The 53,578-nt window shown below is 45.7% G+C and carries 40 protein-coding genes and 2 pseudogenes; 21 read left to right on the top strand and 21 right to left on the bottom strand.

Annotated features, from left to right (window positions below):
* Positions 1-90: 90 nt before the first annotated feature.
* The 4 genes and pseudogenes from B7360_RS20760 to B7360_RS20745 form a co-directional block, all read left to right on the top strand.
* A pseudogene (locus B7360_RS20760) lies at positions 91-1,221 on the top strand (methyl-accepting chemotaxis protein); the annotation flags it as partial.
* A gap of 320 nt (positions 1,222-1,541) precedes the next feature.
* Positions 1,542-2,462, top strand: coding sequence for an HlyD family secretion protein (locus B7360_RS20755; RefSeq protein ID WP_101911945.1), 921 nt, complete (start codon positions 1,542-1,544; stop codon positions 2,460-2,462).
* 4 nt (positions 2,463-2,466) lie between these two features.
* Positions 2,467-3,393 (top strand): ABC transporter ATP-binding protein, encoded by a 927-nt coding sequence (locus tag B7360_RS20750; RefSeq protein ID WP_005487744.1) that lies wholly within the window; start codon positions 2,467-2,469, stop codon positions 3,391-3,393.
* Complete coding sequence (locus tag B7360_RS20745) at positions 3,393-4,490, top strand: ABC transporter permease (RefSeq protein WP_005498311.1); 1,098 nt, start codon at positions 3,393-3,395, stop codon at positions 4,488-4,490. Before B7360_RS20750 ends, B7360_RS20745 begins: the two co-directional genes overlap by 1 nt.
* Before the next feature lie 109 nt (positions 4,491-4,599).
* Here B7360_RS20745 and B7360_RS20740 read toward each other — a convergent pair whose 3' ends face one another.
* From B7360_RS20740 to fdhF, 3 genes are all read right to left on the bottom strand, one after another.
* On the bottom strand, positions 4,600-4,971 hold the full coding sequence (locus tag B7360_RS20740; RefSeq protein ID WP_085344518.1) for a hypothetical protein: 372 nt from the start codon (positions 4,969-4,971) through the stop codon (positions 4,600-4,602).
* Positions 4,972-5,147: 176 nt separating this feature from the next.
* Entirely contained in the window at positions 5,148-6,095 is a 948-nt protein-coding gene (locus tag B7360_RS20735) for an endonuclease/exonuclease/phosphatase family protein (protein ID WP_085344517.1), read from the bottom strand.
* Between the two features lie 72 nt (positions 6,096-6,167).
* Positions 6,168-10,424 (bottom strand): formate dehydrogenase subunit alpha, encoded by a 4,257-nt coding sequence (fdhF, locus tag B7360_RS20730; protein ID WP_085344516.1) that lies wholly within the window; start codon positions 10,422-10,424, stop codon positions 6,168-6,170.
* 244 nt (positions 10,425-10,668) lie between these two features.
* Here fdhF and B7360_RS20725 point away from each other — a divergent pair, with 244 nt between their 5' ends.
* From B7360_RS20725 to B7360_RS20705, 5 genes are all read left to right on the top strand, one after another.
* Complete coding sequence (locus tag B7360_RS20725; RefSeq protein ID WP_005391253.1) at positions 10,669-11,088, top strand: hypothetical protein; 420 nt, start codon at positions 10,669-10,671, stop codon at positions 11,086-11,088.
* A 218-nt stretch (positions 11,089-11,306) separates the two neighbouring features.
* Positions 11,307-12,728: a TolC family protein gene (locus B7360_RS20720; RefSeq protein WP_085344515.1), complete on the top strand. Its 1,422-nt coding sequence runs from the start codon at positions 11,307-11,309 to the stop codon at positions 12,726-12,728.
* Between the two features lie 102 nt (positions 12,729-12,830).
* Positions 12,831-14,546: an efflux RND transporter periplasmic adaptor subunit gene (locus B7360_RS20715; protein ID WP_085344514.1), complete on the top strand. Its 1,716-nt coding sequence runs from the start codon at positions 12,831-12,833 to the stop codon at positions 14,544-14,546.
* A gap of 2 nt (positions 14,547-14,548) precedes the next feature.
* Positions 14,549-17,689, top strand: a complete 3,141-nt coding sequence (locus tag B7360_RS20710; protein WP_085344513.1) for an efflux RND transporter permease subunit — start codon at positions 14,549-14,551, stop codon at positions 17,687-17,689.
* Between the two features lie 63 nt (positions 17,690-17,752).
* The gene (locus tag B7360_RS20705; protein ID WP_085344512.1) at positions 17,753-18,334 is read left to right on the top strand and encodes a cupredoxin family protein; all 582 of its coding nucleotides are present in this window, start codon (positions 17,753-17,755) and stop codon (positions 18,332-18,334) included.
* Between the two features lie 96 nt (positions 18,335-18,430).
* Here B7360_RS20705 and B7360_RS20700 read toward each other — a convergent pair whose 3' ends face one another.
* Positions 18,431-19,780, bottom strand: coding sequence for a ferric reductase-like transmembrane domain-containing protein (locus B7360_RS20700; RefSeq protein ID WP_085344519.1), 1,350 nt, complete (start codon positions 19,778-19,780; stop codon positions 18,431-18,433).
* A gap of 239 nt (positions 19,781-20,019) precedes the next feature.
* On the opposite strand from B7360_RS20700, the gene B7360_RS20695 reads away from it, so the two are divergent.
* A complete protein-coding gene (locus B7360_RS20695) occupies positions 20,020-20,871 on the top strand; it encodes a carbenicillin-hydrolyzing class A beta-lactamase CARB-57 (RefSeq protein ID WP_005391263.1) in 852 nt (283 codons plus the stop codon).
* 291 nt (positions 20,872-21,162) lie between these two features.
* Positions 21,163-22,212, top strand: coding sequence for a sensor domain-containing diguanylate cyclase (locus tag B7360_RS20690; protein WP_006742172.1), 1,050 nt, complete (start codon positions 21,163-21,165; stop codon positions 22,210-22,212).
* A gap of 118 nt (positions 22,213-22,330) precedes the next feature.
* On the opposite strand, the gene B7360_RS24725 is transcribed toward B7360_RS20690, so the two are convergent.
* On the bottom strand, positions 22,331-22,483 hold the full coding sequence (locus B7360_RS24725) for a hypothetical protein (protein WP_005375418.1): 153 nt from the start codon (positions 22,481-22,483) through the stop codon (positions 22,331-22,333).
* Positions 22,484-22,728: 245 nt separating this feature from the next.
* Between B7360_RS24725 and speG the strand changes: the two genes are divergently transcribed.
* Positions 22,729-23,268 carry a spermidine N1-acetyltransferase gene (speG, locus tag B7360_RS20685; protein WP_041853120.1) on the top strand — a complete coding sequence of 180 codons (540 nt, stop codon included), beginning with the start codon at positions 22,729-22,731 and terminating at the stop codon, positions 23,266-23,268.
* Between the two features lie 155 nt (positions 23,269-23,423).
* Here the strand turns inward: speG and B7360_RS20680 are convergent, their stop codons facing one another.
* From B7360_RS20680 to B7360_RS20650, 7 genes are all read right to left on the bottom strand, one after another.
* A complete protein-coding gene (locus tag B7360_RS20680; RefSeq protein WP_254048140.1) occupies positions 23,424-24,113 on the bottom strand; it encodes a hypothetical protein in 690 nt (229 codons plus the stop codon).
* Between the two features lie 175 nt (positions 24,114-24,288).
* On the bottom strand, positions 24,289-25,395 hold the full coding sequence (locus B7360_RS20675; protein ID WP_085344511.1) for an OmpP1/FadL family transporter: 1,107 nt from the start codon (positions 25,393-25,395) through the stop codon (positions 24,289-24,291).
* Positions 25,396-25,515: 120 nt separating this feature from the next.
* On the bottom strand, positions 25,516-28,656 hold the full coding sequence (gene vmeQ, locus B7360_RS20670; protein WP_085344510.1) for an efflux RND transporter permease subunit VmeQ: 3,141 nt from the start codon (positions 28,654-28,656) through the stop codon (positions 25,516-25,518).
* Positions 28,657-28,666: 10 nt separating this feature from the next.
* Positions 28,667-29,809 (bottom strand): efflux RND transporter periplasmic adaptor subunit VmeP, encoded by a 1,143-nt coding sequence (gene vmeP / locus B7360_RS20665; protein WP_005391278.1) that lies wholly within the window; start codon positions 29,807-29,809, stop codon positions 28,667-28,669.
* A gap of 90 nt (positions 29,810-29,899) precedes the next feature.
* Positions 29,900-30,691, bottom strand: coding sequence for a hypothetical protein (locus B7360_RS20660; protein WP_085344509.1), 792 nt, complete (start codon positions 30,689-30,691; stop codon positions 29,900-29,902).
* Positions 30,692-31,221: 530 nt separating this feature from the next.
* Entirely contained in the window at positions 31,222-33,381 is a 2,160-nt protein-coding gene (locus B7360_RS20655) for a prolyl oligopeptidase family protein (RefSeq protein WP_085344508.1), read from the bottom strand.
* A gap of 206 nt (positions 33,382-33,587) precedes the next feature.
* Positions 33,588-35,159 carry an ABC-F family ATP-binding cassette domain-containing protein gene (locus B7360_RS20650; RefSeq protein WP_085344507.1) on the bottom strand — a complete coding sequence of 524 codons (1,572 nt, stop codon included), beginning with the start codon at positions 35,157-35,159 and terminating at the stop codon, positions 33,588-33,590.
* Between the two features lie 391 nt (positions 35,160-35,550).
* Between B7360_RS20650 and B7360_RS20645 the strand changes: the two genes are divergently transcribed.
* The 3 genes from B7360_RS20645 (at position 35,551) to B7360_RS20635 (ending at position 38,716) form a co-directional block, all read left to right on the top strand.
* Entirely contained in the window at positions 35,551-35,976 is a 426-nt protein-coding gene (locus B7360_RS20645; protein ID WP_005392539.1) for a universal stress protein, read from the top strand.
* Positions 35,977-36,143: 167 nt separating this feature from the next.
* Positions 36,144-36,761, top strand: coding sequence for an NAD(P)H-dependent oxidoreductase (locus tag B7360_RS20640; RefSeq protein WP_005392538.1), 618 nt, complete (start codon positions 36,144-36,146; stop codon positions 36,759-36,761).
* A complete protein-coding gene (locus B7360_RS20635) occupies positions 36,758-38,716 on the top strand; it encodes a monovalent cation:proton antiporter-2 (CPA2) family protein (protein WP_085344506.1) in 1,959 nt (652 codons plus the stop codon). Before B7360_RS20640 ends, B7360_RS20635 begins: the two co-directional genes overlap by 4 nt.
* A gap of 99 nt (positions 38,717-38,815) precedes the next feature.
* Here B7360_RS20635 and B7360_RS20630 read toward each other — a convergent pair whose 3' ends face one another.
* On the bottom strand, positions 38,816-39,109 hold the full coding sequence (locus tag B7360_RS20630; RefSeq protein ID WP_085344505.1) for a hypothetical protein: 294 nt from the start codon (positions 39,107-39,109) through the stop codon (positions 38,816-38,818).
* Positions 39,110-39,354: 245 nt separating this feature from the next.
* Between B7360_RS20630 and B7360_RS20625 the strand changes: the two genes are divergently transcribed.
* A complete protein-coding gene (locus B7360_RS20625) occupies positions 39,355-39,648 on the top strand; it encodes a helix-turn-helix transcriptional regulator (protein WP_005375388.1) in 294 nt (97 codons plus the stop codon).
* Between the two features lie 108 nt (positions 39,649-39,756).
* On the opposite strand, the gene B7360_RS20620 is transcribed toward B7360_RS20625, so the two are convergent.
* Positions 39,757-41,106, bottom strand: coding sequence for an alpha-amylase family protein (locus B7360_RS20620; protein WP_085344504.1), 1,350 nt, complete (start codon positions 41,104-41,106; stop codon positions 39,757-39,759).
* A gap of 518 nt (positions 41,107-41,624) precedes the next feature.
* On the opposite strand from B7360_RS20620, the gene B7360_RS20615 reads away from it, so the two are divergent.
* Together B7360_RS20615 and B7360_RS20610 are read left to right on the top strand one after the other, a co-directional pair.
* Positions 41,625-41,981, top strand: a complete 357-nt coding sequence (locus B7360_RS20615) for a MerR family transcriptional regulator (protein ID WP_005392533.1) — start codon at positions 41,625-41,627, stop codon at positions 41,979-41,981.
* Between the two features lie 58 nt (positions 41,982-42,039).
* Positions 42,040-42,417: a carboxymuconolactone decarboxylase family protein gene (locus B7360_RS20610; RefSeq protein ID WP_085344503.1), complete on the top strand. Its 378-nt coding sequence runs from the start codon at positions 42,040-42,042 to the stop codon at positions 42,415-42,417.
* 77 nt (positions 42,418-42,494) lie between these two features.
* On the opposite strand, the gene B7360_RS20605 is transcribed toward B7360_RS20610, so the two are convergent.
* Both B7360_RS20605 and B7360_RS20600 read right to left on the bottom strand, forming a co-directional pair.
* Positions 42,495-42,725 carry a PAS factor family protein gene (locus tag B7360_RS20605; protein WP_005375384.1) on the bottom strand — a complete coding sequence of 77 codons (231 nt, stop codon included), beginning with the start codon at positions 42,723-42,725 and terminating at the stop codon, positions 42,495-42,497.
* A 285-nt stretch (positions 42,726-43,010) separates the two neighbouring features.
* A complete protein-coding gene (locus tag B7360_RS20600) occupies positions 43,011-45,428 on the bottom strand; it encodes a M9 family metallopeptidase (RefSeq protein WP_085344502.1) in 2,418 nt (805 codons plus the stop codon).
* A 448-nt stretch (positions 45,429-45,876) separates the two neighbouring features.
* Between B7360_RS20600 and B7360_RS20595 the strand changes: the two genes are divergently transcribed.
* Complete coding sequence (locus tag B7360_RS20595; RefSeq protein WP_085344501.1) at positions 45,877-46,854, top strand: hypothetical protein; 978 nt, start codon at positions 45,877-45,879, stop codon at positions 46,852-46,854.
* 31 nt (positions 46,855-46,885) lie between these two features.
* On the opposite strand, the gene accD is transcribed toward B7360_RS20595, so the two are convergent.
* Positions 46,886-47,749, bottom strand: a complete 864-nt coding sequence (accD, locus tag B7360_RS20590) for an acetyl-CoA carboxylase, carboxyltransferase subunit beta (RefSeq protein WP_085344500.1) — start codon at positions 47,747-47,749, stop codon at positions 46,886-46,888.
* Between the two features lie 142 nt (positions 47,750-47,891).
* Between accD and B7360_RS20585 the strand changes: the two genes are divergently transcribed.
* Entirely contained in the window at positions 47,892-48,791 is a 900-nt protein-coding gene (locus tag B7360_RS20585) for a LysR family transcriptional regulator (RefSeq protein ID WP_085344499.1), read from the top strand.
* 131 nt (positions 48,792-48,922) lie between these two features.
* On the opposite strand, the gene B7360_RS20580 is transcribed toward B7360_RS20585, so the two are convergent.
* The 3 genes from B7360_RS20580 to B7360_RS20570 all read right to left on the bottom strand — a co-directional run bounded on the left by B7360_RS20580 (position 48,923) and on the right by B7360_RS20570 (position 52,306).
* Positions 48,923-50,482 (bottom strand): methyl-accepting chemotaxis protein, encoded by a 1,560-nt coding sequence (locus B7360_RS20580; protein ID WP_047008423.1) that lies wholly within the window; start codon positions 50,480-50,482, stop codon positions 48,923-48,925.
* 345 nt (positions 50,483-50,827) lie between these two features.
* On the bottom strand, positions 50,828-51,178 hold the full coding sequence (locus tag B7360_RS20575; protein ID WP_005392525.1) for a DUF3147 family protein: 351 nt from the start codon (positions 51,176-51,178) through the stop codon (positions 50,828-50,830).
* A gap of 51 nt (positions 51,179-51,229) precedes the next feature.
* Entirely contained in the window at positions 51,230-52,306 is a 1,077-nt protein-coding gene (locus tag B7360_RS20570) for a nickel/cobalt efflux protein RcnA (protein WP_085344498.1), read from the bottom strand.
* Positions 52,307-52,442: 136 nt separating this feature from the next.
* Here B7360_RS20570 and rcnR point away from each other — a divergent pair, with 136 nt between their 5' ends.
* On the top strand, positions 52,443-52,715 hold the full coding sequence (gene rcnR / locus B7360_RS20565; protein ID WP_085344497.1) for a Ni(II)/Co(II)-binding transcriptional repressor RcnR: 273 nt from the start codon (positions 52,443-52,445) through the stop codon (positions 52,713-52,715).
* A gap of 263 nt (positions 52,716-52,978) precedes the next feature.
* On the opposite strand, the pseudogene B7360_RS20560 reads toward rcnR, so the two are convergent.
* Positions 52,979-53,485: pseudogene (locus B7360_RS20560) on the bottom strand (GntP family permease); the annotation flags it as partial.
* Positions 53,486-53,578: the final 93 nt, after the last annotated feature.

The raw sequence follows: 53,578 nt of genomic DNA, 5'->3' as shown, positions 1-53,578 counted from the left end.
GTGACTCTTCCAGAGATCGCAGGCTCTTTGGCATCTCGAATTAATGATAATTTTCAGGTTCTCAAGCCTGCATCTTCAAGTTGATTCGGTATAAACCAAACCTACGTACAAGAAGATATTGCTAGCGCTCATGAAGCAGTGCGCAGCGCAATCACCTACAGCATTATTGCTATCGTCGCGCTATTGGCACTGAGTTTTACGCTAGGCCTATTCCTAACCAAACAGATCTGCACACCACTAAATTATGTGGTAAACATGGCGTCGAAAATCGCGTCGGGCGACCTAACTTACCAGCTTCCACGTAACAAAATTGGTCATGATGAGCTTGGCACCTTGGCAGATGCCTGCGTTGATATGCAAGCGAAGTTGCTTACTTTGGTCGACAGTATCTCGTCAACCACAGCTCAAGTAGGCACCGCCATTGAAGAAGTGAGCGCGATTTCCGAACAGACTTCAACCGGCATGGATGAACAACAAGTTCAGCTAAACCTTATCGCAACAGCAATGAACGAGATGCAAGCGACAGTAAATGAAGTCGCCAGCAACACCGAAGCAGCGTCAGAAACGGCAAACAGTGCTTCTCACGATGCGAAAGAAGGCCGCGGTGTCGTTCAAGAATGTATTAACCAAATCCACGAAGCGTCATTGGCGATTCAATCTGTTGGCAACATGGTGACAGAACTGGAACAAGACGCATCTAACATTAGCGTTGTGGTTGACGTTATCCAAGACATCGCGGAACAAACCAACTTGCTTGCGCTTAACGCTGCCATTGAAGCTGCGCGCGCTGGTGAACAAGGCCGTGGTTTTGCCGTCGTAGCGGATGAAGTGAGAACGCTAGCAAGCCGCACTCAAGCTTCAACCGAAGAGATCATCACAATCATCTCTAAACTGCAAAATTGTTCGAAGAGTGCCGTTTCAGCAACGAACAACAGCAGCGATTTGATTCAAGAGTGCGTTGAGCAAGCACAAAAAGCTGGTGCAACCATCGACCAAATCGAAAAAGGCGCAGATAACATTGCTGAAATGAGCATTCAAATTGCGAGTGCTTGCAGCGAGCAAAGCTCGGTAACAGAAGAGCTGCATCGTAACGTGGAACACATCAACCAGTTCTCTAGCGAAGTGGCGACAGGTTCACGCCAAACCGCAATTGCATGTCGCTATTTAAGTGAGCTGGCGGTAGGTCTACAAGAGATCGTCGGCCAATTCAAAACTGCATAGTCACTCACGTCATTCTTATCTATTCAAGCCCAGCGATGATCGCTGGGCTTTTTTAATGTCATTTGCCGATAAAAACCGGAGCTTGGTCAAGGTTCTTTAAATTGAGGCCTTCATAGCCCTCTTCCAACGCTAAGCCTCTCTATTTAAAAAGAATCGCTTGTAGATAAAATGCTAAGCTCTAAAAAGAAATCGTTATGGATGGCGGTTAGCGACGGGTTAGCGGACTCAATCAACACGCTCCCGTTCGCAAGTTATCTATTCATGCATTACTTCTTCAAAGGAAGCACCGCACTATGAAGCGAATCATTTTTGGCACATAGATTATTGCCCTTTTAAGCGCCTGTTCAAAAGATAACACGCACCAAGCGCTTGGCACTTTAGAGCGTGACCGCGTAACGTTTACTGCCACATCTAATGAGATTATTAGAGCCCTTCCCGTCAAAGAAGGCAGCTTGGTCAGTGAAGGGGAAGTGTTGGTTCAGCTCGATACCAAGAATCAACAAGCCGTTCTTGCACACGCCGTTGCCGAACAAGCCAAAGCGGGAGCGTATTTGCTTAAATTGACCAATGGTGAACGCCCAGAAGACATTGCTGCCGCATCGGCACGCGTAGCCCGAACGGAAGCGCAGCTCACCGAAGCGCAGAAAAACTATCAACGCAAAGCAGAGCTGGTGCGTAAAAAGCTCATCAGCCAATCCGAAAAAGATTCCGCTCTTGCGGCAAGGGACTCTGCGAGAGCGGAATTAGACTCAGCAAAAGAAGAGTTCAGTAAGCTCACCGCAGGTTCTCGCCTCGAAGACATCGAACAAGCTAAAGCCGCTTTAATGGCGGCAAAAGCCGAAGTGGCGTTGCAAGAACAGAAACTGGCAGAACTCACCATCACGGCCACGCGTGACGGTACGCTCGATAATTTGCCTTACAATCTTGGCGAACGCGTACCAGTAAACGGTGTGGTTGCCGTGATTCAAGCCAACCGCGTACCGTATGCGCGAGTGTATGTTCCTGCCGATTATCGAATCGGGTTTATTCCTGGGAAAACCGTGATGGTAAATGTCGATGGCCTTGAGAGTCCATTACAAGGCACCGTTCGTTGGGTGGCTAGTGAGCCTTCATTCACGCCCTACTTCGCACTAACCGAAGAAGAACGTTCACGATTGATGTATCTAGCAGAAGTTGATTTACCTGAGTCTGCCAAAACGTTGCCGTCCGGTGTGCCTGCCCAAGTAGATTTGGTGGAGTAAGCCAATGACCGAGTATGCAATTCAAGCTCAAAATGTGGTCAAAAAGTTCGGCGACTTTACTGCTATCAATAACATCACACTAAACGTGCCCAAAGGCAGCATTTACGGATTTTTGGGGCCAAATGGTTGCGGTAAGTCGACCACCATTCGTGTGCTCACCGGCCTTCTCAGCCCAAGCGAAGGCAGTGTGGATGTGCTTGGATTAGAAATCCCAAAACAATCCGAACAACTGCGGCTCAAAATTGGCTACATGACACAAAAGTTCTCGTTGTACGATGACCTATCCGTTCAAGAGAACCTTGAATTTATTGGGCAAATTTTTGGTTTAAGCAGCAAGTCGCTGAAAGAGCGGATAGAAGAGCAACTCACCACTTACGGGTTGGATCAATTGCGCAAACAGCGCGTAAGCGGCATGAGTGGCGGTCAAAAGCAGCGCCTTTCACTCGCCGCGGCGACCATGCACAAACCCGAACTGCTATTTTTGGATGAGCCAACATCCGCCGTTGATCCCGAAAATCGACGCGATTTTTGGGAGCAGTTGTTCGACTTGTGCGATCAAGGTACGACGATTTTGGTCACCACGCATTACATGGACGAAGCGGAACGCTGCCACCGTCTGGCAATCATGGAATCAGGCGAAATTCGTGCCGATGGCGAACCCGAACAGTTAATGGAACAGATGGGCGTTAATATCATTGAGGTGAAAGCCGACAAACTTCGTGAACTTAAAGAAAAGCTGATTCAACGTGACGAAGTTCGCTCTGCGGCGCAGTTGGGGATTCGTTTACGCATCCTTATCCACCAGCATGTCGAGCAGCCGATTGAATGGTTAAAGCAGACGTTTCCTGAACTTCAAAACGCTGAAATGAACCACGCTCGCCCAAGCTTAGAAGATGTTTTTGTCAGCGTGACAGGGAAAGGCCGCCAATGATGAAACCTATCGCTCGCATGAAAGCCGTCATGATCAAAGAGATTCGCCAACTTTCCCGTGACCGAATCACATTTGGCATGGTGGTGATGATCCCGCTTATCCAGCTTTTGTTGTTCGGCTTTGCAATCAATACGGACATTCGCAACATTCCGGTAGGTGTTGTCGACCAAAGTGGCAGCACCGCCGGACGGATCATTACCCAGTCCGTCAAAGTCACTCAAGTGGTGGATATCAAAGAAACCTATGCCACCGCGCAAGAGGCTGAACAAGCGATTCAAGATGGTATTGTGCGCGCCGTGCTGATTTTGCCAAGCGATCTCACACAACGCATGATGCAAGGTCGGGAGCTTGGGCAGTGGATTGTGGATGGGTCAGATACCATGATCAGCTCGGCAATATTGTCGTTGCAAACCATGCCATTGACCGATTTTGATTTCGAGATTCGCCCAGCGCCAAGCAAAACATTCGAAGTCGCACTCTACTACAACCCAAGTCGGCGTTCTGCGGTCAACATCGTACCCGGCTTACTCGGTGTGATTCTCACCATGACGATGATTTTGTTCACCAGTGCCGCGATTGTACGAGAACGTGAACGGGGAAATTTGGAGCTATTGATCACCACGCCCATCCACTCGATAGAGCTAATGGTGGCGAAAATCGTGCCGTATATCTTTGTCGGCTTAATTCAGGTTTTCATCATTCTAGGGTTGGGACATTGGATTTTCGGCGTGCCGATTAACGGTGCAATCAGCCAAATTCTGTTTGGAACCTTGTTGTTTATCGCCGCCAGCTTAACTTTAGGATTGGTCATATCCACCATCGCCACAACACAGCTTCAAGCGATGCAAATGACGGTGTTCATTCTTCTGCCTTCGATTCTGCTGTCTGGATTTATGTTCCCTTACGAGGGCATGCCAGTCGCTGCACAGTGGATTTCAGAAGCCCTGCCCGCCACTCACTTTATGCGCATGATTCGAGGCATAGTGTTGCGAGGAGCGGATCTGATGGACTTATGGCGAGATACCCTTTGGCTGCTCGGGTTTACCGTATTTGGATTGGTCGTCGCGTCACTAAGGTTTAAGAAATCGCTCGATTAAAGTTGCCCATTTTTCTCTTCCGTAGAAACAAAAATAGCCTCGACAATTAGGCTATTTTTGTTTGGAAATTTGAATGTCTAACTGACAATGCTCAATGGCACGATTCGGTTTAGTAATATTCACCAAAAGAACAATCGCGTAAGTCAGAAATGCTGTAATTCTTCAACGAGTTAATTTTGAAGTTAAAAACCACTTCTTTACATACCATCCCGTCTCGGTCGGTATAGGTGATGAACCCTTCACTGTAAGCACGTTTGCCATCAGAGGATTTAACATACGCGGCAAGCTCTAAATGCCCTTTGTTAGCTTCTACGCGGTTCATCATTTCAAACACATCCATCCACTCTTCGCGATTTGCCATTTGTATCAACATGGACTTGGCCTGTGTTTCCAACTGCTGCGGATACACGTAATAACGGTTGTAACCAAAGTATGCGCACATCAGTAATAGAACGAGTGCAAATGAGGTTGTTCTTGTCATGCAAGCTGCCTCTTGTTGTTATAAAAACTCTGCTTCGTTAATTCAGTATAGGAAGCGAGCAAAGTTTAGGTTATAGAACTTGCTCAAATAACAGAGGATCGTCAGAGACAGTCAATTCTATGACAAGCTCAGTACCGGTTTTACTTATGAAACATGACAAATTCTAAGAGCTTGAACTATGGAATATGCACACCGATCTGGGTTGTCACCATGCGGTGATCTGAGCCTTGTGGTAAAGCAGAGGATTCACGAGAGCAGATGATTCGCTGTCCTTGCTCAGATTTTAGCCACAAATGATCAATACCTATCATCATCGGCTCTGGCACGTTGATGCCTTTGATGTTAGTTGGCCAGCTCGTCACTGGCGCGGTTTGAAAACTCGGGAACAGCGTAGAAAAACGAGGGCTAACCGAGGAGAGATTGAAATCCCCCACAACCAACACCTCTGGCTCGGGATAAAGCGTGGTCAGCGTTTCTATGGTTCGCACCAGCGCATTTCTTTGATGCCAAAGCTCGCTGGTTCTTGGTGACGGTGGATGAGCCGCAAACAAAGTGATCGGTGCTTGACCGTTAGGCAACCAAACCGCTCTGATGACTTCTTGTCCATTTGGCGCACGATAAACCGAAACCTCCGTGATCGGGTGTCGGCTAAGAATCATCAAATTTGATGGGTACCCTACGTCACGTTGGCCACCATAATAATGCGGATAGACATCATCCAACATGTGCAAGAGGCTGCCAACACGCAGCGTCAGCTCTTGCATTACCACCAAATCAGCAGGATGCCTCAACAGATAGTTGATGAACTGATTGATGTCTGAGTTTTCGTAAAAAAGATTGAATTGAATGACGCTCAAAGACTGCGGGCAAGACGCCACATGGCTGCGCTGCGACGGAACAAGGAGCGAGACAAACAAAATAGCGACAAAGGCGGAAAATGCACTTTGCAACCATCGACGAGTGATGAAAAACGCCGAGGCTAAAGCAACGGAAGTGAACACAATGAGGGCGGGAATCGAGGTAAGATTCTCCGCCCACCAAATATGTTCAATTTGCCTGACCGCCAGCCAAATAAGAGCGGGTAGAAGCAATATGATCCACTTAAAAACGCTCGGCACACGCACTGCTCGTTTCGCTATTACATATCATAAGCTTAAATGCAATTTCTCAACTCGCCAGTGCGTGAAGCGTTGATGTTAGACGTAGTGTACCGCCTCCTCGACAGGCTCTGGTTGAGCGGCCGTTTCACTGATTTCAATCTTCACCGCTGCGACTTTGAATTCAGGAATTTTCGCATGCGGGTCCGTTGCCGTAGTCGTCAATCGGTTAATTGGCGACTCAACGAAATGGAAAGGAATAAACACGACGCCTTTTTGCATTCGCTTGGTCACAAACGCATCAATTTCGATGCTGCCACGACGAGTCGACACTTTTAGGCGCTGACCATTATGGATACCAATTGCTTCAGCATCTTCAACGCTGATCATCGCTCTTGGCCCAGCAAGATTATCCAACCCTTTCGTTTTGCGTGTCATCGTACCGGTGTGGAACTGTTCTAGCACACGCCCTGTTGTAAGCACCAAAGGATACTCTTCATCAGGCAACTCAGCTGCATAGCGGAACGGCACGCCCACCATTTGCCCTTTCCCTCGGGTAAATTGGGTTTGGTGCATAATACGAGTACCGTTTGGATTGTTCTTGTTACTTGGCCATTGAACACCGTTCGGCGTGATCGCGTCCCAACGCAACCCTGCATATTGCGGCGTTACACGCGCGATCTCACTAGTGATTTCAGAAACACACTGGTAATGCCAATCGCTGCCCATCGCGTTTGCGACCGCTTGAATGATCCACCAATCTTCTTTCGCCTCACCCGGCGCTTTCACTGCCGCATTAACGCGCTGCACGCGTCGCTCAGTATTGGTGAAGTGACCGGATTTTTCCGCAAATGAACAAGAAGGCAATACCACATCGGCGTACTGCGCCGTCTCGGTGAGGAAGATGTCTTGCACGACCAAGAAGTCGAGTGCTTCCAACCCTTCAATCACGTGTGCTTGGTTTGGATCGCTCAGTACTGGGTTTTCGCCCATGATGTACATCCCGCGAACTTCTCGTTTGCACGCCGCATCGATGATTTCCGTTAGGGTAAGCCCTTGCTCAGAAGGTAAGTTCGGCGCATCCCACTCAATCGCGAATTTCTGACGAACAATCGGGTTATACACTTTTTGATATCCCGGATAACAGTTCGGCAATGCGCCCATATCACACGCACCTTGTACGTTTGATTGACCGCGCAGTGGGTTAATACCACCACCCTCAATACCGATGTTGCCACACAACAATTGCAGGTTTGCAATCGAACGAACGTTGTCGTGCCCTGTTGTATGCTGGGTAATACCCATTGAGTAATACACCGCCGTGCGTTTTGCCGTACCAATCATTCGTGCCATCGCGAAAATATCGTCCGCTTTTACGCCCGTCACTAACTCAACTTTGTCGAGGTTGTACGCTGGCGACATCACCTCTTGAAGCAAGGTATCAAAGCCGTCGACGCGCTCTTCGATGTATTCTTGATCGTACCAACCATTTTTGATGATTTGCTGCATCACGCCGTTGAGCAACATAACATCCGTGCCCGGACGATGCGCCAAGTACAGCTCTGCATGTTCAGCCATGTCCACTCGTTTCGGGTCTGCCACAATCAAGCGCGCCCCGTGATGACGAATCGCCTGTTTGATGTGCGAAGCGATGATCGGATGCGCAGATGTGGTGTCAGAACCGATAATAAAGATCACATCGGAATGCTTAATGCTCGGAATGTCGTTGGTCATCGCACCACTCCCCAACGATGCTTCAAGCCCTGTCACACTTGATGCGTGACACAAACGTGCGCAGTGATCAACGTTGTTCGTACCCAGTTCACGACGGATGAATTTTTGAAACGCGTAGTTATCTTCGTTAGTGGTTTTCGCTGAAGAGAATCCGGCCAGTGCGTTGCTACCAAAATCTTGCTTGATCGTCGAAAGCTTCGAAGCCACTAGCTGAATCGCTTCGTCCCAAGTTGCTGGCTGCAACCAACCATCTTTACGAATCAGTGGTGTCGTTAAACGCTCTTCGCTGCTAATGAAGTCAAAACCAAAACGGCCTTTCACGCACAGCATACCTTGGTTAACCGGCGAATCCGCCCCTTTTACATAGCGGATTTTGTTTTGTCGCTCATCGACAAACATGGTCAACTTACAACCCACACCGCAGTAGGTACAAATGGTATCGACGGCTTTTAGCTGTTCGGTTCTGCCTTGAGAGCGGTCACGGCTGTCCACCATCGCGCCCGTTGGACATGCCTGAACACACGCACCACATTGCACGCATTTTGAATCGCCCATGAGCGTCAAACCGCTGCAACTTGCGCCTTTTTCATCGGAGCGGAATCGTGGACGATCATCTGGTCGGCCATTTTTATCCGACACAAAACTCAACACACCATGTACCGCTTGCTCACGGCATGCTTGAATACACTGACCACAACTAATGCAGCGGTTAGCATCAAATTCAATGAACTCAGAACTGCGGTCTACTTCGTATTTATGACGAAGATCTTTCGCACGTAAATCGAGCCAATCTTGATGACCAATCACGCTAGCAGAGGAAACGTCCACGGAAACATCGAAATGTTGCTCGGCATGATATTCCGTTGAGTAATCTCGCAAGGCACAGTCGGTATTCGCTTGGCAACCACACTCTAAGCAGCGCGCCGCTTCTTTCATGGCCTCTTCGTTATCAAAGCCCAGTTCCACTTCAGCAAAACTCTGCTCACGCTGCGCTGGAGTCAACTCCGGCATGATTGAACGAGCAACTTTTTGGATGTTTTCAAAATGAAGTGGGTCAACCTGTACCAGTTTTTTCTCTTTACGAGAGTTGAACGCAGGTTTCGGCATATCCGCCATATCGCCATTGAGGAACAGATCAATCGCTTTTGCCGCAACTCGCCCGTCTCCCACTGCTTCAACCGCTGTCGCAGGACCACGACGAAAATCACCGATACTGAAGATATTGCCCGTACCCGTGTGCATGGTTTGCGCATTGGATTCAGATGTGTTCCAACGCGTTAGAGGAATGGAGAGCTCATCGTTTTCTAAGAAGCTGAGATCCGGCTTTTGCGATACCGCTGCAATCACGGTATCAAATGCTTCAGTAAAGAACTCACCCGTTGGTTTCGGACTACGACGACCAGACGCATCTGGCTCACCTAACGCCATTCGTTCTAATCGAATTGCCTTCACGCGGCCGTTTTCATCCGCGATGTTTTCCGCCGGATTCGTTAAGAAATGGAACTTTACGCCCTCATGTTCAGCTTCGACGATTTCGTAGTCTTCGGCCGGCATTTCGTCGCGAGTTCGACGATAGATCAAAGTGGTATCGGCACCCGCACGACGCGCCGTACGCGCACAGTCGATCGCAGTGTTCCCACCACCAATCACGGCAACTTTTTTGCCCGTAACGTAGTTTTGTTCTGTAACGTAATCTTTCAGGTAATCAACACCGAGATAACAACCGTCCAAGTCGCTACCAGGATAATTCATTTCTACCGCTTGAGACGCCCCCACTGCCAAACAGACAGCATCGTAGTCTTCACTCAATTGAGACAGCGTGAAATCAACACCAAGCTTTTTGTTGGTTTCAACTTGCATGCCGTTGCGGCACATCAGTTCGATTTCTTTGTCTAGAATGTCTTTGGGTAGGCGATATTCAGGAATGCCGTAGCGTAGCCAACCGCCTGCTTTTGGCATGGACTCAAATACGGTGACGTCATAACCTTCATTCGACAAGTAATAACCTGCTGTTAAGCCACCGGGACCACTACCAACAACGGCGATCTTGCGATGCTTCGCTGGTTTTTTCTCTGGGACATACGCTTCATGCGCCGCTAGATCTGCGTCTGCGGCATGGCGTTTGAGTTGACGAATGGCAATCGGCTCATCCACCAAAGAACGGCGACACTCACTTTCGCAGAATGCCGGACACACGCGCCCAATCGACAACGGCATTGGCAGTGTGCGTTTAATCACTTCAATCGCTTTTTGATGATCGTTTTGCGAGATATGGTAAAGATAAGATTGGATGTCTACTCCAGCAGGACACGCCGTTTTGCATGGAGCTTCACAGTCGGCGTAGTGGTCCGTCATGATTCGGTTGAGCGCTTTTCTGCGGTGCTCACTCAGTTGTTCTGATTGTGTGACGACATTGAGACCGCGGTACACTTTGAGATCACAGGCGCGCTTAGTTCCGCCACTTTCCACTTCGACAACACACAAATCACACGGAATTTTCTCGTTACTTTTGTTCATTCCGCACAGTGAAGGGATTTCTACCCCACACACTTTGGCTGCTTCCAGAAGGGTTAGCCCCTCTTCTACAATTCTATATTTTCCATCGATGACAATTTCTATCATACAACCCCCGAAGCAGGCACACTAAACCTTACATTCTATAAGGATAAACCCTACCATGGAAAGTTCGTGTGACAAAAAACTCACTAGCGAGATATTTCTTAGCGATTAATATGTCCAATTGACTTTAAGATGTAGAACTCATTATCTCGAAGTGGGGTCGGTATAATCCTTGACTTTACCCCTAGGGTAACCTTTATTATTTAGTGGTTACTCGATATATAAGCTCATTTTGACTGGAAACCGTATGCGTCTGAAATCATTGCATACAATTTGGCTAACGTTATGTACAACGCTGATACTGCTGGTATCTAGCGTGGTAAATAGTGCGCCTTTAATGAGCCTAAAAATGATGTCGAGTGATGCCATGATGTCTGCTCACATGACGGAAATGGCAAGCGAGAACGATCACTGCGGCTCCCCGAGTATGAGCATGGAGATGGCCTCATCGTTGAGCTCCGACTCTGCAGAGATTACCATGAGCTGTGTTGATGGCTCCGGTATGATCCACAATTGCTGTACAGCATCTTGCTCATTCGTTTTTGTCCCATTACCAGTCACTGACAGCCAGCTCTCCCCATTGGCTTGTCGCGCATCCATTGCCTCAGAAATTACCGCACCAGTGGTACAAGTCACCCATGATTTGTATCGGCCTCCGATAGTTTAATCCATACAAAGCATTCGACCCTGCATCGCTTTGCAGGCAGTTTCTTTGCGCCCAACTGATAGCGTGCTCACCTCAGCTATTCGCTCGTAGCTCCATTTGTTACCTGCTATTTAGCGATAAAAAAGTGCGTCATCCGTTTGGCAAATACCAACGCTCTCCCGCTCGGTTCAATCGATCCCGAAACGCAAAAGAGCTTGGTATAAATTTGGATGTAAATTATGGAATTCAACCCAAATCGCTTAGTGGCACCAGTATGCTCACTGGCTCTGGTTGCCCTACCTGCTTTCAATGTGGTGGCACAATCGCCAGCCAATACGAAAGCACAACAAGAAGCGCAAGCTCAATCAATCCACGCTCAGTCAACCAATGAGCTAGCAAACCTCATTAGCGTTGCGTTGAGTAACGATGGCAACCGTAAGCAGTTCTATGCTCAATCGGAAGCAATGCGTGAAACAGGCGTAGCCAGCGCAACCTTGATGGACCCGAAATTGAAAGTCGGTTTTGGTGGTTTGCCTGTCGATAGCTTCAAATTTGACGAGGATCCGATGACCAATATCTCCGTCGGTTTGATGCAACAGTTCGAACGTGGCTCGACGCTCGACCTCCAACAAAAGAAAGCCAATCAACAAGCCGATGGTTTGTCGTTGCAAGTTCACGCACGGGAGCTTGAAGTGGCAAACAGCATGACTCAGCTTTGGTTGGAGCTGGGCTATCAGCAGAAAGCAGAGCAAATTTTGCTAGAAAACCGTCGGCTCATGACGGAAATGGAAAACTTCATTCAAACCAATTACTCAATCGGCAAAAGCGAAGCGCAAGATTTACTGAATGCACAGCTTCAAGTGAGTAAGTTGGATGAAAAGCTGCAAGCCAACGCACAAATGCAGCGCCGTTTGGTCTCGCAACTCTCAGAATGGTTGGGCTCGGACTGGCTCAATACCTATACCCAAAACGGACGCTCAACACTTCAAGCCAGCAACACACTGACTTGGGCGTCATTAAACCAAAAGTTGTCTGCAAATAGCGAAACGACCAAGCACTACCAACAGTTGAGTGAGCACCCGATGGTGAAAATGGCAGACGTAAGTATTTCTGCCAATGAAACTCAAGTGGACATTGCAGAGCAAGCTTACACGCCTCAATTCGGTGTGGAAGTGATGTACGCCTATCGTCAAGCCAACAATATGAAAGGCGAACCTGCATCGGATTTGGTGAGCGCGTATCTAACAATGGACATTCCCCTGTTCACTGGCAATCGCCAAGACCGCAACTTAGCTGCCGCCCAGTATCAAGTGGGTGCCGCTCGCTCACAAAAAGATACGTTACTGACTCAGATGAACGCGAAGGTCAACACATTGCTGGTTGATCGCGCCAACTTGAGTCAGCGTTTAGAGCGTTATCAATCCACCTTACTTCCCCAAGTTCAAGCTCGTATTCACGCGGTAGAAAGGGGTTATCAAAACAACACCGCACAGTTTAACGACGTGATCATGGCAAGCACAGACGAGCTGGCGCTAAAGCTCGAACAGCAACGTCTTATTACCGATTTAAACATCGTAAACAGCAACTTAGCGGCTTTATTGGGTGGTTTCGAATATCAAGTATCCGCACCCAACATCACGACTGAAGCAAGCGCGAACTAAAACAAAACATGAGAGAACCCAAGTTTGGGGACGATGGCGAATGCACACCAATAAACAATCAACATCGCTGTCATGCCTCATGGGGAAAATAAGGAATTAGGAATGAGTTCAAATTCAATCAAGATAGCAACCATCGCTCTGCTTGTTGGCGGGGCACTAGGGTTTGGCGTTAATCAGTACCTATCTGGTGCAAACCACGACATGAGTGGCTCAGGCGCTAACGCTGCAAGCAGCTCAAACGAGCCACTCTATTGGGTTGCTCCAATGGATCCAAATTATAAGCGCGACAAACCGGGCAAATCGCCAATGGGCATGGACTTGATCCCAGTGTACGCTGAAGATCTCGCGGGTGAACAAGACAAACCCGGCACGGTAAAAATTGACCCATCAGTTGAAAACAACTTAGGTGTAAAAACCGCTCAAGTCTCTTTAGAGCAACTTTCACCTCGGATTGAAACTGTCGGCTATATCGCGTTTGACGAAAGTCATTTGTGGCAAACCAACGTTCGCGTGGCCGGCTGGGTTGAAAAGCTTTACATCAATGCCGTGGGTGAAAAGGTCAAAAAAGGCGATGTGCTGTTCACGCTGTACTCGCCTGAGCTAGTCAAAGCACAAGAAGAGCTGCTGAACGCCTACCGAACTGGGCGTAATGGTCTGGTAAAAGGCGCGACAGAACGTTTAGTGACACTGGGTGTTGATCGTTCTCAAATCAGAGCCATCACTCAACGCGGGAAAGCATCGCAAACTATTGAAATTAAAGCTCCGGAAGATGGCGTCATCGCGAGTTTGAACGTTCGTGAAGGTGGTTACCTATCCCCTGCTCAAGCGGTAATCAGCGCGGGCCCACTTGAAAATGTATGGGTGGATGCCGAAGTATTTGAGCGCCAAGCTCACTGGATGAAAGCAGGAAGTAGCGCCACTATGACGCTTGATGCTATTCCAGGCAATGAATGGAAAGGGGTTGTCGACTACGTATACCCTATTCTGGATCCTAAAACTCGTACCTTGCGTGTACGCCTCAAGTTCCCTAACCCGAATGGCGATCTTAAACCTAATATGTTTGCCAACATTGCCCTTCAACCAGTCACTGATAACGCAGTTATGACGATTCCTAAGTCTTCCGTTATTCGATCCGGCGGTATGACCCGAGTCGTGTTGTCTGAAGGCGATGGTAAATACCGCTCAACGCGCATCAAAGTTGGGCGTGAAGCCGACGACAAAATCGAGGTGCTACAAGGTCTGTCTCAAGATGATCGCATCGTAACCTCTGCGCACTTTATGTTGGATTCGGAATCGAGCCAAACGGCTGATCTATCCCGTATTTCATCACCTACTGAAGCCAAAGTAGAAACAGTTTGGGCTAAGGGTGAAATCACCGATGTGATGAAAGATCACCGTATGTTGACCATTAATCATCAGCCCGTAGCAGAGTGGGATTGGCCGGGTATGGTCATGAACTTTACCCTCGCAGATGACGTTGATGTGGGCACTCTGCAAAAAGGCCAAGCTATCGAGTTTGAAATTCAGAAAACAGAGTCCGGTCAATATGAAGTCGTTGACTACAAAGCCGATGACAGCGTTGTCGTGACTGACGTATGGATTACCGGAGATATCAGCATGTTGATGGCGGATTTTGGGATGATAACTCTCAACCATCTCCCAGTTGCAGAATGGAACTGGGAGGCAGGAGAGATGAACTTCTCTGTAGGTAATGAAGTGGATCTATCCGGATTCAAAGAAGGTCAGAAAGTCCGATTTCTAGTTGAAAAACAAGGAGCTGACTACGTCTTGAAGCAACTTGAAGCGGTTGAGGGCTAACTATGATTGGAGCAATAATCCGCTGGTCGATCAAAAACCGTTTCATGGTTTTGATCGCAACCTTAGCGCTTGTTTTAACCGGACTTTACAGTGTAAAGAATACACCTGTAGACGCCATTCCGGATCTTTCTGATGTTCAGGTGATCATCAAAACAAGCTACCCAGGCCAAGCACCTCAAGTAGTTGAAGATCAAGTTACTTACCCGCTAACAACCGCCATGCTCGCCGTACCAGGAGCGGAAACCGTTCGTGGTTATTCATTTTTTGGTGACTCATATGTTTATATCATTTTTAACGATGATACCGACATGTATTGGGCACGTTCGCGCGTTTTAGAGTACCTAAGCCAAGTAGCACCTAAATTACCACCGAGTGCAAAACCGACATTAGGACCAGATGCGACGGGAGTGGGTTGGGTCTACAGCTATGTACTGCAAGATAAAACTGGCAACCATGATCTTGCTGATCTGCGTAGTATGCAAGACTGGTTCTTGAAATATGAGCTGCAAACCGTCGATGGCGTCTCTGAAGTCGCAACCGTTGGCGGTATGGTGAAGCAATATCAAGTTCAGATTGACCCAGCAAAGCTACGTGCTTACAACCTGACACTGCAACAAGTGAACATGGCGATCCAAAACGGCAATCAGGAAACGGGCGCCTCTGTTGTTGAAGTAGCTGAAGCGGAACACATGGTTCGCACTACAGGTTACCTAACGAGTATTGAAGATATTGAATCACTCCCGCTCAAAGTGACAGAGAAAGGTACACCGCTCTTACTGGGCGACATTGCCGACATCAACTTAGGTCCGCAAATGCGTCGCGGCATCTCTGAGCTTAACGGCGAAGGTGAAGCGGTTGGTGGAGTAATTGTCATGCGATTCGGCGAAAACGCGAGTGAAGTCATCAGCAAAGTTAAAGACAAACTGGAAGATTTACAGCGCAGCTTACCGGATGGTGTAGAAATCGTGCCTACTTACGATCGCTCCACGCTGATTAACGCTGCCGTAGAAAACTTGTGGAAGAAATTGGCGGAAGAATTCATTGTCGTGGCGATTGTTTGTGCCCTCTTCCTATTTCACATCCGTTCGTCTTTGGTGATCGCTCTGAGCTTGCCCGTCGGTATTTTATCCGCGTTTATCGTCATGCATTCTCAAGGCATTAATGCCAACATCATGTCGCTCGGGGGGATTGCCATCGCCATCGGTGCTATGGTGGATGGTGCCATCGTAATGATAGAAAACGTCCACAAGCATATTGAACGAACGCCTCTCACGGATAAGAACCGCTGGCAAGTGATTGGCAAAGCCGCTGAAGAAGTGGGCGCGCCCCTGTTCTTCTCACTACTTATCATCACGTTAAGCTTTGTGCCAGTATTTGCACTGGAAGGTCAAGAGGGCAAGATGTTCTCCCCTCTCGCCTTTACTAAAACTTATGCAATGGCCGCAGCGGCAGGTTTGGCAATTACCCTCGTACCTGTGCTCATGGGTTATTTCATCCGTGGCAACGTATTACCAGAACATAAGAATCCAGTAAATAGAGGCTTAATTGCGCTGTATCGCCCGTTGCTGAATACCAGCCTCAAGTATCCTAAGAGTATGATCGTTATCGCTTTAGGCCTAATGGCGTCAGCTTACTATCCAACCAGTCAACTGGGTAGCGAGTTCATCCCACCATTGGATGAAGGCGACTTGATGTACATGCCGACTACGTATCCGGGAATCTCGATTGGTAAAGCACGTGAACTAGTTCAGCAAACCAACAAGCTGATCAAAACCGTACCGGAAGTCAAAACGGTTTGGGGCAAGATTGGCCGTGCGGAAACGGCCACCGATCCTGCACCACTCACCATGATTGAAACAGTTATTCAGCTAAAACCTCACGATCAATGGCGTGAAGGCGTGACGACAGAGTCGTTACGCAAAGAGTTCGATGAACTGATTCAGTTTCCGGGACTCACCAACGCTTGGGTAATGCCAATCAAAACGCGTATCGACATGCTAGCGACCGGTATTAAAACGCCAATTGGGATCAAGATTGCAGGCCCAGACCTGAAAGAGATCGAAAAAATTGGTGCTCAGCTGGAACCTATTCTTAATAGCGTTCACGGCACCTCATCTGTATATGCCGAGCGTGTAGCCGGTGGCCGTTACGTAACAATCGACATTAAACGCCGCGCTGCTGCGAGATATGGCTTAAGCATCAAAGACGTTCAGCAAGTCATCTCAACCGCTGTTGGGGGTATGAATGTTGGAGAAACCATTGAAGGCTTGGAACGCTACCCGATTAACGTTCGCTACCCGCAAGACTACCGTGACTCGGTTGTTAAACTGCAAAACCTACCACTGGTAACCCCCAACGGCGCACGCATCGCACTCGCAGACGTGGCAGATATTCGTTATGAAGATGGTCCACCGATGATCAAAACCGAAAACGCGCGTCCAAACGGTTGGGTTTTCGTGGATATCGAAGGTCGTGACCTAGGCTCATACGTCGTGGAAGCACAACAAGTAGTAGCAGATCAACTTGAATTACCTGCGGGTTATTCGCTGGCTTGGTCAGGTCAGTACGAATACATGGAACGCGCCAAAGACCGCTTAAGTGTCGTAGTACCAATCACTATTGCGATCATCATGATGCTACTTTACTTCAGCTTTCGCCGTGTAGGTGAGGTGCTGATCATCATGCTGACGCTGCCTTTAGCAATGGTTGGTGGCTTATGGCTGATGCATTATCTGAACTACAACTTCTCTATTGCCGTGGGGGTTGGGTTTATCGCCCTCGCCGGCGTTGCGGTGGAGATAGGCGTCATCATGCTGGTGTATCTCAACCAAGCGTGGCACTACCGAAAACTGGATGCAGAAGAGAAACAACGACCACTTCAAGCACGGGATCTTACAGATGCAATTCGCGAAGGCGCTGGCTTGCGTGTGCGGCCTGTCATGATGACCGTATTAACGGTAATCATTGGTCTTATTCCAATCATGTACGGACAGGGAACCGGCTCTGAAGTGATGCAACGCATCGCTGCACCGATGATTGGTGGCATGGCTTCTGCCCTGCTGTTAACGCTGCTTGTGTTACCTGCCATCTTCAAGCTGTGGAAACAGCGTGAAGTGAAATCAACTCAACACCAAGATAAATAACAACGAGCGCCATTATTCAGAGAGTAATGGCGCGATAGCTCATTGATAGTAAAGGAAATCAACATGAAAAAGACTCTTATCACTCTTGCTCTAACCATGGTATCGGGTGGCGTATTTGCTCAAATGGATAACTCAAACATGAACCACGACAACATGGAGCATGGTCAAATGGATCACGGTTCCATGAACATGGATAATATGCCGATGGATCATGGAAAAATGGACCACGGTAAAATGGATCATTCTGGTATGAGCGGCATGCCGGGCATGTCAGCGGTTGGTATGCCTGCAAATGGCGCAAAACCAGACAAAGTCGTTCATGTACTCTTAACGGATGATATGAAAATTACATTCAAAAAAGACGTGACAATAGAACCGGATGATGTGGTGCAATTTGTGGTAATGAATACAGGCAAAATCAATCACGAATTTACCATTGGCTCAGCAGAAGAACAGCTTAAACATCGTGAAATGATGAAAACCATGTCTGGCGATCACATGCATGACTCCGGCAATGCTGTCACTGTTGAACCAGGCAAAGCAAAACAACTCCTGTGGCACTTCCATGGCGATAAAAATGTAGAGTTCGCGTGTAATATCCCCGGACATGCAGAGGCCGGCATGGTCAAAAAAGTGGAACTGTAGTGAAACCGGATTTACGCATTCACACGGTTCTTAGACGTTAAATGTAAATAAAAAGGAGCTGATTCAGCTCCTTTTTATTTCACCCCAAATACTAGATTATCGCATCACAAACAGCTCTTCATGATAGTGATGTTCTGTATCAAAACGATATGCCTCTAACTCTTTTTTCAGGGTTCGAGAAAATACCTCCGGTCCACAGAAATAAAACTCATAACGCGATAAATCGCCGCATTCCTTCGCAATTTGTTCAACATTAAGTCGAGGTGAAACCGCAGTATCTATCACGTTCAGTTTCACTTGTGCCTGACGCGCGGCATTCCATAGTTCATCCACTAAATGACTATCTAAGCCACGTGTGCAATAAAACAAATGCACTGGCGGATGTCTTTTTAACGCTTTCAATGAAGATAAGATGGCAAAGAACGACGCTATCCCGACACCACCAGCAATCCAAACTTGCGGCTTGTTGACATCAAACTCTAAACGTCCATACGGCCCTTCAACAACAACCTCATCACTCGCTTTCACACGCTGGTACAAATTGGTCGTGAAATCGCCTAGCTCTTTGATCAAAAAGCGAATCTCTGGATCGTGCTCACCTGAAACAATCGTAAACGGATGCGGATCTTCATTACCAAAACGAACATAAGCAAACTGCCCGGCTTTGTGTCCTTGCCAAGGTTTTCCTTTACCGTTATTGCCTGGCGCCAAAACCAGCTCCATCACTCGCGCTTGAGGGAAGTAGCGAGTCGACACCACTTTGGCGGGATAGCGATTCGCTCGTCCGACAAAGCCAAACAAGCTATAAACGGCAGCCGCAGAGCCCATCAATGCAAAACCAAAAGCGACAAAATGAATGGGATCGCCCCAGTATGCATGCTTTATCAATAAGACCGAATGCAAGGCAACCATCAAATACACCACAGCCATTAAGCGATGGGATAACTTAAACGGTTTGTATTTAACAACAGTCCAGAGTGACACTGCCAGCAATACCAATAGCAAATAAAAGCCCCACTCACCTAAATCCAAGCCTACATCACGCAGTTCTTTAACCCATAACTCCAAACCAACGAAGTTATTGCCTGATGGCCCTGCTCCAGTGTGTTTTACTGGTTTTTCCAACCAACCAGCAGCAACGAGCCACTTCGGCACTTTATACATAAGCCAATGGATCACACCCAAACTGACGCCTGTTATACCTAACCACTTGTGTACTCGATATGCCTTGTCCATGCCATGAACCCATTGCTCTATCACAGGTAAGCGCAGCGCCAGCACCATCGCAATAGACATCAAAGCTAACGACAAAACACCAGAATATTGAATAAGCGCGGAGCGCCATTGGAAGAATTGGGTCGAGGACAGCAGTTGCGGTTCACTCATCCACCACAACACAGACACGGCGGCAACTATCATCCATAAAAAATTTCGTACAGTTTTCATGAACATCACTCTCAAATTGACGACAACTCTAGTTTAGTTTTTCTAGCGTAATGCAACGTCAATATTCGTAAAGTTGAGTAAACCCTCAATATACTTAAGGTCAATAACAAACTTGGAGGTATTGCGCAGAATCCTACAAAAAATCGACATGGATTTAACAGTGGTTAGAGTATTCGCTCGTTATAGTTTGCGTAACATCGCCACAGTGCGAACCAAAACCAAAATGAAGAACACGACGCATGAAAAAGTTATTTTTGTTAGCTGGGCTAATGGTTTGCTCAACCCTAAGTTACGCATCCCAACTGAATGAAGACATTTCTCTCATCGAACAACAAACCTCAAGCAGAATTGGAGTCTCGGTTTGGGATACGCAAACCGATGAGCGCTGGGATTACCGCGGCGATGAGCGCTTCCCACTCATGAGCACATTCAAAACCTTGGCTTGCGCCACAATGCTAAGTGATATGGACAGCGGTAAGCTAAGTAAAAATGCGACCGCGAAAGTCGATGAGCGCAGCATCGTTGTGTGGTCTCCAGTGATGGACAAACTCGCAGGCCAAAACACACGCGTAGAGCACGCTTGTGAAGCCGCGATGTTGATGAGTGATAATACTGCTGCCAACTTAGTATTGAATGAAATCGGCGGTCCTAAGGCCGTGACAATGTTTCTGCGAACTATTGGTGATAAAGCGACGCGCCTAGATAGATTAGAACCACGTTTGAACGAAGCGACACCGGGAGACAACCGCGACACAACCACACCTAACGCCATGGTAAACACTCTGCGAACCTTGATTGAAGGAGAAACGTTGTCTTACGAGTCTCGCGTGCAATTAAAAATCTGGATGCAGGACAACAAGGTTTCAGACTCGTTAATGCGTTCAGTATTACCAACAGGTTGGTCTATCGCCGACCGCTCTGGTGCGGGTGGTCACGGTTCGCGCGGTATTAACGCAATCATATGGAAGGAAAACCATCGTCCTGTTTACATTAGTATCTATGTCACAGAAACCGAGCTATCACTTCAAGCCAGAGACCAGCTCATCGCGCAAATCAGTCAGTTGATTTTACAGAAATACAAAGATAATTAATTCACTGCTTACGTATTTACTTTCCTAAGTTCACCCTCTTTGCCCTTCTCTTCCCTGAAGGGCTTCTTATTCTTTGGTTCTACCTCAAAAACACCCCTTATTGAGTAATGACTTACTTATAAATAGGTATAACATTTATTCATTTAGGCGTGAGTTAACGCCCACATTAAGCAATTGAACACACATAGATGGCGATAAATAAACCATAATCTTACGTAGGAACGCATTTTTCTTGAAAATAGCTTCGTGTAACTTATTGTTGGTATTTGCAACATCGCAAGGAGATGTCTATTGAGACTTGAAAGAACTTTTAACCCTGATGACTTATCGATGCAGAACATGGAAAGTCCGATCTGTATGCCGATAGGGTTTGTTCACTTTTTAGCTCAATCGGAAACATTGCAGCAGGTGCTCGATACTGTCGCAGAATGGATAAATCGTATATTCAATTCTGACCGCGCGAGTATCACGCTTTATGAAAATGATGATCATCTAAAGGTCTACTCTTTCTCTGGTAATAAAGCGATTCCGGCTGAATTCTTGGTACCTATTCACCGAGCTTTTGTTGGCCGAGTGTTCAAAAAACAACAACTGATGATCTGTGACGATGTCACTCAATCTGATGAGGTCGATTGTGTGATGCTGGCATCCAATGGCATGGGGACGTGTATGGATGCGCCTTTAATGCACGGTAAAGTCTGTTTGGGCACGCTTAATGTTGCACATCACCAAACGCACACTTACACAAACGAACAAGCGGCACAGCTTCAGTGCATTGCTAACTGGATTGCTTTAAACATTGCTCTTCATATACAAATTATGAAAATGGAGCATCTTGCCACAACGGATGATCTGACTGGCATTCCAAACCGCAGAGAATTCATGCGACAAATCGAAAGCCGCCTGACTGAATACCGTACCCAAGGCATTGACTTCCATGTTGCTATTCTAGATTTAGACAACTTTAAGAGCCTTAATGATCGGTTTGGTCATGATGCTGGCGATAAATCGCTGATCCATGCAGTCAACACCATTCAAAGTCATCTACTTGACTGTGACTTACTTGCCAGAGTTGGCGGTGAAGAGTTTGCCATCGTACTAAGAAGCCGGTCATCGCAAGAAGCCCTAAACACATTAGAAACGATCCGCAATGCGCTAGAAACTACGACGATTCAACACTCAGGTCGTGATATGAGCTTTACCGCTAGTATTGGTGTAACTCAAGTCTGTAGCTTGGATGACTCGTTTGAACCACTCGTAAAACGCGCCGACTTAGCCCTTTACAAAGCCAAAGAAACCGGTAGAAACCGTGTTGAGGTTCATAAAACAGAAGAAAACTAGAAAAGAGAGTGATAAAAAAGGTAGCGACTTGTTGCGCTACCTTTTATAAATTCTAACCCGCCTAAAATAAGTAATACGAACTTTAAGCCAGTTTAGAAATAAGAGTGAGCAAATTTAATTATGCTTTCTTAAGATCTTTAGCTGGGTAAGTTAGCGTTTTCTCGCCTGCTTTTACGTGTGTGTAAAAACCGCCACTGCTTAAACCTGTAACAACCATTTCGCCAAGATCGATACCTTTAGTCGCTACTACTACGTCACCGATTGAAAACATATTGAATACCTTGTTTATTTAGATTAAGACACTAAGTCGTTGCGCGGTATTTAATATGATATTAGGCAAACCACCTAATCTAATTTTTTATCGTAAAGATTAATTTTTATTTGGCGTGAACTCTAAGTTTCCATATTGAAAAAACCACAATATTTCCCAAAAACAGATGCGCTATTCTTGTTAAATACGTTAAGATTTTCTAGCATCAATTGCGGAGGTTTACTCCGCCTCATTGGAGATAAATGATGAAGAAAGGCCTAAAAATGCGTGCACTAGAACGCTCTGATTTGCGCTTTATTCACGAACTAAATAACAACCGAAATATCATGGCCTACTGGTTCGAAGAGCCTTATGAATCTTATGATGAGCTCGAAGAACTGTACCGAAAACATATACATGATGACGCAGAAAGACGCTTTGTGGTTGAAGATGAAGACGGCATAGTGATTGGATTGGTCGAACTTATTGAGATCAACTACATTCACCGAAGCGCTGAGTTTCAGATAATCATCGCCCCAGAACATCAAGGACGAGGTTATGCGACAGAGATGATTAATCGTGCATTGGATTACTCCTTCTCGATTCTTAATCTACGTAAAATATACTTATTGGTCGCAGTGGATAATGAAGTCGCTATTCATTTATATAAGAAATGTGGTTTTATTGAAGAAGGCCATTTAGTAGAAGAATACTTTATTAACGGAGCCTATAGCGATGTTAAGCGCATGTATATATTAAAACACCAATATCAGAAAAAGATCGAAGAAAAGAACGCGATTCACTAATTTATTCCATCAAAGTAAAAACGCAGCCATCGTTGCTGCGTTTTCAATTTACTCAAATTGATATTGGTAAGATAATGCGACGCGCCTATCTGCCTCATCTAAATAGGTGTTGTTGTCCATGACAAACGTCATTACGTTAAACGAGTGACGTTTATTCACGAGATAACCAAGGCCGATACCACCAAAGAAGCCTTTGTAGTTCTCTCCTTCACTGTTTTCTGAGCCGTAAGTGCCTGCTGCGAGCTGATTAACGTCAGCTCTTTGGTAAACGATTTCAGCGCAAATGCACCAACGTAACCGCTGCTGCCTGAAGAGCTCATCATATTGAAGCCATTCTCTGCACTTGGAGTGCCCGTAAAGTTAGGCTCGCTACAGTTGCTGCCTGCTGCACCGTCACAAACAGGAACATCACCAGTGTTGTACGTATAGCCTGCCATTGGGAAAATTTGGAAGCCTGCTGGCTCAATCCCGAAATAACTTAGCGGCATAAAGGTACCAACGCTGTAGTTGGTTTGATCCGCGCCGTTTACGTATTCATTTTTACCGAAGTTGAAGTTCACGATACCGACCGGAAACAACCACGAGCCACCAATACGCCACTCGCTCGCATCATCATTGATACGCAGGTTAATTTTGCGCGCTTGGTCAAGCGCAAGTGAGCCCGAGAATGAGATGTTTTGATCATCAAAATCGTAGTTGTTTGCGTACGACGCGCCAAATTTCGTAATGACTTTTGTTGGGTCATCCGCCAACTTGTTTTTATTGTCTTTTACTCGGTGCTCGGCACCATGAGCCAGCGTACTGACCAACAAAGTCGTACACACTAACGCTAGTTTATTTTTCATTTTTAGTCCTTTGAGATGTTGAATACCCGCACTTAGCTGCGCAGATACTTTTTGAATCATCACTCACTGGATGTAACAGAAGCGCCCTAACTACCTTAGATGGCGTGACAGCATCCAGTGCAGGTAGTTAGGGTAGAATGGCCTGTAAGGAAGGCGTTTTAGCGATTAGGAATGATTAGTTTTTCCAGTTGTAGCTCATGCTCATGAAGTACAGAGCAGGCTCATCAAAGCCAGCTTGTAAGCTTGGCGTTTCTGACGATTCCATCAAGATCGCTTCAAACGCGAAACCAATTGAGTTTTCTGAATCCAATGTGTAATCAATGCCTGTACCAATGCGGTACGCCTTGCCAGTAGGAACGGTAATATCACCGTTTGATTGGCTCTCATACATGCTGGTATCGAATGCAAAACCTGCATTCCACATCATTTTTTCATTCAGTTTGTACTGAGTACCCAATGCGATTTGGTAAGTGTCTTGTGTCTCTACGTTCAGCGTGGTTGTGTATTCGCTCCAGTCTTGCCAGTTCACGTTCCACATCACCGCTAGGTCATCATTCAATTCGTGGTAAGCACTGAAGATAAGTTGTTGTGGAGCAATGGAGTTGCTGTTATCGAATTCAAATTCGGTTTCAGAAGAGTAAGACAGACCAAGACGCGTGCCTGATGTTGCCTCATAAAGCACACCTACTCGGCCGTTGACTTGAGTATCTTGGTCTTCGTCTAAGTATTTTTTATGCATGTCAGAGCTAGCCAACGTCCCTTCCGCTTCTACTTCATACATACCGTACTGAATACCAAGCGCCGCACCCACAGACCAGTGATCATTGATGCGGTAAGAAGCGGAAGGTTGAATGGTCAAGGCTTGTGTCGTTGCTGTAGGAATATCTAAATGATCACCCAAAAGGCCTTCGTACTCGAGGCCAAGACCGTAGTTGCCATACAGACCAATACCCAGCGTCCATTTGTCGTTCACTTGTTGGCTGTAAAATGCCGACGCCATAGGAACAAAACCAATCACGTTGCCCGCGTCGCCAGTCATCGTGTCTAGTTGCGCGTCACCGTAAAGGCCAATCAGGTTACCAGAGAAAGATTTACCAGAAACATTCGCCAGACCAGCCGGGTTTGCTGCCATTACTGAGGCATCTTGCGCACGAGCCGCCATACCAGCGGATGCCAAACCAATATCCGATGCTGTAGTTTCGTAAAGGTATAACCCACCCGCTTGCGCAGCAGCACACGTCAGTAGAGAGCTCGCTACGACGATTTTTGAAAGATTTTTCATGCTAAAACCTATTATTGTTTGGGGCCCCCACGCTGCGACGGTGGTTGTATATCAATGAAAGACATTGACCAATCGCATACAGCGTGGGGGTGTTGTGGAGTCAGTCAGTTGAAATCAGCGTTATTGCTCGCTCACCTCAAGTTCAGTGGGTTTCTTTCGCTTAAACTTCTCGCGCAGAGATTGCATCATCACGAAGAACACTGGCGTCAGTAACGTGCCTACAAACGTAGAGAGAATCATGCCGCCGAATACTGCAAAGCCCAGTGAATGACGAGATGCCGCACCAGCACCCGATGCAATCACCAACGGGAATACCCCCCAGATGAAGGCGAATGCGGTCATCTGTACTGCTCGGAAACGGATTCGAGCAGCTTCTTTGGCAGCATCAATGATGGATAAGCCCTTTTCTTCTCGCAGAACTTTGGCAAATTCCACGATAAGAATCGCCACTTTGGCGGACATACCGATCAAGATGACCACACCAATCTGCACGTACAAATCGAACGGTTGTCCCACCAGCAGTAGCGTGCCCATAGCGCCGAGAATCGCGACTGGAACCGCCATCATTACCGCAGCAGGAATAGTCCAACTTTCGTACTGAGCCACCAAGAACAAGTAGGTGAACAGCAAAGACAGTGCGAACGCGATTGGTGCCATGTTGCCTGCTTTCATCTCTTGGTAAGTCATGCCTGACCGCTCGTACGAGTAACCACTTGGCAAAGATTCTGCAGCCAGTTTTTCAATGGCTTTTACAACATCACCCGAGCTGTAGCCTGGCGCTGGCGCACCGTTCACGGTTGCAGAACTGAACATGTTGTAGTTCGACAAAGTATCAGGGCCGAAGATCGGCTTCACTTTCACTAGCGTTGCCAGTGACACCATTTTTCCAGAGCTTGAGCGAACAAACAGATGGTTGATGTCGTCGATGTTGTCACGGTATTGCTCTTCTGCTTGCACTTTCACTTGGTACGAACGACCAAACAAGTTGAAGTCAGAAATGTAGGCACCGCCCAACTGTGCTTGCAGTGTGCTGAAGATTTCATTCAACGGTACGCCCATCGAAATCGCTTTATCGCGATCAATATCGATGTAACGTTGCGGAATATTCGCGCGGAAAATCGAGAACGCACGTGCCACTTCAGGCAGTTGGTTGATTTGGGCAACAAAATCAGCGGTTGTTTTTGCCAACTCTTGTGGAGAACGACCCAAGTTGTCTTGCAACACAAGGTTGAAACCATCCACCGCACCCATGCCCTTGATTGCCGGCGTCGCGAAAACGAACGAAGCGGCATCTGGCGTTGAGTTCAGCATTTGGTTAACTTTATTCATCAACGCGCGTTGGTGTAGCTCAGGGTCTTTACGTTTGCTCCAGTTATCCAGTTTGATGATCAACATGCCCGAGTTTGGAATCGACGCCATGTTAATTACCGAGAAACCCGCAACCGAAACCACGTTCTCCACACCTTCCATCTGTTTTAGCTCATCAACGTACTTCTTCATTAATGGTGCCGTACGCTGCAATGCAGCTGCGTCTGGCAAACGCATTTCGACCATGAACACGCCTTTATCTTCGTTCGGTACGAAAGAAGAAGGTACGGTCATGAACGCAAATGCCAGCCCCGCAATAAGCACGCCATAAACACCGACACTCAGCACAATGCGGCGGCTCAAGAAGCCAACTAAGCCTTGATATTTGCGCGTTATTGCTTCAAAACCGCGGTTAAACGCACGCAAAGGCGCAATAGGTTGCGAGTGAGTAGATTTCAACATCAACGCACAAAGCGCTGGCGTTAACGTTAATGCGTTGATCGCAGAGATCAGCACCGACACACAGATGGTGACCGCGAACTGGTTGAACATTCGACCAGAAATACCCGGCAATAGCGCAACCGGTACGAATACCGCCAACAAAATAAGCGTTGTTGCCAATACTGGCCCCGTCACTTCTTTCATAGCTTGGATCGTGGCCGGAATCGGGTCTAAATGCTCTTCATGGATAACCCGCTCCACGTTCTCTACCACGATGATCGCATCGTCCACCACGATACCGATGGCGAGGATCAAGCCAAACAACGAGATCGTGTTAATGGTCATGCCCATCACGCCCATGATTGCGAACGTCGCAATGATGGAAACCGGAATCGCTAAGGTTGGAATGATGGTCGCTCGCCAGTTCTGCAAGAAAACGTACACAACGAAGGTTACAAGAAGTACCGCAATCACCAGCGTCTCGTACACTTCATCAATCGATGTCTCTACGTATTCGGTAGAGTCATAAGCGATGTCGTAGACCAAATCATCTGGGAACGATTTCTCGTACTCTTTCATGGCCTCTTTCACGCGTTCCATCACGTCTAGCGCGTTCGCTGTCGGCAACTGGTACAAGGCCAGAACGGCGGCTGGTTCGTTATTCATACGACCATCAGCTTCGTAACCTTGTGCGCCAACTTCGACACGAGCCACATCTTTCAAGCGAATCAAAGAACCTTTCTTGCTCGCGCGGATGATGATGTTCTCGAACTCTTCCGCAGAAGTAAGGCGGCCTTTGGTTTGCAAAACATATTGATATTGCTGGTCACCCGGAGCTGGCATACCACCGATCTTACCCGCCGCCACTTGGATGTTTTGCGTTTTAATTGCGCCAATAACATCGCTAGCAGAAAGCTTCAAGGTGGCCAGTTTATTTGGGTTCAACCAAATACGCATTGAGTAGTCTTTCTTACCCAGCAGCGTAATGTCACTCATACCTTCGATACGTTTTAGACGCTCAACGATATTGAGATCCGCATAGTTAGAAAGGTAGATACTGTCGTAAGACTGTTTCGGAGAACGCAGTGTGATAACGCCCAGCATGTCGGAAGATTTCTTCTTAACCGTCACACCGATTTGGTTTACTTCTTGTGGTAGAGACGACGTCGCCTGTGCCACCAAGTTGTTCACACGAACCTGCGCCATATCGCCATCTGCGCCCACTCGGAAGTAAATACGCAATGTGTATGAGCCATCGTTACCAATCACAGAAGACATGTAAATCATGTCTTCAACGCCGTTGACTTTGGCTTCTATCGGTTGTGCTACCGTCTTTTTAACCACGTCCGCGTTTGCACCCGGATACATGGTGCTCACCGTAATTACCGTTGGAGAGATTTGAGGATACTCAGAAATTGGCAAGACTTTCAGGGCGATCATACCCATCAATGTCATCGCCAGTGAGATCACCAAAGCAAACTTCGGCCGGTGAATGAAAAATTTACTTAACATCAGTACTCACTCAGCCTTGTTCACTCTGTAGTTCAACGTCTTTCACCGTTGCACCCGGACGCACTTTTTGAAGACCATTGACGATGACTTTTTCGTTAGCCGCCAAACCAGTCAGCACAGCACGTTTCACACCGTAGGTCTGACCGAGTTCAACGTTACGACGAGACACCACGTGATCATCACCAACCACCATGACGTAGTCACCCGCTTGGTCTTGTTGAACAGCCGCCGATGGGATAAGCAAACCATCAATGGTTTTGTTGCGCAGCTTGATGGTCAAGTTGCCATATTCACCCGGCATAAGCGCGTAAGTTGGGTTATCGAATTGTGCTTCTGCTCGAATTGAACCTGTTTCTAAATCGATCTTGTTGCCAACGGCGTAGATCTTGCCATCAAGCGGATACAATGAGCCGTCTGAAAGCGTCAGTGTTAAATCAACATCCAGTTTGTCATCGTTACGATGAGCCACATCAATCGCACTTCTTACGCGGCGGTAGAGCTTCTCATCCACATCAAAGCCAAAGCGAATTGGGTCGATTTGAGTGATCGAAACAAGAGGAACGAGTTGAATTTTCGAAATACGGTCACCCACTCGGAAGTTGCTGAAACCCACGCGGCCAGAGAAAGGAGCACGCACAGAGCTAAATTCAAGATCGAGTCTTGCTGAAACCAGCGTCGCTTTCGCCTCTTCTACCGAAGCAATCGCTGCGGCGTGCGCGGCAATGGCGTCATCGTATTGCTGCTCACTGATGCTTTTATCTTTGATGAGTTTCTTCACACGTTCTGCATCACGCGTAGTTTGAACGAGTTGTGCTTTTGCTTTTTGCAACGACGCTTTTGCATACGCCAGTGCCGCTTTGTAAGGGCGGTCGTCGATTTCAAACAGCAATTGGCCTTTTTCGACCATATCGCCATCTTTAAAATGAATCGCGGTTAATTCGCCACCGACTCGAGGCATAATATCAACGTCATTTACCGCTTCAGTTCGACCGATAAAAGTATGATAAGGAGTGATTTTTGTTTCGGTTAGGGTAACGGTTTCAACAGAGGGTGCTTGGGCAGTTTTCGTTGCGATATCGCCAGTTTTGCATCCTGATAGTAATGCAGAAGATATAGCAATAGATACCAACGCAAATTTATATTTGGCTTTCATGATAAACCTACTTTATGTAGAAAGTGCCCTAGCCTAAATATTTAAATATATGGATAAACACACTTTCTATTCTGGAAATAAACGAGTGAGTTAGAATTGGTAGTTAAATTCGATACGGTGATCACCATCACCGAAATTAACGTGCTCATTCCAGTTTGCAAAGTAACGAATATTTGCGCGAGGATTAATTTGATAAGACAACGCAAACTCATGAGTTAAGATATTATCTTCGCCCGCGTAATAAGTATCTTTATATTGACTAGACCCTGACAATGTATGCATATACATTGGGTTGTAGTTAATCCAGATTTTATCGGTTAATTCAATTTTTGAGTACATACCGACAACGGTGAAAGTACCTGGAATTTCGTAACCTTTGTCATCACCACTAAAATCATTAGCAATAGTGACACCCGCACCAGCTAAAGGAAATAGCTGCAACATACCAAACTTAGGTAGACCTTGAATAAAGCTATAAGATGCATCTAATTTATCGTTATCAACATCGTAGTTTACATCCAATTGACGGCCTAGACCTTTTGCGACTTCTACTTGGAAATTACGTAGTCGGAAAGAGTCAATGCTGTCATCAACATTGGCATACATTGGATCGTCATTGTCGCGAATGCCAAATAGCTCACCACCAATGCCTTTCATTTCGATGATGTTCATCGCCATGGTGCCAGGCTGGCTAGATTGGTAAGTTTGACCGATTTTGATGTTCGCGCCTTTGTCAGTAATACCAAAGCCAGCTTGGGTGTAAACCGCAAGTGGGTCAGACATATCTTGTAGTTCTTCGTCATTATTTGTCTGAGCATAAACAGAAGACGCGAGTTGAAGGGCTGCTGCCATGATAACAACAGACGGTTTCACTAAATTCATAAAACTGTATCCATTTTAATGATTATAAAATTATTCACGTCATGAGGTCATCATAAATAGCAAGCAACACAACTCGCTTTGGATAATATAAATTATCAAAGCAAATTTAATAATGATGAAACATTAGACGTTTTAATTAAAATAAAATAAAGCGTCGTAAAAGTTCAATCACTGCTACTTATATCTTATATAACTTGAAATTTGGTAAGCTTTACGAAGAAGGGAATATTAAAACTTATGAAAATTCAATTATCATTAGAACAAATGATTAATTAAATTTACCATATAAATAAGGAGTGCAATGGTGTTAGGTGATCGCGATCAAGTTTTATTTTTATCGCATATTACTCTTCAGGTAAAGAAGAGAGTTGTAATAAATTGCAAATACCTTAATTTAATTAGCCTTGCGGTCAATTTAGAATAGTTACTCCACAATAAATTGAAAGGAAATCACACTCTGTGATTCCCTTTTATTTTCGAGTGCAAAAGCACCAATGCATTTCGTTAACTAAAAACGCAAACGATTCGCACTATTGCAGTTTCTCTATTCCCATATTGAACAGTGCAAAGCTATAAATATCTGCATTTGTCTCAATTATTTTACGCGTTGGTGTGCCAGCACCATGCCCTGCATTGGTTTCGATGCGAATCAAGGTCGGATTTGAACCCGCATGTTTTGACTGCAACTCAGCAGCAAATTTGTAAGAGTGAGCAGGAACAACACGATCATCATGATCACCCGTTGTAATCAATGTCGCTGGGTATTCCACCCCCGCTTTTACATTGTGCACTGGCGAATAACCTTTCAGATATTGGAACATCTCTTTACTTTGCTCTGCCGTGCCGTAGTCATACGCCCAACCAGCACCTGCGGTAAAAGTATGATAACGCAGCATGTCCAGTACGCCGACTGCTGGCAGCGCCACTTTAAACAACTCTGGACGTTGCGTCATAACAGCCCCCACTAACAAGCCACCATTCGATCCACCGTTAATGGCTAACTTGTTTGATGACGTTACCTTTTCATCAATTAGAAATTCAGCCGCCGCAATAAAGTCATCAAACACATTTTGCTTTTGCATTTGAATGCCAGCGTTGTGCCACTCTTTACCATACTCCCCACCGCCACGAATGTTCGCTACCGCGTAAACACCACCAAGCTCCAGCCAAGCCGCACGTGTCGGGCTAAAAGATGGTGTGAGGCTGATGTTGAAACCACCATAACCATATAGGATGGTTGGTGCACTGCCGTCCATCGGTGTCCCTTTTTTATAGGTGATGATCATCGGCACTTTTGTTCCGTCTTTTGAGGTGTAAAACACCTGGCGAGATTCATACAAAGCAGGGTCAAATGGCGCTTTAGATTTGTAGTACACCTCGCTATCACCATCTTTGATGTTCAGACGATACGTAGTGCTTGGCGTCTTGTAGTTGGTGAAAGAATAATAGACCTCGGTTTCTTCTTTTTTACCCGAGAAACCGTATGCGCTGCCAATATCAGGTAATTTGATTTCTCGAATGAGTTTGCCGTTCATGTCGTATTGCTTCACCATCGAGATCGCATCAACAATATAACTCGCAAACAAGTTGCCACCCGCGGTAGAAACGCGTAACACGTTCTTTGTTTCAGGGATCAAATCTTTCCAGTTTTTGGGCTGCGGCTGACTCGCATCCACCGTCACGACGCGTTTGTTCGGTGCATTAAGGTTCGTAACCAAGTACAGCTTCGTGCCTTGGTTGTCTATTACCCAAGTATCAGAACTGGTGTTATCTAAAATGGTTTTAAGCGGGCTGTTTGGCTTACTCAGATCTTTAAAGAACAGTTTGTTACCCGATGTCGATATGCTGGCTGAGATAAACAAGTAGCGTTCATCATCCGACGTATAGCCGCCAACATAACGGTATTTCTCTTCCTCAAAGCCGCCGAAAATCAGCTGGTCTTCACTTTGTTTCGTCCCAAGCTTATGAAAGTAGAGCTTGTGTTGATCCGTCTTCGCGGAAAGTTCACTCCCCTTTGGCTTGTCATAACTTGAGTAATAGAAGCCTTGATTGCCGAGCCAACTGATGCCGCTGAACTTAATATCCACCAGCGTTTCGCCGACGGGCTTTTTGGTTTCTGTCTCTAGAACTATGACTTTTCGCCAATCGCTACCGCCTTCCGAAATGCTGTATGCAACTAAAGATCCATCTCGTGAAAAGCTCACTCCCGCTAACGATGTGGTGCCATCTTCACTAAAAGTATTTGGATCGAGGAAAATTTCTGCTTCACCATCACCTAGCTGCCGATAAAGCACGTCTTGGTTTTGTAACCCGTCATTTTTGTAGAAGTAAGTGAACTTACCCTCTTTGAACGGTTGGCTTTGTTTTTCGTAATCCATGAACTTAGTAATGCGCTCTTCAATCTGCTTGCGGTAAGGGATTTTCGACAGATAATCAAACGTCACTGCATTTTGTGCCTTCACCCATTCTGCGGTTTCTGGGCTGAGATCGTCTTCCAACCAGCGATAAGGATCACTCACTTTTGTACCAAAGTAGTCATCGACAACATCCACTTTTTGTGTGGTTGGATACGTGATGGCTTTCGGGGTTACCTGTTCAACCGACGACTGCGCCGCTTCATTTGCATGCGCCGCAGACAACACACTTCCGAGTGCGAGAGCCGTTGCGAGTGCTAGGGTGTTCTTTTTCATGAAATTCCTTTTTATTTTTCTGTTGTCTTTTTGTGCAATACATCAGAACTCTACTATATATCGACAAAATGAATCTAATTTCATTAAACGAGTTGTGAAAGCCATCCTAACACCCTCATTTCCTGCCAATTCTACATATCGGTAAGTGGGGGTGTAGAGCTTAGGAACAACGCTGAAGAGCAACGATGGCGTTTACTCTCTTTCGTCTAATTCAGTTCGATTTGACGCAAAACCCCAGACTCAGAAGCAAAATCTTGGTCGTGACTAATCAGAACAAATCCACCTTTGTATGTATTTAACGCCTGACTAAGCACTATTTTTGACTCGAGGTCGAGATGGTTATCTGGTTCATCAAGCAGCAGCAAAGGCTGGGAGTGTTGATGGCTGACGATCAGCATTGCGAGCTTCATCTTCTCGCCACCGCTTAGTACGCATCCCAACCGAAACACAGCGTCTCGACGAAAACCGATCCCCGCCAGTAAGGCTCTCGCTTCACTTTCCGTCATCTCTTGGCAAGTCTCCATTACGTTCTCAAGTAACGAAAGATTTGGATTCACTGCGCCAAAGTGTTGGTCGAGATAATACAAGGGAGTATTCACTTGCAGCTCACCTCTCAGAAACGACAACTCGCCAAGCAACGTCTTTAACAAGGTTGACTTTCCGCAGCCATTTTTCCCTTTGAGATGGACTTTATCGTTCGCAAAAATCTGCAAAGTGATAGGAGTAGAATCCCCAAAAGGCAATATACCTTCTTGTATCGACAACACTTTTCTCGAACGGTTCGGATTATCTGCAAGATAAAGCTTTTGCGCTTTGAGCTGCTCATGTCGCGATTGCAACGCCCGCTCTTTGGCTTGTAAATGCACTTGTCTGAGTTGCTCATTCTTATTGCGATTTGATGTGCTGGCGGTCGCGCTATCCTTTTTGCCATCAAGCAAAATTTTGGGCTGACTGCCGTCTTTGCGCAGTTTGTTCCCTTGCGCGGCGCGTTGGTCAGCTTTTTCGCGATTTTTCTGGGCTTGCTCAGCTAACCGTTTTTTCTGTTTATCGACCTGCGCTAACTGCCTTTCGATCGCTTGTAGCTCAGTGCGTTTTTGCTCGGCATACACATCGTAATTTCCACCAAAAACCTGTAAACCTAGGCCCGATAGTTCCCAAATTTCCTCCATTGATCGCAGCAGCTCACGATCGTGACTGATGAGTAAAATCGCGCCGCCGAAATGCGTCATAGACTCTATCAGCCATTGTTTCGCCTCGGTATCGAGGTGATTGGATGGCTCATCGAGAATCAAAAGCTCCGCTTCGTTTTCAAACAATTGCCATAACTGCAAACGCGCCAACTGACCACCACTGAGCCGAGCACATGAGAAATCAGGGTCTTGCGGCAAGCCCATCGCAGCAAGCTGCTGTTTGAGTTTCAGTTCAATATCCCACTGTTCGCCAACCAGTTCGAACCAATGCTCAGAAACATCACCTTGTTCAATCTGCTTTAAAGCATGCAAGACCGAGTCAGTTCCCAGAAACTGGGCGATCGATTGCTGACCTGAAAGCAAATCAGACGGCTGCTGGCGATACATCATGAAAGAAGAGGGAAAAGTCACTACACCGCTGGAAGGCTGAGTTTCTCCCGCCAAAATTGAAGCCAAAAGTGACTTACCGATGCCATTGCGCCCAACCAAACCAACACGTCGTTTAGTCATGGAACAAGAAATAGACTGGAATAGCGTATCGCCATTATCAAACTGATGGCTAACATTAAAAGCTTGTAAAACTGGCATAATTTGCCTCCTGTATGACAGGGACAACAGCCGTAGCTATGATTTGAGATTGCAACAAAACGCGTGCACAAACGCATTAAGCTCTATGTAAAGCTCGACGATAAACGTCAAATCAAAAAGTCGTCTTGTTGCAAAGAAATATCGGAAAGTGAGCTACGCCTACTAACCCTGCAGATCCAAAAAATAAGTAAAAATATGGATAACAGGTTTAGTTCTTCATTTTGGCGTAATCTCCTAGAGAAATGATTTTCGAAGTTTAGCGGGTTTTCTGACTAAAAAGCAAGCAGCATTATTTATCAAAACTTTGAACGATTTCGAGATCTTATCTACACAAATTTTGCCCAAGCCATACTATGCTTACAGTAAAGCTAATCCACATAAGGGCGTGGTAATGAAATACAAACATATCCTTGTTGCACTCGAACTGTCCGATGAGAGCACAGTTCTGATCGACAGAGCCGTAGCGATGGCTAACTATCTCGACTCCGATATTTCATTCATCCATATTGATGGAACTCACGGGGAAATTTATCGTGAGCTCGTAGACATTAAAGAGAACCCAGACCAAAGGCCGCTGAATGAGCACTCTATGGAATGTTTGAGAACATTCAGTGAGTACATGGATTATCCACTCAAACACTTCTTCGTGGGTACTGGTGATTTAGCCGATAAGCTCGAAATTACCATCAAAGAGCAAGAAGTGGACTTGCTGATTTGTGGCCATCACCAAGATTTCTGGAGCAAAATCATTTCCTACTCAAGACATCTTATCAACAAGTCACCAGTCGATATTTTAGTCGTTCCTATTCATGATTAATTAAAATTTGACGCTTGCCAAAACCACCAACTTATTTGGTGGTTTTTTATTGATATTGAAACAGCTTAAGCACTTTTCCAAGCTAGCTTGACGGCCATTTATGAGTTACATTTTCTAACCAACCTGCGCTCCTACTGGGCATGGTTATTTAGATAGCAAGGATCCTTATGGCGAATAAAAAAGTATTAATTCTCTTTGCTCATCCTTCCCAGCATCGTTCAGAAGTGAATACTCCACTTTTCAAAGAAGCTCAAAAAATTGAAGGCGTGACATGTGTTGATCTCTATGGTGAATACCCTCGTTTCGATATCAATATCGACCGTGAACAACAACGCTTGCGCGAGCATGATGTGGTGGTTTTTCAATTCCCACTATATTGGTATTCAACCCCAGCAATTTTAAAAGAGTGGCAAGATCTGGTTTTGGAGTATGGCTTTGCTTACGGCACTGAAGGAACCGAACTACAAGGTAAAACCATGCTGTGCGTGCTTTCGGCCGGCGGCAAGGAAGAAGCCTATAAAGCCGAAGGCTACAACCATTTTACGATTCGGGAACTGCTCGCTCCTATCGAGCAAATGTCAGCGCTCACGGGTATGCACTACATTGCGCCTCTTGCTTTGTTCGGCGCACGTACAGCCGAAGAAGAAGGACGAATTCCCCGTCATGTCGAACGGTACAAAAGCCTACTAACAGCATTAGTCGAAGATAGACTGGATGTTGAAGCAGCTGCGTCATTAATCAAACTCAACAGCGCACTTCCGAAGCTCATCAAGGAGGCTTCATGACAGGGATATTCTTACAAGCCTTCGTGTATTTGATTGCCGCTGTGATTGCGGTACCACTTGCCAAGCGTTTAGGGCTCGGTTCCGTTTTAGGTTACCTCATCGCTGGTGTGGTAATTGGTCCAATTATCGGCTTAGTCGGTGAGGAAACAACGACAATTCAGCACTTTGCCGAATTTGGCGTGGTGATGATGCTATTCCTAGTGGGGTTAGAGCTAGAGCCTAAAATGCTCTGGTCAATGCGAAATCGTTTAATGGGCTTAGGCGGTCTTCAAGTTGGCGGTACCATCGCGGCGATTATGGGTATTGCCCTGTACTTTGAGCAGCCTTGGACCATTGCCTTAGCCATCGGCTTGATTTTCGCCCTTTCTTCTACCGCGATTGTTTTGCAAACTTTTAGCGAAAAAGGGTTAACGAAGACAGAAGGCGGACAAAACGCGTTCTCTGTTTTGCTTTTCCAAGATATCGCTGTTATCCCGATGTTGGCCTTTATTCCATTGTTGGCACTGCCGGAGTTAGTCGAACAAGCACAAAATGCTGTTCAAACTGCTGCTCAACATCATGACGATTTAAACCTCGTGGCAGATTTACCGGGCTGGGCGTACGGAATAGTCATCACAGCATCGATTGCGATTGTTGTCGTTGGTGGTCACTTTTTAAGTCGACCTCTGCTGAGCTATGTTGCTAGCTCTGGGCTGCGTGAGATTTTTACCGCCACCGCATTGATGCTGGTGATCGGCATCGCAGCACTGATGAGTTTAGTTGGCTTGTCTCCAGCTTTGGGAACCTTCTTGGCTGGCGTTGTATTGGCGAACAGCGAATTCCGTCACGAGTTAGAATCCAATATCGAACCATTTAAAGGGTTGTTGCTAGGTCTGTTCTTCATCACCGTCGGCGCAGGGATCAATTTCTCGGTTCTATTTGGTGACTTCTGGTTGATCATGGCACTGACCATTAGCGTGATGGTATTGAAAGCCTTGGTGCTGTTTATTCTCGCGCTGATATTTAGAGTGAAAGGCAGCAACCGCTGGCTGTTTACCTTAAGCTTGGCTCAAGCGGGTGAATTTGGTTTTGTGTTGCTAAGCTTCTCTGTGCAAAACCACGTCATTCCGTTTGAACTCTCGCAAACTCTTGCGCTGGTTGTTGCTATCTCAATGTTCTTAACGCCAGGTTTGTTCATTCTATTTGACAAATTAATACTGCCGCGTTTTGAAACTCAATCAAACGAAAGGGAAAGCGATACGATTGAAGAAAAAGGCACAGTAATCATCGCTGGTATCGGCCGTTTTGGTCAGATTGTTAACCGCTTGCTTGTTTCTAATGGTGTAACAACAGTGGTGCTCGATCACCAAGCCAACCAAGTCGATAACATGCGCCAGATTGGCACTCGCGCTTATTTTGGCGATGCGACTCGACCAGATATGCTGCACACTGCAGGCATCGAGCATGCGGCTGCGTTGGTCGTCGCAATTGATAACCAAGAATCAAGTGTGGAATTGGTGAAGTACGTCAAACACACGTACCCCAAAGTAACGGTGATCGCACGCGCCTTTGACCGTGGTCACGGCTATCTTTTGCGTCAAGCTGGGGCTGATATTATTGAATCGGAAACCTACCATTCCGCATTGGAGATGGGCGGTCACACGATGAAAGCACTTGGTATTCATCCCTTCTTTGTTGAGCAGCAAAAAGCGACATACAAGCGTGTTGAAGCACGCAAGTCCGAGCTACTCTACAAAGCTTGGGAAGATGATTCTGAAGGCGAACGTTATGACAACAATTTCCGACAACTGTTTATTCAGTTAGAGGAAAAAATGGCGGAAGAGATGCAAAAAGATCGCCATGACAAACTCTCGCGCTCAGAACGTGGTTGGACACCACCGCCGAAAGGTTACGCCGATGACTTCAATGAAGATAACGTTCAAGAACTAACACCGCCGAGAGAAGAGCCGATCTGACGGTAACTTGCTCAATGTTAAAAACCTCCCGTTTGGGAGGTTTTTCTTTTTCAGTACCGAGTCACATGCCGTGCAGGATAAAATGATCTTCTCACGAGATTACATAAGATCATTCATTAAAATCTCATACTCTTCGTTTGCTTCTTCCACTAAGTGAGAAAGCTCTAACGCATCAGTAACTGCAAGATTGAACTGCCACGGAGTTGTGTCTTCTTTACCACAGATTCGAGTTTCACACCCACGGCTCTCAAAAGACAAATCATCAAACTCTGTGGTATGGCGCTCTTGAAGTTCTAAAATCTCAACTTCTAATTTACCGACAGGGTTAACTTTAACGTGAGCATGTAAATCTGAACTGTTAGACAAACAATAATCTCTATGAACCGCAATCATGGCCGCCTCCTTGGTCTGCCAACTGACAACTCACCCATGAGTGTAGACGAGGGAGTTTGAACGTGGGGTGAAATAATAATGAAGATTGATCTGTCTCATTGGAGTAGACAATTATTGTTGTGCTGGTATGAGCCGGTATGAATCTCATCTGATTTAAATCGTTCCTAGATCACAAGAGTTGGCATTTACCGAGACTTTCCCTATTATCGAAACAAATTTACTGTAGTCATTCTTTAGAGGTCAGTATGGAGCTTGAAGCCGTCGCTAAAGCACTAAAAGAGTTAGGTCATCCTACTCGTTTAAGTATTTACAAAGAAGTTGTCAAAGCGGGATACAAAGGTATCGCGGTAGGCGGCGTACAAGAAAAGCTTGGCATTCCTGCATCCACTCTCTCTCATCATATTTCTAGTCTAGCCTCAGCCGGGCTTCTCACCCAACGTCGTGAGGGGCGAACCCTTTTTTGCGTTGCAGAGTACCAATGTTTAGATGATGTGATCGGCTTTTTAAAGGCTGAATGTTGCGTTAATGAGTGCTCATAACCTCATAGCAGAGGCGAAAGACTTCGGTTTTACATTAGACTTTACCCGTTCTTGAATGACCGCCGATAAATATAAACACCGAGCTCGCTAAGCTCGGTGTTTTATTTTTTAGTTTCCGACGAGCAACATTGAGGCTTTAGGTGGCACAATTAACTTACCGTCAGATGGAACGTCCTGATCCGTCATCAAATCCACCCAGTCGCCATCCATTTTCAATGCCAAAGACTGCTGACGCTGCGATTTATTAAGCACGACAATGCCTTTGCTCCCTCGCTTAAGTACAAGCATATCATCGTTACCTTCAAGAACACTCATCGACTCGCCATGCGTCATATTATGGAACTGGATCATTTTCGCCATTCGCGGATCGTTCCATGCGCCTTGCCATCTTGGTTTGCCATTTTTATCTGTAATACCGCTAGTGTTTAAGTCGGTATAAACCAATGGCACACCACCATCGCGGCCTAGAATGTAGGCATAAGCTAACCATTCGTTTTCCTCATCCATGATCAGATCAAGAAAAACGTCATTGTTAGGAATGTCATGCGTGACAACAAATGTAATCGCGCGACCAGGCGAAAGGGCCTGACCGAAACAGTATGGGTCAATCAACGACTTGAAACTGCCCTTTTTAGCAAACGCCTTAAAAATGGTCGAGAACAACGGGAAATCGTAAGCGCCTAAGCGTGTTTCCTGCAAATACGGCTCAAGAAACAACTGATACTCTTCTTCTGTCGCACCGCCATCGGTAATAATTTCGCCAAATATATGCACATCGCGTGTGATGTCGTCTGTCCAAACACGTTTAAGATGCTCTAGCGTCATGTGTTTCGCGGCATCAATACGAAAACCTTTCACACCAATGGCTTTCAGTGCTTTTAGGTAAGCGCGTTGCTGCTCAACGACATGGTCACAAACACGGAGGGTTGGCAAGCCAGGATCGGTTGGTCCACCTGTGATGCGTCCATTTTGTACCTGCCATTTATCTTTCCAGTCTTTAATACCGAACGCTTCAACAAAGTCCTCTTCATCAAAAAGCGGTTGAGATAAGTCGCCAAATAACGTTAGCAACTGATATTTCTGTTTGTTTTGTTGGTATTCCTCCAAGACCTCTTTTCTTGGGTATTGGAGGTCTCGGCGAAGGTGGGCCTCATTTGCCATATGGTTAAACACCACGTCAGCGTAAACCCACACGCCAACTTGCTCCAGTTCACGAACCATACGGATAAAGTCTTTGGTATCACCCAACGCATTGTCGATGACACGGTAATCTTGAGGTTGATAGCGCTGCCACCAGCGATCATCGTGGGCGCTTTTCATTGGTGGCGAAACCAGCACGGAGCCGTAACCTAGCTCGTGGATTTCTTTTGCTCGTTGGGCAATGTCAGCATACTTCCAATCAAATGCATGTAAGATAACATTCGCACCGAATGATTGTATTTCCTGTGAGCCACTCATGTTGTTCTCCTACTCGTTTTCACTCACGATTACTTGTTTGCATTTTTTTGTGAGTGAATTCAATAGTCGAAATTATAAGAGCTATTCATCAGACGCCCTCACCCTTTTCGCCCTAACTCAAGGCTGAAAATGAAGGCGTAGTGACTCCTCCATTGCACAAGTAGAAACGGTTCTGGACGTAAACGAGTAGATGGCATTCAAGCACACCGCACATAAAATAAATTAAGTCATTGTTTTGTATTGCAAAAAATTGCATTCAAAATATATGAAAGAAAATGCCCGGGTACGCCCTAAAGGAGGCCAAAGACTAAAAACAGCCAAACCACTCTATTGAGTAACTAATTTTTAATAAAGTGAAACTGGCAGGTGGATCACGTTTGGCGCGTATTCAAAACAGCCCCCTTCTGCGTATCCCACCTTAAAACATGGAAGATTACCGTTTGTATCTATCCCGAAATGACTTCAAAATGCGGAACTTAGCTTATGCCTATTGGTATGAATTACCTTGGAGGGTAATCATGAATATCAAAGAGTTTTCTAGCCTCGTCGGCTTGTCTGCTCATACACTTCGATACTATGAAAAAATTGGCTTACTTAAACATGTCCATAGAAACGCGAGTGGGCATCGAGTGTATAGTGCGAAAGATCTAAGCTGGATTAGCTTCGTAAAACGATTAAAAGAAACTGCAATGCCACTTGAAGAGATTCTGGAATATGCAAAATTAAGGGAAGTCGGCTCAGAGTCTGTACGACAACGCCAAGCCTTGCTAGAGCAACATCAAGAAAACCTCAAACTCCACATTGAACAGCAGCAAAAGCACTTAACGGCTCTAGAAGAAAAAATTGCCTTGTATAAAAGCGGAAAAGTTCGTTGACTTAGAGTTAACTCTAAGGATTAAGGTATGTTTGCATTTCTTCACTAGGAACATATCGATGGAACAATCACGCTTTGACAAAGGATTAGAACTACTCTCTCACATTGATGGCGACGCTGGTCATAACGTCATCGAAAGCTTACAAGATGTTTGCCCAGATTTAGCTCAGTACACCATTGAGTATCCGTTTGGCGATATTTATGCTCGCCCAGGCTTAGACCTAAAATCGAGAGAAATCGCAACCGTCGCCGCGCTAACGGCAATGGGGAATTGTTCGCCACAACTGAAAGTACATCTCAATGCAGCACTGAATGTAGGCTGCAGCGAGGCTGAAATTAAAGAAGTCATCTTACAGATGTCCGTCTACGCAGGGTTTCCAGCGGCATTAAACGGCATGTTTGCCTTCAAAGAAGTGCTGGCGGAAAGAGCAGAGTAATCACGACGTTGAAATCAATTTAAAGGCAATTAAAAACGGCCCTTGGGGATCGGGCCGTGATTTAAACAACGAGTGAATTAGCGCTCAGGGGTTTCAAGCAGTTTAACCGCGCAATCTACCGCGTTGTTAATGCCTTGACTACTCTCCAACTTGCCTGAACTTGCAGGACCAAGGGCACAAGAATACAAAGCCAGCTGCTTATCGAACGGCAGATCCAACTGTTCATATAGATTTTGTCGGATTCTTGCATGTTGTTCTGGTTCTTGGTTAGCAAGGCTAATCAACGTTTCATAAATAAGCGTTTTCATGTCTTTCCCTTTTCACTTTATTGCACGGGGTGCATATATATTGTATCCGTTTGGAAAGCACAAATCAGAAGCTAGGTCACAGAACGCGTCGCTAAAAAAGTTTATGTGCGCGGTAAATTGTAATACAAACCTAAAGCCGTTTAGAAAAAGAGCAAAGGATAACTCGATAAATCAGCCGATTAACTGGCATTCGCCGCTGTTTGATCACAATAGCGTCCGATACAAACAAAAACGCCGCTCTATGAGCGACGTTTTTTATCTCGATTTCAGCTAATCGAGCATGTTTTAGTTGAAGTGCACTAACATTTCAGCGTCATCACCTTGTTCTGGTGCTTGAAGAGAGAAGTGCACATAACCCGCTTCAGTAACAGGAATCGCAAGGTATTCGTTGCTACCTGCATAGTTGGACACGTACTCGTGTTGCTCAACCGTAGGCCAATGCTCTCTGCTGGCGTATAGATCGACATTACCCGTTTGAGAGTGAGCCGTTAGCCATACACGAATCTCTTCAACACCTTCAGGTACATACACTGCCGCATAACGCTGCTTGTGAACGGTCAGCATTTTTGCTTCACCAGACTCTAGTACCACCGGTGCCAAATCGTCTTGCACTTGTGTTGGCGGTGTTTGCGCTTCAACGTCTAAAGCAGCCACAAGATTCACAGAGTCATAGCTATCACGGCCAGTTAAACTGATGTAGTAACGACCTGCTTTCACGTAACCATCCTGCTCTGGCTCAAATACAATCTCTTCATTGCTGCCATCGCCATACTGGCTCATTTCAAAGTCGTAGTAATGCGCAACTTTGTTGTAGCTCATGTAAAGATCCGCATCCCCCGCACCTTCAATAGATACATTAAAGCGCACGGTGTTGGCTGGTACGTCAACGTAGAACAGTTTTTCGCTGTACGCTTCGCCACTGAGTTGAAGGCTTTGGTTCGCCGTCAATTCAGTCACTTGTGCTTCAGGTTCTGTTGGCTCTTCTGGGTCAGTACCTGGTTGCTCTGGCTCCACTTCTAACGTATCCAACCAGCGCTCAAACTCTGCGTCATATTGTTGACCTAATGTCGTCACCTGTTGCGCCCACTGTTCAAACTGACCAGTGCGCGACAACGCCAACAAGCTTTCTACGTCTTGCGGATGATTTTCTAGCATGAATCGAACGGCCAAGTAACCCCAACGATAGATACGATTAGTATCGTGAGAATATGTGGTATCAAACACAGTTGAAAGGCTCAGTTTACCGCCTGCAATCAGTTCGATCGCCGCTTGGTAGCCTTGTTTGTAATGCATGTATTCAGCAAAACCTTCCAGCCACCACACGATATGACCGTGGGCTAAGTTATCACTGAACGAGCCGTACTGGTTAAATCGCGCGTCCAAATAGTGCGTGTACTCATGCTCTAGATTCAAGATCGATAAATCTTCGCCATTCGCATAGCGATAAGCCACGAAACGGGCGGTATTGTCCGCTTTTGATGGATTCCCTTCAAGGTACTGACCACCGTTGTCCGTTGTATTACCAAACAGGAACGAAGAATAATCAACGTAGCTGTCGTTACTAGCAAACACCGCCACCTCAACACGATCATTCAAGTCATCAGCGACAGGTTGATTGCCCGTATTCACCACTTGATGGAAGTCGGCTTCTTTCGCAGCCAGTACTTCACACGCTTTCGCAGCTTGAGCATCGGTTAGATCTTCAGAGCGAATGATGGCAGGTCCCTGACACTCAAAACGATTTGGCATCACGCGCGCTGCTAGATCTTGCTTCGCTTGGTCTAGGTCCAGACCGTTTAAGCCTCCAGGAGCGTAGTAGCTCATCATCTCTACGGCAGCAAGCCACAGTTTGTCATGCTCACTGCCCAATGGGTAACGCTGCATCACTTGTTGCATCACAACCAAGGCTTTGCGTTTGGTCTCCTGATCTGGGCTCGCAAGCAAACGACCAGTTTCACGTAATGCATTGAAAACAATAAAGCTCGCATCCGTATCCAATGCCCAAGCGTTATCAGATGCGAATCTCGCTAATGTATCAATATGGTGAGTATTGTTTGCCATGTAGCGGTAGAACTCATCGTTTGCTACATGACCTGCCATAGAACGGAACAGGTTGTTTAAACCATCGACCCATTGCGTGTCCTGCGCGGTTTCACGGTTAAAGTGCATCAACGCGGCCATCATGCTATCCATGGTCAGCGGCAACTGCTTCACGTTATCAACCATCAAAGTCAAGCTCTTCATTGCGCCAACTTGTTCACGGCCTTGATCCAAAGCATGAGGGTTGTTAAGGAATAGGTTCGTCGACTGAGCAAAACGCTGACTCAATGCTTCTGAAAACTCAGGTGTACCTGTGCCAGCATTGTAACGAACGTAGTATGCAGCACGAATAAACTCGCCCAGATTTTCTAGAACACGAGCTTGCTCTGCTTCTCCACGATAGCGGGCAATTTCTTGATCCAACGCGACTTGGATACGGCTTAAGCTCGCTTCGCTGTAAATATCGTTCAGCGTTGCGGAAGGAGCTGAAAACCAAGCGTGGTAGCAATCATACTCAGCACCAGAAACGGCAGCAGCCAAGTCTCTCGATTGTTGTAAATCAGCAACAGCGCACTGGTTTTGTGCAAAAGAGAAGCTAGACACACTCGCTAGCATACAAGCAAGCGCCAAACGATGGCGCGGGAAAAAACGGATATGAGACATAACAACACTCATTGATTATTAACATACATTGAGTGGGGGTTTATATTCTTTACAGCTCAAACAGTGAAATCAGTGTCATAAAATTTATGAAATTGCTCCCAAAAATAGGCTTTTTACTCTAAATTTATGGGATCAATCCCAACCCAAGATTTCTCACAATTATCAATAAAAACATTAATTTACCTTTTTCTAAATAACGACTTTATGAGGAAAATTGCCCTTAAACGCCCCCCTTAACTCTTCCAGATAGAGTTCACGACAATCAAAGGTTCTAAATTAAATTTTGATGCTTGATACCATCTATTTTTATTTGTGACTCATTCCCAATAAGTTATCGAGTGCATATCAAAAGGCTGGCATTAATGGTAAATTCTTCGCCAAATCAAACACATTTACTCCTCGAGTCATTGATGAGTGAATAAAGCAGATATTTGGCTAGGGATAATACATGTCACTTTGGGGATTTTGGGGAGCGGGGCTTGCCTACTTCATGACAACGTTTGCCTTTGTTTTTGGCGGCATTTTTTGGTTATGTGCTGAAGGTAATACATTAAGAGAAACAAAGCGCCAATCATCAATAATGTCCGGGATTATTGCTTGTACTATTGGAACTTGGGTGCTTGCTTTTGGTGTTTACGTTTACGGTTACTTTTGGGATAACTCTTCTCACTATTATTTTTATTTGCTCGCTCCATGGGGACTTGCCATTTTTGGGGTAAACCTTCGTAACCGCTGGGTTAAGCAATACGCTCGTGTAAAACACTCAAAAGAAGAACAGTGGCAAAAGCGCTGGCGAGAATTATTAGGGGAAGATACTGAAGATCTTCCACCATATCCACATGATTACGAGCTCTACTCGGGCATTTGGCAAGCCAATGAAGCGCTCCGAGAACAGTGCTTTGCAGCGCTTCCTCACGGGAAAGCAGTCTACGAGAGAGTGAAAGCCTTCCAAACGATGGCCTCCCCCGCTGGTGACATAAACAATCAAGTTTTGCTGAGTAAACTCGATCAACTAGAGGATGAAATCATTCAAGTTCTTGAGCAACACTCGCAAAAGAAAGTAAGCATTGAAACTGGCTCAGGTACTTTACGCAAAGAGTCAAAACGCAATGTTTATCACCATGAGAATGGCCCAACAGAAGAGCAACTGTACGACTCAATCAATCTCCAACATGATTTGGATCGAGAGCTACGCAACATTATCTATGATCGGCTCGGTTACGATGGCGAAGATGAGTACTTTTTCCTCCAAGCGCCACTCGAAGAGCTTACCGAGAATGAAACCGCAATCAACTGGATGCTCTGGGGTTTAGTAAGCGACCATTTTGCTGTTGACCCATACCAAACGGCGTTGGATCTCAGCCTAATGAATGCGGAACCAAGATGGGGGCAAAATGAACGGTTTGTAATGATTACGGCTCAATAAACGCAAGTACTAAGCCTAACTTTAATACAACCTATTCTGAGACCACCCTCGCGTTGGTTAACTTAGCCAATAAGCCGCCAACGCGATCACGCATTTCACGTCTGTCTACAATCATATCTAATGCACCATGTGCCAATAAAAACTCACTTCTCTGAAACTCGTCTGGTAGCTTTTCACGTACCGTTTGTTCAATAACACGCCTTCCCGCAAAGCCGATGCTTGCTTTAGGTTCACCAATATTGATGTCTCCCAACATGGCTAAACTCGCCGAGACACCACCATAAGTTTGGTCCGTCAATACTGAGATATAGGGTAATCTGTACTCAGATAAGTGGTTTAACGCGGCGCTGGTTTTTGACATTTGCATTAGTGCTACCAAAGACTCTTGCATGCGCGCCCCTCCGCAAGCAGAAAAACACACTAGCCCAGATTTTGTATTAATCGCAGTTTCAACGGCGCGGACAAATTTCTCGCCAACCACCGCCCCCATCGAGCCAGCCATGAAAGAGAATTCAAACGCACAAGCTACAACAGGCAAGCCTAGCAACTTCCCCTGCATCACAACCAAGGCATCTTTTTCTCCAGTCGTTTTCTGCGCGATGGCAATTCGCTCTTTATATCGCTTTAAGTCTTTAAAACCCAAAATATCCTGCGGTTCCAACTCACTTGCCAACTCTTGCTGTGTTCCATGATCCAGAAAAGTGTTCAACCTTTGACGTGCAGCCATTCTCATGTGATGAGAGCACCTAGGACATACTTCCAAATTCTCTTTTAATGCCGCGCGATAAAGTATTTGTTCACATTCAGGGCATTTTGTCCAAACGCCCTCAGGAATAGACGCTTTGCACGAACCTATTATATTCTTATTCTCAAATAACCTTTCTAGCCAACTCATGAGTACCTCATTATTGATCACCTCGTAGCACGACATCTGCATCGTTTGCCCGCTCTGACTGTTAAATAAAATTGTATGCAACTCAGTCTGAGGATAAAGTGCAATATGCTGGCTTGATAATCCAATAAAGTGGGACAATAGAATGTTTGATAACGTCGACCAAATCTGGTTAAAAAGTTTTCACTGTGTGTATGAAAACAACAGCTTTAAGCGAGCCGCTGAGTGTTTGAATATACCAACATCGAATGTCAGCCGACATATTGCCCTGCTTGAAGAAAAGTTAAACATCAGGTTGTTCAATAGAACGACAAGGCGAATGACGCCTACCGAGGCTGGAGAAGAGCTCTATAGCAGCACTCGTCCATTATTGGAACAACTCAACAACGCGCTAGAAACCGTGACTCGCCACTCGCACACCGTAACGGGAGAGCTACGTATTCTTATGCCAGACACACCTGTACTGGCCAAAGCGGTTGTCACCTTTTGCACGCAATACCCGTCAATCTCTTTGTCTTGCGATACAACGCTAAACCCTAAAGATGATGTTATTGATAGCTTTGATGTCATTTTGAGTTTTCATAGAGGGACTTTGTCTGACAGCAATTGGGTAGCAAGGGAAATCAAACGCTGGCCCAGTGCTATTTTGGCTGCGCCTCAACTGCTTAATAAGTACGCCAGCCCTTACAAAATTACGGATTTAAATCATGTTCCCTGTATCACGACACTTACTGCAGTAAATGGCGCTCCCTGGGTATTTAAAAATCCCGACGGAGGTCATATTACGCAAACAGTACAATCATCGTTCAAAGTAAACAGTGGCCATCTCGCTAAATCTGGCGCGTTATCAGGGCTTGGATACGCAATACTTCCAATAGAATCATGCAAAGATGAGATCGAGAGCGGCAAGCTTGAAGTCATCCCTCTAGAATACGAACCTGAAGATTTAGTGCTTTATGCGTTTTACTCTTCTAGAAAGCACTTAGCCAAGAAAATCTCTATGTTTGTTGAGCACTTAAAACAACACGCGAAGCTTAATGCCTAGTTAAGCACTAATCATTTGTCCCAATAACTATAAAAACTGGCATAGTAGAGCAAATCGACATTCGATTTTCTCAAATAAAAAAGCCAGCAATCGAGATTTACTGGCTTTTGCAAAAGGATTTCCGTTGGCGTTTAAATTCTAAACGCTCCTACGTGGCGATCGAGAGTTCTCGATAATTCCGCAAGTTGTTGACTTGATTCTTCCAATTGCTCACTCGCCGTTAGCGCGTTTTTCACGGAGTGACTGACGGTATCCATATTCATGTTAATTTCATTTGCTACCGTCGATTGCTGTTCTGTTGCCGTTGCCACTTGAGTATTGATATCCAAAATAGTAGTAACTTGATCAGCAATTGCCTCTAGTGCTTGTCGAGCCAGCTCCGTTTCTGCAGTGCCTTCTTCAATAAGGGTTCTACTATTACTCATTGAATTAACCGCACTTTGGGCTTCGGTTTGCAACTGATGGATCATGTTGTCAATTTCATCAGTGGACTGAGCCGTTTTAGTTGCAAGATTACGAACCTCGTCTGCCACTACGGCGAAACCTCGTCCGGCATCACCGGCGCGCGCTGCTTCAATAGCGGCATTTAACGCCAATAGGTTAGTTTGCTCAGAGATCCCTCTAATGACTTCGAGAATACTACCAATCGACTGAGTGTTGTCCGCAAGACTTACGATAATATTGGAAGTACTGTTCATCTCGTTTTCAAGATTCGTCATCGCCGTCTTGGTGCGTTCTAGCGTCTTGTAGCCATCTTGAGTCTCATTACTTGCCGTGCTCGCAGCACTTGCTGCACCAGCAGCATTTGACGCGATTTCGTTGACGGTCGCGATCATTTCGTTCATAGACGTGACAACCAGCATGGTTTGCTCATTCTGCTCCTGCCCTCTTGCAAGCGCTTGTTGAGATTGTCCACGCAGCGCGACAGCGGAACCATTCAGATCCACACCAGTATTTACAACTTGTGTAATGATTTCATGTACCTTGCCAACAAACACGTTGAACGCCGAAGAAATTTGTGCGACTTCGTCATTACCTTTTGCTGGTAAACGAACCGTTAAGTCTCCGTCACCTTTCGAGATGTCTTGCAACGCCTCCTTAAGCGCAGAGAGCGGTCGCATCAGCTTGTTGAGTAGCAGCGATAGAGCCAAAACACACAGAACGAAGATCACCACCATGGAAATCAGTTGGGAAGTAATAATTCCATTCGTCGCTTGGCTTACTTCTGTAATAGGAATACCAATATCAAACGTACCGTACAACTGACCATTCACGTAGATCGGCGCCATGATATCAAACACCCACACTTTCTGGACATCGGCATACCACTTTGAATACTGTTGTACACCTTTGGTTGCACCTTCAACGGTGTAGTTATCATTGTAGGTTTTATTTAGCTTTTGCTTATCACTGTGAGCAACCGCCGTCACATTGCGATCAATTACGACTGCATAGCTTACGTCTGAACGTTGTTTCAAACCCTCAACGAGCGATTGTAAGTCTTGCATTGGATTGGCTGAGTTCTCCAAAATATAACTTGCATTTCCTGCTAAAAACTCAGCTTGAACTTGGGATTTGTTTAAGATGATGTCATCGATTTTCTGACTCGAAATTAGGTACGTTGATGCCATACTTGCCACGACAGCAATACCAAACATGGCGCAAACGGCTAATAAGATGATTCTTTTCATTTTAATTGTCTCGGTACAATTCAATGTGATGCTCACGACAGAGCGTTAAGCCTTTCGCCTCTTATAACCAACACAAACTGTATTTTTAGCCTGTCTGGCAAAGCTAGACGTAACTTTGTAGCTACTGTATCTGCCTGATTACCGATAACTTTAGAATGAAGGAAGAAAAGTCTTCAAAACGTCACATTTCTACGAGGTTTGGCTGAAAGACAAGAGAGCAATCGCTAACTTCAAGTAAGCGGCCACACTAGCATCGAGAGTTAAAAAAAGAGTTCTAGTTAGAGCCTTGAAAATATAAATAAGCGAGCGCTTCAACCTATATTCTTACAATTCTCCTTTGCTCAATTAAGTTAATTCTATTCCAAATTCTTTGATAACGATGGTCACAATAAAGAAACAAACGATTGAAATAATGGCGCAAATTCCCAAAGAGAACCAAAACGAATATCGGCTCAGTAAGAAAGGAAAAACTAGAAACATCGGCAATGTAGGCAGTACATACCAAAAAGTATAAAACGCGTGGTTCGCGAGCTTTTCCTGACCTTGACCTTCAATATACATCCAAATCAAAGCTAAAATAGTGACCGTCGGGAGCGCGGCAATCAGCGCTCCCGCTTTATCACTTCTCTTGGCAACTTCAGATATGAGCACCACTATTCCTGCGGTTAACGCGTACTTAGTAATCATCCACAACATGAAAGAGCTACCTTTAATAAACAAAAAGCGACGTAATAATTACAACAGAGCTTAGCTCATTAACGTCGTAAACCCGTGCATGCCCATATATACACCAACGGCACTAATCAAGATCCCCGATAGATAAGGTGCACGACGAGCCACATCGTTCAAACCACTCCACTTCGATGTTGCTTTTTGAACACCCACTGCCGCGACAACACCAACCGCAACTAAAGTTAACGCTAGACCAATACTGAACGACACCACCAAGGTTGCACCAAGTGTCATGGCCTTAAGTTGCAAACAAATGAGTAAAACAGTGACCGCCGCCGGGCATGGTATTAACCCACCAGTCAAACCAAACAGAAGTATTTGTCCATTGGTAACATCTCGATCGCCAAAGCGCTTTTGAATATCTAGAGCGTGAGCACGCTCATGAGCGTCTTGGTACTCTTTATTCTCACCTTCCGAGTGGGAATCCGCATGAAAATGCACCTCGAAATCGTGGGTGTGATCATGGTGCCCGACCATCAACGTGACGAAAAAATCATCAGAGGCTTCAATACAGGAGGCGGATTCCAAATAGCCATCGCGCTCAATAAAGTGATAAATATCAGAAGGCTGTCTGATTGCGTTGGGTAGCACTAGTTTAACGCTTTCAGCCGTTAAAGGCTTACCATTAAGTGTGCGTAACTGAAAACGGCAGTGATACCCTTCATCTACAATAGAAAGCGATAGATGCCCATGACCAGTATCGACAACTTGCGTTCTCCAGTCTCGAGCTTGCTTATGAGCTTTGTGCCAAGCTCGCTCATCGCTCCACGTTCTCCAGAACATCCATAAACCCGTCGAGACGATAATTACCCCAGAGATAAGCTGCATCCATGGCTCCGCAGCTTCTGCAGTAAATCTTTGGCTTATATACATCCCACCCGCAGCAATTATCCATACGATCGCCGTATGGGAAAGCGTTGCAGCCAGCCCCAACATAACCGCCTGCTTCACTGTTCCTTTTACGGCCACAATAAACGCCGCCATCATCGTTTTTGAATGTCCTGGCTCTAATCCATGTAACGCTCCTAATAAAATGGCGCTGGGTATAAAAAACCATCCATTACCTTGTTGTAATAATGCGACAAAATCCATTGTTATTCTCAATATGCTCTTCTAAAGTTGCCTTAAACTATACTCCCCCCCAGTATTTAATACTACCCCCCAGTATAAGATGAGTGCTACATTATCAGTTAGAATCTCGCAGTCAGTAACTTAAAGAAGATAAGTCATGTCCCATACAACCAGAGATCAAAAGAAGCTCAATACCCGTGTCAGCAAAATACAGGGTCAGGTGAATGGTCTTAAAAAAATGCTGGAAGAAGAACATGAGTGCCAAGATGTGTTGCAACAAATCGCTGCAATTCGAGGGGCTGTAAATGGCTTAATGAAAGAAGTAATTAAAGGTCACTTACTTGAGCACGTTGTACTTGAGGAAGACAAAACTCAACGTGAAAAAGATATGGAAGTCGTATTGAAAGTACTGGACTCTTATATAAAGTAACCCTACTTCGCTAGAGTAAAGTCACTAGGGTTAAACTCGAATAGATCCTTTATATGTAATCGTTAACTAAACGGGAAATAGAGATTCCATTTCATATCGATTAGGTTGAAAGAAACTATATCAGTTCAAGTTAAATAGTTTAGTTATCAGAACTAAAACGGCCCAAACATAGGGCCGTTCATATTATTAAAAATCCCTAAACTATCTGCTAAAAATACATATTGTGATAGGTTTTGACTTTATGGAAGAGTACAAGTAAACCTTTATACCTCTTGTAATTCGACGTGCTTAGCGCTGTAAGATTTTGTAAATGCAATACACCCCAAAAGTACAGCAAGTGGTAACACGGGATCAAAGATTGAACCATGAGATCCGAAGAATAAGTTAAGAATCATGACTAATGAACCACCAATAGCCCAAGCAATTGTTGTTGGAATAGTCCAAATGATGAGTTGTTTCTTAACCTCAGTCACCCCCATTAGTCGATTAACAATATGGAATAACGAGTCATTAAAGTAGCCAGCAAATAGAGATCCCATCGTAGCTGCCGTCGCTGCGAATAAAAGGTTAACATCAGGAATATTCACTAAAACTGGGGCAGATATAGAAGCAGCGGTTATCATGGAGACTGTACCAGAGCCTTGAATAATGCGAACTAACGTCGCAATAATAAATGGAATCATAACCGCAGAAATAGGAAGCCCTGCAACTTGGTTGGCAATCTCTGCGCCCGCACCCGTTTCACGCAATACCGCACCTAACGCGCCACCGAGCTATGCTGATTTCTGGTGTATGGAAGAGAAGGGAAGTTGCGGTGTAATCTGTTGATGTAGTTCTCGCCAGAACAATTAACAGAAAGGTAC

Origin of the sequence: Vibrio sp. ArtGut-C1 (assembly GCF_002105475.1) — a bacterium.
GTDB lineage: Bacteria > Pseudomonadota > Gammaproteobacteria > Enterobacterales > Vibrionaceae > Vibrio > Vibrio diabolicus.
This window is presented reverse-complemented; position numbering and strand designations above follow the sequence as displayed.

What these genes read in the sequence shown, in the direction of transcription:
- B7360_RS20750 (WP_005487744.1), top strand. Translation starts at nt 2,467, where the DNA reads ATGACCGAGTATGCAATTCAAGCTCAAAATGTGGTCAAAAAGTTCGGC.
- B7360_RS20745 (WP_005498311.1), top strand. Translation starts at nt 3,393, where the DNA reads ATGAAACCTATCGCTCGCATGAAAGCCGTCATGATCAAAGAGATTCGC.
- B7360_RS20740 (WP_085344518.1), bottom strand. Translation starts at nt 4,971, where the DNA reads ATGACAAGAACAACCTCATTTGCACTCGTTCTATTACTGATGTGCGCA.
- fdhF (WP_085344516.1), bottom strand. Translation starts at nt 10,424, where the DNA reads ATGATAGAAATTGTCATCGATGGAAAATATAGAATTGTAGAAGAGGGG.
- B7360_RS20725 (WP_005391253.1), top strand. Translation starts at nt 10,669, where the DNA reads ATGCGTCTGAAATCATTGCATACAATTTGGCTAACGTTATGTACAACG.
- B7360_RS20720 (WP_085344515.1), top strand. Translation starts at nt 11,307, where the DNA reads ATGGAATTCAACCCAAATCGCTTAGTGGCACCAGTATGCTCACTGGCT.
- B7360_RS20715 (WP_085344514.1), top strand. Translation starts at nt 12,831, where the DNA reads ATGAGTTCAAATTCAATCAAGATAGCAACCATCGCTCTGCTTGTTGGC.
- B7360_RS20710 (WP_085344513.1), top strand. Translation starts at nt 14,549, where the DNA reads ATGATTGGAGCAATAATCCGCTGGTCGATCAAAAACCGTTTCATGGTT.
- B7360_RS20705 (WP_085344512.1), top strand. Translation starts at nt 17,753, where the DNA reads ATGAAAAAGACTCTTATCACTCTTGCTCTAACCATGGTATCGGGTGGC.
- B7360_RS20700 (WP_085344519.1), bottom strand. Translation starts at nt 19,780, where the DNA reads ATGAAAACTGTACGAAATTTTTTATGGATGATAGTTGCCGCCGTGTCT.
- B7360_RS20695 (WP_005391263.1), top strand. Translation starts at nt 20,020, where the DNA reads ATGAAAAAGTTATTTTTGTTAGCTGGGCTAATGGTTTGCTCAACCCTA.
- B7360_RS24725 (WP_005375418.1), bottom strand. Translation starts at nt 22,483, where the DNA reads ATGTTTTCAATCGGTGACGTAGTAGTAGCGACTAAAGGTATCGATCTT.
- speG (WP_041853120.1), top strand. Translation starts at nt 22,729, where the DNA reads ATGAAGAAAGGCCTAAAAATGCGTGCACTAGAACGCTCTGATTTGCGC.
- B7360_RS20680 (WP_254048140.1), bottom strand. Translation starts at nt 24,113, where the DNA reads ATGAAAAATAAACTAGCGTTAGTGTGTACGACTTTGTTGGTCAGTACG.
- B7360_RS20675 (WP_085344511.1), bottom strand. Translation starts at nt 25,395, where the DNA reads ATGAAAAATCTTTCAAAAATCGTCGTAGCGAGCTCTCTACTGACGTGT.
- vmeQ (WP_085344510.1), bottom strand. Translation starts at nt 28,656, where the DNA reads ATGTTAAGTAAATTTTTCATTCACCGGCCGAAGTTTGCTTTGGTGATC.
- vmeP (WP_005391278.1), bottom strand. Translation starts at nt 29,809, where the DNA reads ATGAAAGCCAAATATAAATTTGCGTTGGTATCTATTGCTATATCTTCT.
- B7360_RS20660 (WP_085344509.1), bottom strand. Translation starts at nt 30,691, where the DNA reads ATGAATTTAGTGAAACCGTCTGTTGTTATCATGGCAGCAGCCCTTCAA.
- B7360_RS20655 (WP_085344508.1), bottom strand. Translation starts at nt 33,381, where the DNA reads ATGAAAAAGAACACCCTAGCACTCGCAACGGCTCTCGCACTCGGAAGT.
- B7360_RS20650 (WP_085344507.1), bottom strand. Translation starts at nt 35,159, where the DNA reads ATGCCAGTTTTACAAGCTTTTAATGTTAGCCATCAGTTTGATAATGGC.
- B7360_RS20645 (WP_005392539.1), top strand. Translation starts at nt 35,551, where the DNA reads ATGAAATACAAACATATCCTTGTTGCACTCGAACTGTCCGATGAGAGC.
- B7360_RS20640 (WP_005392538.1), top strand. Translation starts at nt 36,144, where the DNA reads ATGGCGAATAAAAAAGTATTAATTCTCTTTGCTCATCCTTCCCAGCAT.
- B7360_RS20635 (WP_085344506.1), top strand. Translation starts at nt 36,758, where the DNA reads ATGACAGGGATATTCTTACAAGCCTTCGTGTATTTGATTGCCGCTGTG.
- B7360_RS20630 (WP_085344505.1), bottom strand. Translation starts at nt 39,109, where the DNA reads ATGATTGCGGTTCATAGAGATTATTGTTTGTCTAACAGTTCAGATTTA.
- B7360_RS20625 (WP_005375388.1), top strand. Translation starts at nt 39,355, where the DNA reads ATGGAGCTTGAAGCCGTCGCTAAAGCACTAAAAGAGTTAGGTCATCCT.
- B7360_RS20620 (WP_085344504.1), bottom strand. Translation starts at nt 41,106, where the DNA reads ATGAGTGGCTCACAGGAAATACAATCATTCGGTGCGAATGTTATCTTA.
- B7360_RS20615 (WP_005392533.1), top strand. Translation starts at nt 41,625, where the DNA reads ATGAATATCAAAGAGTTTTCTAGCCTCGTCGGCTTGTCTGCTCATACA.
- B7360_RS20610 (WP_085344503.1), top strand. Translation starts at nt 42,040, where the DNA reads ATGGAACAATCACGCTTTGACAAAGGATTAGAACTACTCTCTCACATT.
- B7360_RS20605 (WP_005375384.1), bottom strand. Translation starts at nt 42,725, where the DNA reads ATGAAAACGCTTATTTATGAAACGTTGATTAGCCTTGCTAACCAAGAA.
- B7360_RS20600 (WP_085344502.1), bottom strand. Translation starts at nt 45,428, where the DNA reads ATGTCTCATATCCGTTTTTTCCCGCGCCATCGTTTGGCGCTTGCTTGT.
- B7360_RS20595 (WP_085344501.1), top strand. Translation starts at nt 45,877, where the DNA reads ATGTCACTTTGGGGATTTTGGGGAGCGGGGCTTGCCTACTTCATGACA.
- accD (WP_085344500.1), bottom strand. Translation starts at nt 47,749, where the DNA reads ATGAGTTGGCTAGAAAGGTTATTTGAGAATAAGAATATAATAGGTTCG.
- B7360_RS20585 (WP_085344499.1), top strand. Translation starts at nt 47,892, where the DNA reads ATGTTTGATAACGTCGACCAAATCTGGTTAAAAAGTTTTCACTGTGTG.
- B7360_RS20580 (WP_047008423.1), bottom strand. Translation starts at nt 50,482, where the DNA reads ATGAAAAGAATCATCTTATTAGCCGTTTGCGCCATGTTTGGTATTGCT.
- B7360_RS20575 (WP_005392525.1), bottom strand. Translation starts at nt 51,178, where the DNA reads ATGTTGTGGATGATTACTAAGTACGCGTTAACCGCAGGAATAGTGGTG.
- B7360_RS20570 (WP_085344498.1), bottom strand. Translation starts at nt 52,306, where the DNA reads ATGGATTTTGTCGCATTATTACAACAAGGTAATGGATGGTTTTTTATA.
- rcnR (WP_085344497.1), top strand. Translation starts at nt 52,443, where the DNA reads ATGTCCCATACAACCAGAGATCAAAAGAAGCTCAATACCCGTGTCAGC.